Raw genomic sequence first — 57,671 nt, forward strand, 5'->3', positions numbered from 1 at the left:
GCTTCACTAATGGTTTGGTAATTTCCACCGATAACTCTGTCCTTGCCCTGACTTGATAGTGCTTGATAAGATTTTTCTATGTCTTTACTACTAGATCGTAAAGTTCCGATTGTACTTTTGTATTCGCTAATTACATCTTTATAACTTTCACGAATTTGATTTGAAAAGAAAGAGATTATTGTATAAAGCAATCCTACAGAAATTGAAATTGTTCCTAAAATGCCACGCGGACTTGTAAAATTATTTGCTCCATTCAAGAGCCAGCAACCTGCAAGAAGCGTGATAAATAACACCAGTATAGATTGAAGTTCAATTTTTTTAATAAGTTCTTGCCACATATTATTCAAAGGTGCTATTTATCACGCTCAAAAATCCATTATCATCCGCTAAGTATTGTTTGAAACTTTTAAGTGTTGCTGATATATCGCCAATTTCAATTTCTCCAGCTTGAAATACATCAACATCAAAAAGAATGCCTAGGGTTTTTGCCTCGTCGTTTTTTACAACAGGTTGTATTACTAAATTTGCGCTAAAATCTTTTCCAGTTTTTACTTCAAGACGAATCACAGACGGCTTGGTTTCCTTAATAACAGTAAATTTCTTCAAATACTCATCTTGTTTTGCTTGGTCTGCAAATTCATATACAAAATAATTCCGCCAACCAATTCGGCTTATTTTTTCAACTTCTAATATCTTTGAAATTGTCTCTGCCTCCTTTGAGAATAGAGTTGAGATCATATCCAACGAATCTGGTTCAGCAAATTTCGCCCACACCGCTTGAGCGGTGATTTTTAATTGTTCAATTTTATCTTTCGGATCTTGAATAACTAACCCGTTGAGATTCATTGAAAACTGTGGGGCGGAATTCTTTTTGTGATAAGCATTCACGATTTCTCCCGCCTTATCAACATACTTAAAACCCTTAATCGTATTGACTTGAATAAACGATTCGGGGTTATTGAGCTTATTTAATTTGGCGATTGTTTTGCTCATAATTATTTTTAGTCTATTTTTGTTTCAATTATCTTTTTGAACTTCTTTTCTAACTCTGGTCTTATTTCTTCTCCAACTTCTTCATAAATTTTGATTAAATCCTCAAAAGTACCGGCTCCACCAAAATAATCCCAAAAATCTTTTCCAATGAGAAAGTCGTTACCTTTGTCGAAAAATTTAATACATGTCCATCGTTGGTATTCTTGTGGTGCGTAAGGATTATAATACATGCCTAAAAATATTTTCACCCTTTTACCCTCTCTTGCTTTCATAGCGTAAATCTCTAAAAGATCTCTCTTTGCAGCCCTCATTTCATTTTTATTTGGCTTAGGTCCTTTTATCTCGAAATATATTTCTTCGCCGTTATCTCGTTCAAGATAAAGATCAACAGTTTGAATTCTATCAACTAAATCCTTACTGTCCTGACTTGCATTATAGATTTCTTCTGACTCTTTTTTATGACTTGGCTCTCTCTTTACACTATCAAGATCACTGAGAATATTCTCAAATGTTCGCTGTGCTTCGTGTGTAATTTTTCCTTGCAATTTCTCTGTTCCTTGTAGTTTTTTTGCTACCTTAAAATTTTCTTTGGCAATGATTTTCGCAACTGATTCATGCCAACTACCAAGTGCGGTTTCGCAACCATGTATAAATCCTTTTGCTAAGTAACCCTTCTTTGTGAAAAGGGCATATTGAAAAGGTTTTGCTGAATCCTCATCGCTTAAATCATACTCCGCAATCTTCCTTAAGATTTTCTCTTTGAGAAATTGGTAAACCTCAATTTTTGATTTTTCAGATAAAGCCATATGATTATTTTACTTTAAAATGAAATATAATTTCTGAATACGGATTTCGATCGCGTTCCGTTCTGTTCAATACTGGTCGCTTAAACTGATTGACAATCTTCATTCCCGCCTTTTCCGCAATTTCTGGGTAGAGATTATATTTATCATTTGCCACAAGAAAAATGTCAAAATCTGTTTTGAGGTATTGCTTACAGTTATTTAACACATCTGCAATCCCTTGTGCATATGACCGGCGAGCCTCCATTCCTTGCCCTTTGTATAGCGGCCCAATTTCTAAATCATCCTTGCGCTTAAATCCAAGAAGGTCATATGCGTAAGCGTGTTGCTCGTGATAATCAATCTGCCCTACATAAGGAGGTGAGCAAAAAATACCAGCTATTTTTTGTTTTTTTAGAATTTTAGAAAATTCTGGATTTTGCTTCTCTATTTTCTCAAAAATATCTATCGCCCTTGAATCACCAGCTAAAACGGAATGGTGAACTGGTTTTCGTAATCTACTAAATTCTCTGATTCTGTTTAATGTATCAAGAGCATAGCGATTGAGCATACTCGTTATCGAGAAAAGAGGTTTGCAGATTTTTTTGTGTTTATAACAGTAATAAGTCGTAAGTTGAGGTTCTTTGAGGGTTGCGAGGTCGCTGTGCGTAGTCGCACGACACGATCTGATTGTCCTGCTCAAAATCAGAGCTAACATTTTGCGGGTTTTGACGTCTTTTTCTTGTTTGATTGTTTGGAAAACATGATCTATCTCTCGACGAACATTATCCATAAACCAAACATCAAGGAAAGAATCGGATTTGTCCTGTTTTAACTTAATTGAATACTTTTTTAGTAGTTTCTGATATACAGGCAAAAACTCCTTCTCTTTTTCTGTGGCAAATTTATTTTCATCAAAACTTCCTTGATTGATTTTGTATTTAAAGTCAGAACCCGGAAAATGTACCAAGTTAAATTTGGCAAGTTCGGCCAAAAGTTCGTTTTCAAAATCTTGAATTTTATTGTCATGATCAAAAGAATCAAGTGAAGCAATTAGTTTTTTAATCGCTTTTTGTAAGTACTCATCGTTATAGTGTGTTGCCTTACAACTTGAAATCATGCAGTTAAATTCAGAAACATCTATACCAACGGAATGAATACCCATTTCAAGCGATTGAATAATTGTTGTCCCAGAACCCAAGAATGGATCAAGAATAACATCACCTGCTTTGAAATAGGCTTCTTTCTTAAAATCATCAGTATGATTATCTATAAAATATTCAACAAGTTGTGGAATGTATTTACCTTTATATGGGTGGAGTCGGTGTACATGTTTTGTGGTATCCACCTCTCTTAAATTATCAAAAGAAAGCGTCCAATTTAAATCATCGCCTAGATTTTTTTTCCAACTTACTTCGCGCGTGCCATTATAAGAATTATAATATTTTTTTAAATCATTCAAATCAACCATGGTCGAGCCGTTCTCTCCATGTTTTTTTACTTTTCCATACTGGACAAGGTAAGAAATGTTCGTAGGTAAAACATCTTTCTTGAGATGTTCTGATGCCCATTTTGATGCTTCGGGGATAGTTACTAATGACATAGTTTTATTTTATCAGATTATCAATGCTTATTCCTAGCCCCTCGGCGATTTTGGTTACAGTTTGGATTGACGGTTTTGTTATAACATTCGATTCAATCTTGGTCAGTGTTGTGTAGGGAATATCGCACTTTCTCGCAAGAGCGTCCTGTGTCAATCCTTGCTTTGCGCGAAAGACTTTTATTTTATCCCCAATTTCTTTATTTTGTTTGCTTTCCATAGTATGATAGTATAAGTATGAGCGTTGAAACTAACCCTCACAACTATACTAACATGAATTTAATCTTTTCTCAATTTTTTTGTCCGCCCCGAATTCCCCCAAAACAAAAAGAGGAGCAAATGGAAAATTCCTCCCCAAACCCCTCCTCCTCCGCTTGCGACATCCGAATTCAAAAACAAATCAGCCGAAGTTTTGGCAAATCCTTTCCTCCCCAAAAAATAGTTTTGCCAAAACTTCGTCCGCATTGTTCCGCCACCTGCCCGAATACTTGGAGGGCAGAACCCCGAAAGAAAAACACCCTTTCCTTTTTCAAAAGAAATTTCACCCCCGCCAAATCAGAAATGCAAGGAGTGTTTTTCTTTCGGGGTTTCCGCCGAGGCTTTGCGAGGCGGTGGCGGAACGATACGAGCGTACGAGGCAGTTTAGAGCCACCACGCGCTCCGCGCGTGCGATTAGTCGGCATCAGGGTTGCTTTCAAAATACATTCGAACTTTGTATAATACACACCGCCAAAAATCGAAATCAGTTTTTGAAGCCAAAATGGGGTCGCGCCGAAGGCGCGACACTAATGCATTCCCCCCGCCGAATTCAGAATCCAAAAGGGTTTTCCACGCTCCGCGTGGCTCCTCGTTTGCCAATACAAAATTATGATTGATCACACCAGAAAATTTTTTATATACACTCGTAAATCTACCGATACTGAGGATCGGCAAGTTAGAAGCATTTCGGATCAACTGGCCGAGCTTAAAGAGTTAGCGGTTAAAGAACAAATCGAGGTTGTTGATATTTTTGTGGAAAAACAAACCGCTAAAGCCCCGGGTCGGCCAGTATTTAATGAAATGCTTCTCCGTATCGAAGCAAATGAGGCAAATGGAATTTTAGCGTGGCACCCCGACAGATTGGCGAGAAATAGTGTTGATGGTGGAAAAATTATCTATTTGCTCGATACGGGAAAAATTGCCGAGCTAAAATTTCCAACTTTCTGGTGTGATACAACACCGCAAGGAAAGTTTATGCTCTCAATCGCTTTTTCTCAATCCAAGTATTACGTGGATAACTTGTCGGAGAATATCAAGCGCGGACACAGAAACAAAGTGAAGGAAGGAATATGGCCTCAAATGTCCCCGATAGGTTATGTCAATGTGAAAGGTGGTGGAATTATCCCTCACGCAGATTTAGCACCACTTGTTAAAAAGACATTTGAGGCATATTCAACTGGAAACTTCACTTTGCGGGAAGTCCGCGACAAGTTTAATGGGCTTGGATTGAAAAGAAAAAGCGGTAGAGAGCTTGCGGTGTCGAATTATCAAAAACTTCTCAAAAATCCTATTTACACCGGACTAATGAGATATAACGGAGAGATTTTTGAGGGAAAGCACGAACCGATTATTTCAAAGAAACTTTTTGATCAATGTCAAGAAGTGATGATGAGAAAATCTAAACCTCACTCGAAAGGGCTAAAGCCATTTTTGTACAGAGGATTTTTCCGTTGCGGAGAATGTGGCTGTTTTATAACTACCGAGCAACAAAAAGGTCATCGCTATCTCCGCTGTACCAAACGGAAAAATCCTTGTACTCAAAAATATGTTCGTGAGGAGCTCATCACTTCTCAAATTCAAAATGAAATCAAAAAAGTTTCTTTGCCTCTCGATTGGACGGAGTGGATGATTGCCGAAAATGCAAAAGATCGGCAATCAGAAGTCCAATCGAGTTCGCTTTTTGTGGATTCTGCAAAAGCCGATATTTCTCTTTTAGATTCCAAGATTGAGAAGCTGATGACGGCGTATTTAGAGAACGCACTTTCAATTGAAGAATATCGCGACGCAAAAAGTGCGCTGGTTGCCTCAAAACAGCTTCTCAAAGAGAAATTATCGGCTTTTGAGCAAAAAGCGAATAATCGGTTCGAACTTACCGAAAAGTTTTTGAAATACAATATGGAATTGGCAAACGAGGGAACAAATGAAGAAAAACTTCATTTGTTCAAAAAAGTCGGTTCGAACTTTTTAATTAAGGATCGAACCGTACTTTTTGAGCCACGCGGAGCGTGGAAAACCCTTTTGGATTCTGAATTCGGCGGGGGGAATGCATTAGTGTCGCGCCTTCGGCGCGACCCCATTTTGGCTTCAAAAACTGATTTCGATTTTTGGCGGAAGTGGGAGGATTCGAACCTCCGATGCCCTTTCGAGCATGCCGCTTTTCGAGAGCGGTGATTTCAACCACTCACCCACACTTCCATGTTTGTAAAGATAACATCTTTTTGCCTTTTTTTCAAAAAAAGGTTATATTGTTTGAGCCGTTTGGCCCTATCGTCTAATGGTTAGGACACGGCCTTTTCAAGGCTGTAATCAGGGTTCGATTCCCTGTAGGGTCACCAAAAATTTACACAGTAATATTTTTGTGATTTTAAAATGTAAAAGTCTTTACATTTTAAAAGAATCGAAAGACGGACTGAGTAAAGACGAAGGAGTCGGGGTCGAGAGATTTTTCAGCAGAAAAATACTCGTGACCGATTCACCTTAATAAAATCAAATGAAAATCTTAGGCATTGAAACCAGTTGCGACCCCGTAAAAATTTATCAGAATAAACTAACGGGGCGAGAAGTGGTATTTTTGTATTTTATCTGCTAAATTATACTTAACATGAAGATTCTAGGAATCGAGACCAGTTGCGATGAAACAGCAGTTTGCTTAATTGAAACCGACAAAGAAGTCGGCAATATTAAAATACTTGGTAATCAGCTATATTCTCAAATCGCTTTACATGCACAATATGGCGGAGTTTTCCCTATGATGGCAAAAAGAGAACATGCAAAAAATCTTATTCCACTGTTTGAAAGATGTTTGGAAGAAGCGAGCTGTATAAAAGAAGTAAGATCTCCTATCCTAGAATCAGCAAGAGAAAAACTCAAAGAACTCCTTGTAAAAGAAATGGATATTTTTGATCAGATTATTGAGCTTGCGGAGAAAATCGAAAAGCCAAATATAGATGCGATTGCCGTGACAAACGGCCCGGGGCTTGAGCCGGCACTTTGGGTCGGTGTGAATTTTGCAAAAGCACTTGAAATTATTTGGAATATTCCTATCATCCCCACAAATCATATGGAGGGACATATCCTTGTCGCAGCTATTGATAAAATAAAAACCGAGGAGTCACCTTCCAAGGCTAAGGAAACACCTCAATTTTTATTAAAAGAGATTAAATTCCCCGCTATCGCTCTTCTTATAAGTGGTGGGCATACCCAGCTTGTCCTCGCAAAAGACAATCTTCAATATGAAATCGTCGGCAATACGAGAGACGACGCTGTGGGCGAAGCTTTTGATAAAGTTGCAAGGATTCTCGGTCTTCCATACCCGGGTGGACCACAGATTTCTAAACTCGCCGAAAAAGAAAGGGCAGAAAATCCAGATAAAAAACCGCCATATCCCCTACCTCGCCCCATGATCCATTCGGGTGATTTGGATTTTTCATTTTCCGGTTTGAAAACCGCGGTGCTTTATACTGTTAAAAAAATTCCCGAGATGACCGAAGAGATCAAACAAGAAATCGCCTGTGAATTTGAAAATGCCGTCTTGGAAGTGTTGACTAAGAAAACATTTGAAGCCGTCAGAAAATATAGTGCGAAAACAATAATAATTGGTGGAGGTGTCAGCGCAAATAAAAAGATAAGAAACGACTTTACCGAAAAATCCAAAGCAGAAGATGTTGAACTGATGATTCCTGAAGTAAATGCTTCCACAGATAATGCCTTTATGATAGCCCTTGCCGGAGCGATAAATTTAGAAGCCGGTAAGAAAACCGCTACGGATTTCAGGGCAAGTGGGAATCTATCGCTTTAATAAGTTATCCACTTTCTGTTGTTGATTTTAATTAAAATAGAGCTAATATAATCAGGCCTTAGAATTTGGTACCTGCCCCATGGTGCAGTGACCATAAATCTGAGAGCTCCAAGTTCCCCATACGGGAACGGTCATGAACGCGAGGGTTCAACATCAGAACAACCCAACGCCCTGACCACAAGGAGGACACGGGGTACGTCCTTAAAGACCCAGCCCCCGACAAAACGATCATCTTTATCAAGATCGTCTAGTCGGGGCCTTTTCTTTTGTCTAAATATCATTTTTTTGCTATTATTCTTCACATGAATGATAAATTTTTGAAACCCTATAATCCGCAAGAAACCGAACCGAGAATCTACCAGAAATGGCTAGATAGCGGATATTTCAATCCAGACAATCTCCCAGAAAGGCATAAAACCCCCTACACCATAATAATGCCACCTCCAAATGTTACCGGCGTCCTTCACATGGGTCATGCTCTCACTTTGACTCTTGAAGATATAATGATCCGCTACAATAGAATGTGTGGTAAGAAAACTCTTTGGCTTCCGGGGACAGATCATGCTTCTATCGCCACTCAATCCAAAGTTGAAAAAGATATAAAGAAGAATGAAAATAAATCCAGATTTGATTTGGGTAGAGAAGAATTGTTAAAAAGAGTTGAAGCTTTTGCAAAACAAAGTCATGATACGATAATCTCCCAGACGAAAGTTATGGGTGCTTCTTGCGACTGGTCCCGAGAAGCATTTACGCTTGATGAGAAAAGAAATCTCGCCGTCCGCACTGCTTTCAAGAAAATGTATGACGACGGATTGATTTATAGAGGTTATAGAATAATAAACTGGGATCCAAAAGGGCAGACAACAATTTCAGATGATGAAATTGTATACGAGGAAAGAGATGCAAAAATGTACACTTTCAAATATTCCAAAGACTTCCCCATTTCAATATCCACCACAAGACCAGAAACAAAAGTCGGAGATACTGCCGTGGCTGTGCATCCAGACGACGCTAGGTATTATAAATATGTCGGTAAAGAATATGACGCCGTATTTTGTGGTGTTCCGATACATATAAAAATAATTGCGGATAAAGAAGTGGATAAAGAGTTCGGCACAGGAGCACTTGGTGTCACTCCGGCTCATAGTATGATCGACTGGGCACTTGCAGAAAGACATAACCTACCAAAAGTACAAGTAATAGATGAAAAGGCTAGAATGATGGTTGGTGGAGAAAATATAAAAGATAAAAAGGTTGCTGAAGCTAGAGAAGCTATTGTGGCATGGCTAAAATCCGAAGGACTTTTGGAAAAAGAAGAAAGTGTTAAACAAAATGTCTCTACAGCAGAGAGAACTGGTGGAATCATCGAGCCTCTACCCAAACTTCAATGGTTTGTTGCTGTAAATAAAGAATTCACACTTCCCCACTCAAATATAAAAGGAATTAAAAGCGGGCAGAAAACGACACTGAAAGAAATAATGAAAAGTTCCGTCTCAAACGGGCAAGTAAATATTATTCCGGATTATTTCGGAAAGACATATTTCCATTGGATAGAAAAACTCAATGACTGGTGCATTTCAAGACAGATTTGGTATGGACACAGAATTCCGGTCTGGTATAAAGGCAAAGAAATTTACTCTGGCACAGAAGCACCAAAAGAAGCTGGCTGGATTCAAGATGAAGACACTTTGGATACATGGTTTTCTTCCGCTATGTGGACATTTTCAACACTCGGCTGGCCCCATTCGATGAATACATCGACGGGCAAGCCAGAAAAGGGGTCTGATTTTGAGATGTATCATCCTACAGATGTATTGGAGACCGGATATGATATTTTATTCTTCTGGGTGGCAAGGATGATTCTTATGTCTGGATATTTGCTTGGTGATATACCATTTAAAAATGTATATCTGCACGGAATGGTTCGCGACGCAAAAGGCAGAAAGATGTCAAAAACCTTAGGCAATAATGTAGATCCTGTAGAAATGTCTGCTAAATTTGGTACAGATGCTGAAAGAATAGCATTGATAGTTGCAAACACCCCGGGCACAGATTTTAAAATCTCGGAAGACAAAATCCGTGGTTACAAAAATTTCGCAAATAAAATATGGAATATAACGAGATTTATTTTAGAAAATACGAAAGGGACAAAACTAATTACGGATTTTGAGCAATACACAGAAAAAGATATATCATTAAGAAAAGAGAGACACGATATTCTGATTGATATTACGAAAGATATAGACGAATACAGATTCTATATGGCTGCAGAGAAAATCTACCACTATGTCTGGCACAATCTGGCAGATATTATCCTTGAAGATAGCAAGAAAATATTAAGTAGCGGATCTGAAGAAGAAATAGTTTCTAGAAAACAATTCTTGCTCCATACTTTAGACAAGATCTTGAAAGTTTTGCACCCATTTATGCCGTTTGTCACCGAAGAAATCTGGGGCTCGCTTCCTGACTCAAAAAATCTTATAATAATAGAGGCTTGGCCAGTAAAAAATAACTAGAGACAACAAAACTTGGACTCACATTTTCTAACAGCTCTTTTCTTTGCATTCTTGGGAGGGGCGCTCCCCACGCTCGCATGGCTTTTATTTTGGCTCAAGGAAGACAGTAAAAATCCTGAGCCAAAGAGAATGATCGCTGTCGCTTTCGTCGGCGGAATTATCGCTGTTGTGGTGGCACTCTATTTAGAAAGACTTGCCTATTCAATAAATATAAAACACCTACTCTCATTCGAGTGGTATGGGCAACTTATGACTTGGCTTCAAAACTATGCAAGAATGAATGGAGAAGTTTTTGAAAAATTGACTCTTGTCACTATCTTCGCACCCATTATAGAAGAGTCTATAAAATATGTTTTTGCATGGGCGCTTGTGTTGAGATCGAGGTATGATGATGAACCGATAGATCCAGTGATTTATATGATAACTATCGCACTAGGGTTTGCAGCTTTAGAAAATCTAATGTTTTTAATAGAACCATTCACAAAGAATGATATCGCTATTGGTATAATGAATGGAAATATGCGATTCGTGGGGGCTACATTGCTACACACGATGTCTTCCGCTGCTATTGGTATGTTTATCGCCTTTAATTTCTTTGATAGTAAAATCAAAAAGTTTTTATGGACAATCGCTGGAATTATATCGGCGATATTGCTACATTCTTTATTCAATTTCTTCATGATTGGAAATAGTAGCAATGCTAGCTTCATGGGGCTCCAATATCTCTGGGTTGTAGTTATTATTGTACTTCTTTTGTTTGAAAAAATAAAAAGAGTCAAAAACAGGTCAGTTTCAAGGCAGGAATTAGATTGAGACTATAATCAGTTTGGTATTTGTATTTTTTGAGGTATAATTATTAGCAGTAATATTAATAAACAAAACTATGTCAAAAGAAAAGAAATCATTTTGGGGGAAATTCACTAGAGCAGTAAAAGTCAGAGATGAGGATGATGAATTAGAAAATAATAGTGAGGAAAATGAATCTGAGGAGTCAGATGATGATTCAGAAGGGCAACTTGCTATCGATATGCATCAGACCCCTACAGAGATCGTGGTGAAGACTATGATCGCCGGTGTTAAACCAGAAGATTTGGATATTTCTATTACGAGAGATATGGTTACAATAAAAGGCAAAAGAGAAGAAAGCCACGATACATTGAGTGAAGATTACTTCCACAGGGAACTTTATTGGGGTTCCTTTTCAAGATCTATTATCCTTCCACAAGAAATAGAAGTCGAAGACGCAGAGGCGATAAATAAAAATGGTTTGCTTATAATCAGACTACCCAAGCTAGACAAAAACAGACAAGCAAAATTGAAAGTAAAATCGGCATAATGTAAAAGCGGCGCACGAAGTGCGCCGCTTTTTTGTGCCGAGGGCCGGGATCTCTCCTTCGCCTCTCGGTTCGCCGTCGCTTGCCTCGGAATAGGCACCAGCTCATCAGTTTTTCTTGCTAGAAAGACATGATTCCGCTGTTCTCGCCCGGACGCAAGCAAAGCAGTTTGCTTGCGTCATCGGCACATTTAAAAACACCTCATCGGTGTTTTCTAAATGTGCCGAGGGCCGGGCTCGAACCGGCGACCCCTTCCTCTTCAGGGAAATGCTCTACCAACTGAGCTACCTCGGCAGAAGTCTTTTTAAAGACCTTTTGATATTACACTATTTTAAAAGAATTTTCCAGAGCTTATCTAACTTTGTCTAGGAGGTTATTGATAGGATCTGTAATCTTTGTTGTAGCGTTTTTTACTGTTTTAAGATCATTCTGAATACCGCTATAAACGTTTGAGACCATATTTAAATATGGTTGAATAAACCAATATGTCCCAAATGCCGCAACTATTATAATAATCCAGTAAATAACTCTAAAGAATGAGCTTAATCTATTAGATCTCCTTATGCTTCTGAGAATTTTATTATTTTCTTCAGAAAGATCATGAGTTTTCTGGAGAAGCTCTTTTTCGTTTGGATTCATAATACAATTATATATTAAAAGCTATTGTGCCGCCAGTAAGACGCTCCGCTATCTCACTCCTGGGAAACCCACGGTTTTCCCAATCCTTCCTTCACGGGAAAACAAGTGTTTCCCCGACCCCCTTCCTGTTCGATTCTTACTGACAGCAAGAATCATCCATTGGTGCCGCCAGTAAGAATCGAACTTACATCTAATCCTTAGGACGGATTTGTTCTATCCATTGAACTATGGCGGCTTATTGTTGAATATAACATAAAAACCAGTTAGAAACAAAAAGCGGCGCACTTCGTGCGCCGCTTTTTGTTTCTGTTAAATCCCAAGTATTCCCGCTATCTTCTCTTCATTGAAACCGACTATAATATCCCCATCTATATCTATTACAGGCACCCCCATTTGACCACTCTTTTCCATCATTTCCTTTCTCTTTGCTAAATCTTTTGCTACATCAAAAACTGTGTATTTTACTTCATGTGCATCGAAGAAATCTTTTGCAAGATTACAATAATGACATGTAGGTGTTGAATAAATTGTTATTTTTTTCATATTATTTTTGTAATTAACTTTTAACTATTCCATTATAACATGCCTGTCAAGACTTTGTGCGGGTGGCGAGAATAAAATGAATCGGTCACAAGTTCTGGCTCGTCGCCACTCGCCAGACTCGCGACCCCGCCTCGTAGTTTTTTGAAGCAAAAAACATACTCTGGCTTCCGATTCTCGACGCGAGCAAAGCAGTTTGCTCGCTCCACCCGCACAAAATAAATAATCCCCGTTTTTAGGATTATTTATTTTGTGCGGGTGGCGAGAATCGGACTCGCGCCACATGCTTGGGAAGCACGCGTACTACCACTATACTACACCCGCATTTCTTAATTATTTAAACCAATCTAAAAACTCCTGCCAGACATTAGTATTACTCATAGTGCTTGTTGTTTGAGTCGGGGAGTTTTCATTTATTATTACGACAGTTTGCTCTCCTGGCCTCTTAACATCAAACTTACTCCTTATTTCTGCCTCAACACCCTCATCGGTCTTTAGTTTATCTATCTCTAAACTTAGCATCTTTTCTCTGGATTTCAAGTTATTATATTGCTTCTCAATCGTATCAAGGTTTCCTCGGCTGAGTAATTCTTTCTTATAGATATCATAAACTTGTTTGACCATAAAACCCACAAGTAATAAAAGTACGAGCAAGGTTATTCTAGAATAAATTATCTTACGTATTTGTCTTTTCTGTTGAAAATCAATCATACTTCGTGTATTATAACCAACATAGGTATTTTATAAAACTTAACGATTAATAACAATGCTTTACAATAAAGGAACAAGGAAAGTGATTAAATGGATATGGTCTGTCGTAGCGGTGCTTATCATTATAAGTATGGTGGTACTTTATACGCCGTTTTGGAGATAGGTCGGAATTTTTGTTAGGGGTGGCAACCTGTTCTTTTTGAAATGCCTTGCACAGGCCGACGGGCCGAGCAGAACAAAAAGCCAGCAGGCTTTTATGTGTGCTTTTCAAAAAGAATAGGTTGACAGGACCCCGAGAAAATTCCGACCTATCTCTTTAGTCGTTTTTCATCATTTTTAAAAAAACGTCCTGCGTAATATTTACCTTGCCCTGCTCTTTCATCCTCTTCTTTCCCCTTTTCTGCTTTTCGCGAAGCTTCATCTTTCTAGTAATATCTCCTCCATAAAGATAGTCCGTAACATCCTTTTTCATCCCTGACATTGATTTGGAAGATAGAATTCTCCCCATCGCTTTACCCTGTACCTTGAAAGAAAACATTTGTCTTGGAAGCACTGCCGCGAGCCTTTCCACCGAGCTTTCAGCTTCTTCTTCAGCTCTTCTCCTTGCTACGATTTTACAAAAAGCTACCACTGGCTCATCTGCCACAAGAATATCGAGCTTCACCACGTCCGCATCTTTCATTCCCATCATTTCATAGGAAATAGAAGCGTATCCGGAAGTAATGCTTTTTAATTCATTGAAAAAGTTTCTCATAAGCTCCCGAAGTGGCATTTCAAGTGTCAAAGAGGCCCTATTGTCTCCAAAAGTTTCTGAATCACCGATCACAGCCTCATGTTCATAAAGTTGTTGCATAATTGCACCGAGATAATGAGTCGGTGTGATAATCCTCACTCTCACCCAAGGCTCTTGTATCTTTTCTACGAGATGATCCTCCGGAAAAAGTGATGGCGAATATATCATTTCCTTTTTCCCATTCTTGAAAGTCACTTCATAGTTGATACTTGGGGTTGTAACGATGAGATTTAGATTAAATTCTCTCCTCAAGCGCTCTACAATAATCTCCAGATGAAGCATTCCGAGAAAACCACAACGAAATCCACGCCCGAGTGTACCGGAAGTTTCCTCTTCATGCGTAAAAGATGAATCAGAGAGTTTAAGCTTACTAAGTGCAAGCTTCAAAAGATCAAAATCATCCTGCCCTTCTGGATAAATAGATGCCCAGACGACAGGGCTTGGTGTCTGATACCCATGCAAAGGCGGTTTCGTATCTTTTATATAAGCGATAGTGTCTCCGACAGAAGCAATACCCGACTCTTTTATACCTGTCACAATATAGCCGATTTCTCCAGCAGAAAGTGATTCAACAGGCTTTTCTTCTGGCGAGAAAATTCCGACCTCAACAGCAGAAAAAGTCTCTCCTGCAATCTTGAAAATAAGCGGTGTATTTTTCTTTATTTCACCATTGAAAACTCGCAGATAGACAGTCACCCCGCGATGATTTGAATATTGAAAATCAAAAATAAGTCCGCGAACACTTTTTTCGTCTATTTGAATATTATCATCCTCTGAACCATATTCACCTTTTGGCGCAGGTACTCTTTTTATAATTTCGTCCAAGAGTTTTGCCACACCATCGCCCGTCTTTCCTGAAACTTCAAGAATTTCGCTTTCATCGATTTTCAAAAGCTTTGCGATTTCTTCTTTTGTTTCTGGAACTCTCGCAAGCGGAGAATCGATCTTGCTCACTACCGGCACTATCACAAGCCCAGACTCGCGAGCCATATTCAAAGTTGTAAGCGTTTGTGCCTGTACGCCTTGAGTAGCATCTACAAGTAAAATAGAACCTTCGACAGCTTTCAGCGCGCGAGAAACTTCATAAGAGAAATCGATATGTCCAGGGGTGTCTATAAGATTCATAATGTATTCATCGCCATCATGCTTCCAATTCATCCTGACAGGTTGCATTTTTATAGTGATACCCCTCTCACGCTCAAGCTCCATGCTATCAAGCACTTGTGCCATCATTTTACGCTTCTCAATAGTGTTGGTAATTTCAAGCATTCTATCGGCAAGCGTGGACTTCCCGTGGTCGATATGAGCTATAATGCTAAAATTGCGAATATTTTTCATTGAATTCCAATCATAGCAGAAAACACTAAAAAACTAAAGAAAAAAACTTGGGGAATTACTTTGGTTTCGCCTAAGTAGGGACTTGGCTTACCAAAGTAATTCCCCAAGTTTTAGACATAAAAAAAGGGCCGGTTTTGCGCTTCGCGCAAAACCGGCCCCCATACATCAGAAACAAATCGCCATCGAGGATCAGCCCTTGCCACCGCCATCATAATAATACGGCGGATACCACGGATCAGGCAACCCCGAAATGTCGGCTGGATCCCATACTGGGACAACATAGTAAACACCAACGTCAAATTGTAAATTGACGTAATAGTATTCACCCGTACTGTCGAGAATCAATGAATAGGTGGTCCAATCTTTTTCTCCAGCTTTCCGAATCTTGACCGTCTTACACCACTTCCATTCACTGGTATAGAAAGATATGGCAACCAGTTGGCTCTTGGTGGAAGTGTACTCCACCGAGAGATTCTGACCAACGCCGTTTGTCGTCGGTACCGTTACCACAATATTCCCATCCATAATCGGAACGATTCCGCGAATAATCACGCTCGGTAGAACATCAAATTCTTGTGGATCCAATACCTGCCCGTTGCTAACATTCCAATATTTGATACCACCGCTTGCCGTACCAACCACAAGAAATGCGTTGGTGCCAGCCAGTTGTCTGGGAAAAAGTAGTTTATTATCCCATACTTGGAGACTGGAGAAATTATAAGTCTTTCCGTCAGCCCCAATAAAAGCTACTTCTGCCCATTGTGCTCCACCGTCAATTGGAAGTGGAATATTTTCATACAGATCCAGTACCACATTTCCATAGCCAGTTGGCACTGAATACGCGCCGTTCGTCTGCACAAGGTTGAACTGATTCATCCCGGTGAATAACGGGAATCCATCAGAATTGGATACATAGACCCAGATGTAAAATGAATCTTTGGGATTCACAATATCCAGAACAAGTTTCGTCTTGAGAATGGTATTGCTGATGCATGCCATCGTAGACGACTCCAATTGCACGTACTTGTAGGAATTCGTTCCTGCCGGCAATTGTGTACCAACCGACACGGATACGGACCTGGACTGTTCAAGAGCATAGGTACGTAATTCGTCCTTCGAACCAATCGGCAGTTTCTGACCGAATGAATTCGTGAACATGAACGACACAAACATCACAACTATCATTACTATATTCTTCATCTTTCTTCTCCTGTTCTGTTTTCCTTCACTTCGCGAATGTCGGGGTTGCATGCAACCCTTCGATCCGGAAACCGTTTGTACCCTTTGCCACCATTTTCGGTGGAGTGTTTTGCTTCGACTCACCAACGCTGATGAGCGCCGACCGCATTTTGCCAGTCATTTCTGGGTGTTGGTGATTGATCACCAGCAAAAAAATACCCACCCCAAGAATAACCGACAGTATGATCACAACCGCTACAACCTTATTCATTTTCCTCTCCTTCGGGATTCTATCCCTTTTTTGTTTCTTTACGTCAACGAACATTAAAAAATGAGGGTTTAACCTTACTTTTCACCAAACCACACCCTATCACAATTCAAGATAAAAGTCAAACCCTTTCGGATAGAGGGGGTTTTCGCTTCGCGAAAACCCCGCCACCTTATCGTTTGACTTTATCTAAACCATCAACTAGTATTTATTTCGGATGATCCTAAACAATAAAAGGAGAAGTTATGAACGAAGTAATGATCGCTGTCGTCCTTGCCCTGATCTGTGGTTTCAATGCACGTATTCAGTTCTTAATGCCCAAGAAATACGTAAGTGCTATGCACTTCGCGGAAGATTGGGGGAGTTCCAAGTACGGGACGATAATCTTCTGGTTTCTGGGTTATGTATGCCGATTCGTCATTTCTGCATTCATCATCAGTGGGCTGTGTTTTTATTTTGGTGTGGAGCTTATACCATTCACATTAAAAAAATTCCTGCTCACATATTTACCGATAATCCTAACCCTGACACTCATCAACAACTTCTTCTCAAGTCGCTTCGACGAAGACGACAGGGAAGAAAACGGCAACCTACAGGATGGATATGACGACGATGCTACAACGGACATTCCACTGACTCTCGTAGTAGCATGTTTAATACTCTCTGTCTTTTACTGGGGAGCTATGTGCCCAATATATTGGCTTGGGAAGATTATGCACGTCTGGTCGTAAGCGATTGGCCGAACACAAAAGTGTTCGGCCAATTTTTTTAATCTTCTATTTGTAAATCCTTTTTATCAGCGGATTTATTCTAGTCAAAAGTTCATAAGTTGAGGCGTCTAAAAGTCCAGAAATATCGTCTGCGGAAATTTCTTCTTTGCCACTTTTTCCGATAATCGTCACGGTGTCCCCCACCTTCGCATTTTTTACTTCACTAGTATCAAGCATAATAATATCCATACAAACCCTACCCAAAATTTTGCACGGCTTGCCTCCCACAAGCACTCTTCCAATACCCGACAAAGCACGTGGCAAACCATGCCAATAGCCCACCGGAATAACCGCTATTTTCGTGTTTTTGGCTACTGTCTCCGTGCAGTCGTATCCTACACGACTACCGGCTTTGAGGGTCTTTATTTCAGCAATTACGGCCTTCCAAGATAGTACTGGGGCGAGCCTTGTCTTGCCCTCTGCAAAGGCCCTGGCCTCGCTAGACGGCCATATGCCGTAGAGTCCGATTCCTATGCGAACCATATCAAAATCGGCCTCCCTGAAGAGTATAGCCCCTGAAGTGGCCGACGCATGCCTTATGGGTTTGAAACCGTTTTTATTGAAAATCTCCACCCACTTTTTGTATTCCTCAATCTGTCTTTTTGTAAATTGCGGAAATGCCGGATTTTTGGCGGAGGCGAAATGTGTAAAAAGTCCCTCAACAATTATTTTATCTTTGAGCGATTTTAATTCACGAATGACTTTCTCCGAATCTTCAAAAGAAAAACCGTGTCGTGACATTCCTGTATCTACTTTAATGTGAACTTTTATTGGGTTTTTTACTTTGAGTTTTTTTATTTCTGAAAGTGTTTCGAAAGAAGAAACCGCAACACTAATATTTTTCTCCACCGCCTCTTCAAGTTTTTCCGGCAAAGTATAACCGAGTATTAGTATGGGTGTTTTAATCCCCTCCCTGCGAAGTGCCGAACCTTCTGTAATAGAATCAACTCCAAGGAAATCCGCACCGAGTTTCTCCATCTCTTCTGCAAATTCAAAAAGATTATGCCCGTAAGCATTGGACTTCACAACTGCCAAAAACTTCACCGCCTTCGGCAAAAGTTTTCTAAAAGTTTCAAAATTCTGCTTTATAGCTTTCCTATCAATTTCAAGCCATGTGCGTAGGCCTTGTGGGCGCGTGGGTTTCATATTGCTATATTACATTAATAACAAAAGCAATTCAAATCTGTAAGCGAAGTATACGACATTATAGTTATCTCTGAGAATAATTATTCAATAGCCTTCTGTATCCACTCCCTTGCATTCGTTCTTAAAACCTTCTTTATCTGCTCATCATTTAAATTAAATTCAGTTGATAAAATATCGGCTAATTTAGAAAAGTCATCAGGATTTCTAATCTCATTTAGAAATTCAGGTGGAATACCACCAAAATCTGTTCCAATAGCCAAACTATTTATTCCACCAGTGATTTGAGATGTTGCATCAATCCTTTCTGCCACTTTTCTAGTCGAGGAGAAAAATGGCTTTGTCACTCCCAAACCAATGATGCCACCCATAGAGATTAAGTCCGTCATCTCTTCAGAAGTTAGAGCCCTGTCACCCATTTTATCCCTCCACGCCTCATCAATGTCCTCTTCTACTGAACCATGAGTATAGGAAACTAAACTTCCTTTATTTAAGTCTTTAGCTAATCTCATTATACCTTTTCGGGTATTAAAATTTGAATGAGCAAGATCAATAATTAAATTATGATCAAATATATGCCTTGCGACAGAAATACCTAATTCCGTTAAGCCGTTTGTATCAGCTAAAGGCGTTGGCTTGTTGTATTGAAAGCCAAAAATTTTAACACCTAAATCTATCAAAACTTTGAGGTCTTCTACTGATTGAATTAAATGAGCACCGGCTTCTAATCCTAAAACTAAATTATCTTGGTTTTTAAAATCTCCACCCCTTTTTATTAGATTAATTCCGCATGATTCACCCATTTGTTTATATTGACCAACCAAGCTAATCATTTTATTCCAACGAGTATCTCTGTCGGGATTTTCTGGATTTGGAAACATATATGAATCAAAGACCGATCCAACGATCACATCATATTTCCCACGCACAGATTCAGCAACTAATCTTGAATATTCTCCCCAAGAAAATTCTCCTATCTTTTTACCAAATTTCTCCTCAGCAGTTGGAATATCCACACCAAATTGTTCAAGTCGGGTTAAAACAGATTTGTCTTCAGGGTTAAATCTCTCTGGATATGTTGAATATTCACCCAGATGTTCGGTTGCTTTGGGTACTAATAAGTCATCATGAAGTGAAGATATTTTTTCTGGTTTCATTTTATTATTTTAACCAATTAAACCCCTGATATAAATCACTTTCTTTATAATCAATTTCTTGCCTTTCATTTGCTGGTGTTAAACGATAGTAAGAAATAGGTATTAGGGGATATAATAAATATTTAAAACTTGTCTTGCCAAGTGTTTGTAGATATTCTTTTGAAAACGTGTGATTCATAGCAATATCAAAACCCCATTCCTTAATAAAATCAGATTGGCCTTTACGATGAAAAGCTATATCCCCGCAATTAAAATTTAATACTGTAACTGTATTTACAAGTAAGTATTCACTATAATCATACTCTTTTAAAATATCTAGCCATCCTTTATGTAGTTTATCAGTATACTCTGTCTGACCAGGTCCACCCATAACCTTAGCTCCTAAATAAAATGAAACAAGAGCAAACTTTGTAAAAATTGATGGTATAAGAATACCCTCAGTTAATGCAAGTGTTATATCCTCCGGAGTCATATTAATATCTCTCACTAATCCTTCGTGATTGACCAACTTACCATCAACAAAATCCATTCTGTATTCCTTACCATCTTCTAGATTAAACCCCCAGAAGAAATGAGTCCCCGAACCTTTTCCAGAATAATTCCAGGCCCCATAAATTCCATCGAACCTACTAAGTATACGATCTCTGAACCCTTTATCAAAAAGAGATTTCCAAACAATATTATTTTTGTTTTCTAATAAAAACGTAGAGAGAAATTGAATTAAAATTTCATCATGTTCTAATGTTATACATCTTCTGACATCATTTCTTATCTTTTCATCGAAAAATTCAAGCCATAGGTAATAATTAACTTTAACAATTTGGTCTGATAACCTTTCACACGTTGAAAAATCAATTTTATCTATAATTGATTGAAAATGTTTAATAAAATCAATCTCTTTTTCACTAAATTCATTTTCACTATTTTTTACTGATTCCATCAAATCAAATTTATAAATAGGGTAACGAGATACAAGTTTATTTTTTGTAGATTTAGGGTATAGGTTTAAATGTTTACCTCCAAATTCAACACCCCTCTTATGTAGAACATCAGAAAATGGTATATTACCGCAATCTAATACATAATAATCACCAAAATCTCTACGATTCAACATTGAATCAAAACGACTGATTAAATGAGCACCGATCGTAGATGGATAATTCAATATATTATGATGGTCAGTGGTATCCAGAATCATCCCCTCAGCATAATTTATATTTACAGATTCTTTTATAAACAACCTGTCTATCTTATTTTTAATAAAACCAATATAATCTTTTTGTCTTTCAATATGAATTGCGTTCGGCTTGTATGAGGTTAGTTTATTCTTAACATAATTAATTAAAGGTTCTTCGCAGCTTAAAAGATCGCCCATAAAAGGATTAGCTGATTTAATTTGTTCTATTGCCTTTTCTAAACTTATCATAACTTGTTTGTAGCCCCGAGTAGTATTGAACTACTGTTTCCTCCTTTAAGGGAAGCGTCCTACATTAGACGACAGGGCCATACAAATATATTATCATGTATAATAATATACACAAATCTAATGAGGCTAGTGAGCTGTTTTATTATTTATATAATTGCTATCCTACAATTTCACCTATTTACTTTTAAAAAATATTTTCTGATGTTTTCTGCAAGTCCTTTTCTGTGATCGTAAGATTCTTCTTTTCACTAATATTTCCATATTTTGTAATACCATAATTATAAGCAAATAGTAGTGGTGGTATCATAAACTCTTTAAATTTATGTGAATCAAGTCTCTCGAAATATTCTTTCTTAAAACCACCCTGGTAAAAGATATCAAAAGCATGTAATTCTTTCAGTTTTCCCTGGTCATCTCTACCTTGGCAAATGGAAATAAGATTCATATTATCCAATGGTATTTGTTTTACTAATTTAGCATCTTCCGGAAAATCTTCCTCTAAAACCTCTATCATTTTCTGTTTCATTCTTGTTAAATATTCAAGAGAATATCCAGCCAATGGCTTCATCCCCATATAGAACATAATAAGAGAGAATTTTAATAACATACATGGAAGCATTTTCTTCTTTAGTAAAATATCTGAAACTGCTTCCGAAGTAAATCTAACTTTAAAAGTTTTATCGTCACCAATTAAATAACCATCTTTTAATTCAAGACGAACATGTTCATTCTTATAATTAAGTCCCCAGAAAAAATGAGTCCCAGAAGTACCTTCTTCATTCCAAGCTCCAACAGAACTCTCAAATCTATTGAGTACTTTTTCTCTAAATCTATCATCGAACATCATTTTGTATATAAAACTGTCTTTTTCATTATTTAATACATAGACTAAATAATCAATGACAATATCGTCATATTCAATAGAAACTAATCTTGAAGCATTGGCACGTAGTTTTTCCTCAAATAAAAATGGCCAAATATGATAATTAATTTTCGTAAGTTGATCGCTTAGATATTGACAAGTAGAAAAGTCGATATCTTTAATTACATTTTGAATCTTCTCCAAAAGGGCTTGTTCTTCCGGCGTAAATTCATGCCACTGATGACTCTCAAATTTTAATCTATTAATGAAATCAAAATCATATTTTGGTAAACCAAATACAACTTTATTTTTATCTCCCTTAGGAAATAAGTTTATCTTTTTACCATTTAATGTAAATCCTCTCCGACGGAATGGTTCATTAAGTGGAATATTACCTGTAGCAAAAGTTAAAATATCTCCCCCTGTATCACGATGAAGTAATTTATAAAAATTAGAAACCAAATGAACAGCTAACAACCACGGGTGATCGATAATACCATGGTGGTCGACAATACCACCGACAACACCCCACTCGTCATCTATATTAATCTTCATGTCTGACCGCTCTTGTTCATTAAAAAGATGTTCTATTTTTTCTTTAAGTTTTTGTTTAAATCTTTTTTGTCTTTCTAGATAAATTTTATTTGGTTTATATATATTTATTCTTTTTGAGTATTGAGAGAGGTTTTCTTTGTTAGCATAAAATGGCTCCAAAGAAGTCATGTATTTAATAACTTCATTAGCTATCTCATTTAATTGTGGGTCAGAATAGAATGTTTTCATAATAGTAGCCCCGAGTAGTATTGAACTACTGTTTCCTCCTTTAAGGGAAGCGTCCTACATTAGACGACAGGGCCATAAATGTTAGAATTTAATTAAATCCTAGTAAGTGATAGTATATATCGCATTTATTAAAAAGTACAGTTTATCATAGTTCCAGCGTCCACCCTCTAGCAAAAGACGGCCCTTATATAGAGCTGTCTTTTATTTGTGGTCACAAGTATTTTTCTGCTAAAAAATCTCGCGATTCTTACAGAATCTGTATACCTTTTCTATTTTATTTTCGTGATTACACTCAATGAAATTATCAAAGGTCTTGCGCTGGGGCCCCAACCCCCAGCTCACCCACCTCGTGCCGTCGTACTCCGTCTCGCACAGTGCAAAAGAAAACCACCTTCTGATTGAAGGCGGTTTTCAAATATTTGCACTGTGCGGAGTGCTGGAAGATGTTAGAACTGAATTGATGAAAAGTAAGATAACTCCACATGTGCCAAATTTATTATTTTGGGCAAAACAAAACCCGTCAACTACAAGAACGGGTCTTGTTTTGTGACGGGTGAGTCAAAACGCAAGTGAGACCAACTTGAGGACACTGCTGATTATCACGGCGTCGATAATCATCAGCAAACCCTTGGCCCAAAACCTCGTTTCGACATATGGTGCTACTTCCGGCGTAATCGGAAACGGCCAGAACGACCACTTGCACAGAAACGGAACTTTTGTACTCATACTTTATCCTTTCTCTAATAATTGTCTAACAAATCTGTCTTTTGTAAGAATAGCACCTCTCATCCTTTTTGTCAAGCTCAGTTATAGGTCCTTACCCCTAACAAAAAAACAACCCTTATTTAGTGCTGTCTTTTTAATGTGCGCCGGGTTGGATCATGAGTACATTTCTCTCCCTCGACTAAAGCCTCGCCGTCGCTCGGCTTTGTCTGGGCACCAGCTCGCGATTCGGTCTGCTGACCTCATAACGCTCCGCTGTTCGAGTCCAACATGTAAGTGCATAAAAGCACTTACTCCGGCACACAAAAAAATTACCTTTCAGCAATTTTGTCTGTGCGCCGGGTTGGACTCGAACCAACGATGCCCATAGGGCCGGAGATTTACAGTCTCCTGGAATAGCCGCTATCCGACCGGCGCATTTACCAACAAAAAGCATTTTAGCTGATTTCGGAGGAAAAGTCCACAGATATCATATTTTGAACAATCTTATTGTCGATGAATACAGAAAACATAAGACAACCTCTCTTGACGTTATATTAGAAAAAGGTTTTGAGCCAAGTGTAGATGAATCTGAAAGAATTTTCAACATTTTCGACGGTAAAGCAGCTCTACTTTTAATTCAACAACTCCCAGAGAAATATAAAAAAATTATGCGTATGAAATATGAGAAACTTTTGTCACTAAAAGAGATATCCTTAATCCTAGGACAATCAAAAAATTCTGTCGCCGTACAATTGCATAGAGGTCTTGCCAAACTTAAAGAACTATATAAATTTAACAAGAAATAGTTATACTTCTATCTTTTCTCTCTCTAAAAGAATCCCCTTTCTACCCCTTCTAACTTCAAAAGTTAGCTCTTTGTCTTTCTTATCAATAATCACTGTGCCACCGCCCACAATCCCTTTTGAAATAATCATTGAAGCGACTGGGTTAAGTATTTTTGTCTGTATTAATCTACGAAGCGGTCTTGCGCCATATTGCGGATTGTAACCTTCCTTTGCGAGCAATTCCAAAGATGAAGTGGAAATTTCCAATTTAATATCTTTGACTTTTAATCTCTCGCGAATCTGCTCTATCTGAATATCCACAATTTTCCTTATCGCTTTTTGACTCAAAATATCAAAGACGATAGTGTCATCCAAGCGGTTTAAGAACTCCGGTCGGAAATAATCTTTCAAGCTAGTCATAACTTTTTCTTTGACCAGATTATATTCGTTCGCTTTATCCCCTGCCGTGGCAAAGCCGATCTGCTCCATCTTGTCTATAAATTGTGCGCCGATATTTGAAGTCATTATTATCACGGTGTTTTTGAAATTCACTGTCCTGCCTTTTGAATCTGTAAGTCGTCCATTATCAAGAACCTGCAAAAGTAGGTTGAAAACTTCCGGATGAGCTTTTTCTATTTCATCAAAAAGTATTACTGAATATGGTCTGTGGCGGACAGTTTCCGTAAGATTTCCCCCCTCTTCATAGCCGACATAACCAGGAGGCGAGCCGATAAGCTTGGATGTAGAATGTTTTTCCATAAACTCCGACATATCTACTCTTATCAAAGCTTTTTCATCATCAAAAAGGAATTCGGCTAAAGCTTTTGTAAGCTCCGTCTTTCCAACACCAGTCGGACCCAAAAATATAAACGAACCGATAGGACGATTCGGATCAGCAATACCTGCACGAGACCTTTTTATCGTGTCAGCAATCTTATTTACAGCTTCATCTTGCCCAACAATTCTATTTTTAAGGACTTCTTCCATACGGACGAGTTTATGAGCTTCGCTTTCAAGCATTCTGGAGACTGGCACTCCTGTCCAACGAGAAACCACCGAAGCGATGTCTTCACTTGTAATCTCTTCTTTTAAAATCCTTCTTGAAGATTGAAGTTTCTTCAGGCGCTTTGACTTTATTTCTAAATCTTTTTCAAGCTGAGGGATCTTGCCGTAGCGGATTTCGGCAGCTTTTGCCAAATCGGCATGAATTTCTGCATTTTCAGCTTCTATTCTCAAAATCTCCAACTGTTTTTTGATAGATTTTATTTCTGTAATGGTATCTTTTTCATTTTTCCATTTGAGCTCGACTTCGGAAGTCTTCTCTTTAAAATCGGCGATTTCTTTTTCTATCGAATCCACTCTTTTTTGCGTTTCTTTCTTTTTACTACCATTTAATTCTTTTTTCAATGCTTCTTTTTCTATTTCAAGACGCATAACTTTTCTATTTGTTTCTTCAAGCTCTGGAGGCATTGTCTCAAGTGAAATTTTCAATGCAGAGGCGGATTCATCTATAAGGTCCACAGCTTTATCTGGCAAAAATCTATCTGAAATATATCTTGAACTCAAATTCACAGCGGAAAGAATGGCGTCATCTGTAATACGCACACCATGATACAGCTCGTATTTTTCTTTTAATCCGCGCAAAATAGCTATCGCATCATCGATAGATGGCTCGCTGACTATCACCGGCTGAAAACGCCTCGTAAGAGCAGGGTCTTTCTCTATTCTTTGATATTCTTTCAGAGTCGTCGCACCCACAGTACGAAGTTCACCTCTCGAAAGAGCTGGTTTGAGCATATTTGAAGCATCCATGGAGCCTTCGGCAGAACCAGCACCGACAATAGTGTGGATTTCATCTATGAAAAGTATCACTTTGCCTTCTGATTTTTCAATTTCCTTTATTATCCCCTTCAAACGCTCTTCAAATTCCCCTCTGTATTTTGTGCCGGCGATAAGAAGACCAAGATCAAGAGAAACAAGCTCTTTGTCTTTTAGAGATTCCGGCACATCTCCTATTGCGATTCTATTTGCCAAACCTTCTACAATAGCTGTTTTTCCAACACCGGCCTCACCGATAAGGATGGGATTATTTTTTGTGCGTCTTGAAAGTATTTGAATAATGCGAGAGATTTCATTGTCCCTGCCGATGACAGGATCGAGCTTATTATCTTTTGCAAGTTTTGTAAGATTGCGAGTGTATTTTGTGATAGCTCTGTATTTTTTTACTTGGCCTGTTTCGCTCCCTTTCAGAGTTTTGAGTTCAGAGAGGATTTTTACAACTTCCGCCCTATTTATTTTAAATCTTGTCAAAAGATCTCTCGCCGAACACGGTACATCCAAAATCGCCAAGAATAAATGTTCAGTCGAAATAAATTCATCTTTGAGCTCCACCGCTACTTTTCCAGACTGGTCGATTATTTGTGCCAAATCTGGTGTTAAATAAATTTGGTATGAAGCGGAAAGTGTCGTGGATGTGTGGGTCGCTTCTATGGCTTCAAGTATTGAATCGGTGAGCAAAATGACATCCGCCTCAAGCCTATCCAAAATTGAAGCGACGATACTTTCCTCCTGAAGGACAAGTGCAGCAAGTAAATGAAGTGGGTTAACATGATTCTGTCCACGCTCAATAGCGAGCTCATGAGCCCTTTTTATTGCTTCTTTTGCCTTGGTTGTAAAATTGTTGAATGGTGGCATGGTTGATTTTCTTAATGAGCAAGGCGAGTTTTGAAAATCACCACTGTTCGCCGAGCTTTAATAGAGTTTAACTTCTGGGAAAAGAAAAGTCAAAATTATTGGACTTTCTTCTGTTCTGCTGCCAAACTAGCAAGAGCATCACTAATAGCTTTTGAAGGGACAAATAAGTCTGTTCTTGCACTATCCATAAAAGTGGCTTTTATAGCTACAATTTCGCCAGAAAGATTCACGAGTGGTGCCCCGGACATAAAGCTTCCGGAATTTATATTCGTCTCTATGGAAGAAATTATTTCTGTGGGTGTAGAGCTTGAGGTGTCTGATGTTGTATCATCCTTAATACTCTTTGTGGCAAGACTTGAGATGATACCTGTAGAAACAAGATTCTTTGATTCCCCCCCTATATATACTACGGTTTGCCCAAGTTTAATATCATTGTTTGATAACAACACAGCCTTAGGAAGAGTCGCTGGATTTTTATTGTCAGCTGGAATTTTTAATAAGGCAATTTGTTCACCCTGCTTCGCTCTAAGAATACTTAGATTATAAAGTTTCTTGTCTGATAAGTTTACAAAATACCTTCCATCTGTAGAAACCACACTATTGTCTGTCGCTATTATGCCATCGTCAGAAACAACAAGTCCAAGTCCGACAAATACCATAGAATTTGAATCAGCGGCTGGATCTGAATTTGTTCTATAGATTCGAAGGACGCTATTAGAATTTTTATCTATTGCACTAACTATCATATCATCGGACGTAACAACGACTGTTTCTTTAACTATCGTCTGAGTATTATTTATTGGCTCCGAAGGAACAACTCTTTCTACAGTTCTCTCTACCACCCTATTAATTGTCTGGATAAAACCTTGTGGGGCTTGATTCATAAGAGCAACCGTAACAATACCCGTGGCGATTGAGGTCACAAAACTCACAAGAAGGGCAAGAAGGATAAGTTGTTGTTTGTTTAGATGCTCCATATCGACTCAATAATAAGGCAAAAACAAACTATTTGCAAATTTTAAACAAGACTTTTAAAAGATATCTTATGTGACGTCTTTTTATATCCCTACCAAGAGAAAATCGGATGGTGGATTTAGCACGAGTGTCTACTTCCTCCAGGCTCGCGCCTGAAACACTTGAAATTTCCCGCACAACATAAGATTCTCCTGAACCAGAAGTACAAGCACTTGCTGAAGAAGCTATAATCCCCGCTTCATCAAGCTGAAGAACTATAAATTCTCCGTCCTTATCTGGTATTGAAATGTTTATATTATTTGGAAGCATGTTTTCCAAGTGGCCATTGATTACTACAGATGAAGTGGATTTTTTGACTTCGTCAAAAAATCCATCTCTCAATTCCGCCAATCTATTCACTTCTTTCTCTTTAATCCTTTCCGATATTTCAAAAGCTTTTGCAAAGCCAACAATAAGTGGGACGTTTTCTGTACCGGCCCTCATCCCGTCCTCTTGTCCTCCTCCCAAAACAATCGGCGAAATATTTACATTATCTTTTACAAAAAGTGCGCCGATGCCTTTCGGTCCATACATTTTCTGCGCATCCAAAGTCATCAAATCCACACCAAGCTCTTCTACATTTGTGTTCAAATATTGCACCGCTTGCGAAGCATCTGTGTGAAAATATGGATAGTCCACTCTCTCTCTACCAAATTCTTTCCTCGCATGACGAATCTCTTTTATAATTTCTTTCACTGGTTGCACCGTTCCTATTTCACCATTTGCATATCCTATCGAAATTATCGCCGTCTCTTTCTTTATCAATTCTCTCAAATCTTTAGGATCAACAAGCCCCTCTGAAGAAACTTCTAGATAATCCACCTTAACTCCCATCTCCTCAATTTCTTTAAAACACTCAAGTATTGAACTGTGCTCTATTTTTGTCGTTATAGCATGTATTTCTTCGGGCTTCTTCCCTGATTTTAATAATTTCTTTACTGTGCCAAAAATAGCTAAATTATTCGCCTCTGTTCCGCCGGAAGTAAAGATTATTTCCCTCGCATGTGCATTCAAAAAACCAGCAATTTCTCCTCTTGCTTTTTCTACTGCTTTTTGGGTTGACACACCAAGCGAATGTATTGAACTTGGATTTCCAAAATCTTTTCTCCAATACTTCTTCATCGCCAAAACAACCTCTCTGCCCACCGGCGTGGTCGCCGCATTGTCTAAATATATCTTTCTCACAATATCAAGTTATCATTTTTTGCAAAATAAGTAAAAGTTGATATAATTAACCATATGACTTTTGAAATGTATATAATAGCTGGTGCGGGAATTATAATTTTCATCCTTCTGCTTTGGATTATCCGACTGGAAGTGAAAATCGGCAAACTCTTGGGAAGCAAGTGTAATAATCTAGACGACACGATTTCTCTTTTCAAAAAAGAGATTTCTTATCTTAAGAAATACGCTGAAAGGTCAGCTGACAATTTTGATATTATTGAGAAAAAGTTAAAGAAGACAGTTTCCGGCTTAGGAACTATCCGCTTCAATCCTTTCAAAGGTACTGGTTCGGGAGGCAATCAAAGCTTTGCTACTGCATTATTAAATAAAGAAGGAGATGGGGTTATATTATCAAGCCTATACTCAAGAGATCATGTAAGTATTTTCTCAAAATCCATAAAAAACTTGGTATCAGAGTATGAGCTTACCACTGAAGAAAAACAGGCCCTGCAGAAAGCCAGAGAAAGTATTATATAAAGGGTGGTTTTTTATTCAATAACATGCTAAAACTATATGGTCGGTTTGGGTTTTTTTATTGTCAAATATGGATAAAAATAAGAAAAACAGCATAATAAAGCGCTCCCCCGTTGTCTGTATAATGGGGCATATTGACCATGGGAAATCTACACTCCTCGATTATATTAGAAAGACAAATATAGTAGACACAGAAGCTGGGGGTATTACCCAGAGAATATCCGCTTATGAAGTCGTGCACAAGACACCAGAAGGCAAAGAAGAAAGGATAACCTTTTTGGATACACCTGGGCATGAAGCTTTTGGAGCTATGAGAACATGCGGATCAAGCATAGCTGATATTGCGGTGCTCGTCGTCTCCGCTGAAGAAGGCGTCAAAAAACAAACCCTTGAGGCATTGAAATGTATCAATGAAAGTAAAATACCTTATATAGTAGCGATAAATAAAATAGACAGGCCGGATGCAAATGTAGAAAAGACAAAAAATTCACTTGTAGAAAATGAAATCTATATCGAGGGCTATGGAGGAAACGTACCTTTTGTACCGATTTCAGCAAAAACAGGGCAAGGTGTGGGTGAGCTCTTGGACATGATGCTTCTTGTCGCCGAAATGGCTGAGCTTAAGGGAGATATTTCAAAACCGGCAAGCGGAATCGTCGTTGAATCTCATCTGGATAAGAAAAAAGGGATGACTGCCGTTATAGTAATCAAAGATGGTTCTCTAAAGAACGGAATGTATATCGTCTCCGGAGACAGAATGGCACCGACAAGAATAATGGAAAGTTTTCTCGGTAAAAAAATCATGGAAGCGACTTTTTCCTCTCCTCTGAGAATCGTCGGCTTTGATAAGCTACCAAGAGCTGGAGCAACTTTCACAAGTTTCAAAGACAAAAAAGATGCGGAAGATAAAGTGGCAGAATATTTGGAAAACGTAAGAAAAGCTCCAACAAAAATAGTCGACTCGACAGAAGATCCAAACGAAATATCTGTACGAGTAATGATAAAAGCCGAAGTTGCCGGGGCTATAGATGCGATAGAGCATGAAATCAAGAAAATAAAAAGTGAGAAAGTGAAGATAAAAATAGTCGGCTCCGGAATCGGAGACATTACAGAAAATGATGTAAAACTTGCTTCTGGTAGGAACCCTGCGATGATAGTCGGCTTTGCCGTAAGTATAGACGACACCGCGAAAGATCTAGCAGAAAGATCAGGAATAGAAGTAAAGACATTTGATATCATATACAAAATCGGAGAATGGCTCGGGGAAATAGTTTCAAAAAAGACTCCAAAGGAAATGGTGGAAGAGACCAGTGCAAAAGTAAAAGTATTAAAAGCTTTCAGTTCGATGAAAGATAAGCATATTATCGGTGGAAGAGTAGAATCTGGCACTGTGAAGGTTGGGCAAGAAGCCAAGATAATGAGAAAAGACATTGAAATCGGTAGGGGTAAAATAAAGGAGATTCAGCAAGAGAAAGAGAAGGTCGGTGAGGTGCATGAGGGAGTAGAGTTTGGATGTCAGTTTCAATCAGATATTTCCCCTGCCCCAGGAGATAGATTGGAAATATTTACTGTAGTAGAAAAATGACAATATGGATTCAAGAAATGAAAAAATAATAAAAATAATCAAGCTTGCCGCGGCAGAGTTTATGCAAAAGGAGTCAAATGGTGCTTCTTTGATGACGATTACCGATGTAAGAATGTCAAAAGATGAAAAATATGTTAATATCTTTTTTACGGTATTCCCCGAAGACAAACAGGAAGCCGTGCTTGAATTTTCAAAAAGGAAGAGGACTGAATTTAGAGATTATGTCAAAAACAATACAAGATTAGGCAGAATCCCAACTTTCGATTTTGAAATAGATCTTGGTGAAAAACACAGACAAAGAATCGACGAAATTTCAAGAAATATAAAATAAGGCCTAGTCGCCAAGTGGTAAGGCGTTGATCTGCAAAATCAACATACGGCGGTTCGATTCCGCCCTAGGCCTCAAGAAAATTACGTGAGTAATTTTCTATCAGAATTAAAAAATGCTCGGGTGGCGGAATAGGTATACGCGCAACACTTAAAATGTTGTCTACTATGTAGATGTGGGTTCGATTCCCACCCCGAGCACAAAATAAAGATATGGAGAAATTTAATTCAAGGCAACAAGAAAGGGCGAGTGAAAATCTGGACGATGTCCCAATGAATGAAAGAAGAGAAGTTCTTCTTAAACTTATAGAATACGGACTTGGTACAATTCACATAAAGGATCTCAATAAATTACCAGAAAGGGATAGGTTGGAAGTAGCCCAAGCAATTATCGAACATAATTATAGTGATTTGGATATAGTGATGACGGTCTTAACTAAAGAAGAAAAAGAGATTCTACAGGATAAACTCATAGACTCTGGCCTTAAAAAATCTAGAAAATAATTTGATTTTATAAAGATTTTCTGGTATTTTACTATGCATGCGCCCATAGCTCAGCTGGTAGAGCAGATCCCTCTTAAGGATAAGGTCGTAGGTTCGATCCCTACTGGGCGCACAATTTTTAAAACTGCTGGGAGCCGTTTTAAAAATTGTGCGAGCCGGAATTATTTTTTCTAGCAGGAAAAAGTAATGAGGCGGGGTCGCGAAAATTTTCGAGCGACGGCGAGAAAATTATTTGTGACCACATAATAAGAGAATGAGTGTACTGACCATGTAATGGTCGATACCCTACTGGGCAAATAATATTGGGCGAGTGGCGAAATTGGCAGACGCATCAGCCTTAGGAGCTGACGATAGTAATATCATGGAGGTTCAAGTCCTCTCTCGCCCACAAAAAAGTATCTTGACTATTTTTGTTAAAAGAATAGTATTTGAAATGGGATTGTAAGATAAAAAGAAAGGGGCAGATTATGCCTAATGGACATGGAGATAAAAAATACGGTCCGCATAAATATGCAGATCATGGTGGGACATCTGATTGCGAACACAAGTGTGGTTGCTGGATGGGACCAAGTCGTTCTGGCGGTCCGGTGGGGATAAACCCATTCGGACAATGCCCTGGCAACCCATTGGATGGTCAAAAACTCGGTGGGAAAGAGGACTACGAGTTGGTTGTAGATCAGCGCATTGCTGACTTGGAACAACGGGTCTGGAAAGCCGAAGAAGCCCTGAAGAAAGTCCGTCCAAGCAAGAAGAAGATTGTCGATGAACTTGAGCAAGCGAAGAAAAAACTCGCCGAAGCAAAAGAACTCATCGAAGATTGGCAGAAAAAGGCTGCCGAACTTGCCTGGTAAGACATCTTTCGACCAAGATCGCTAGTGTTGTTTAAACACTAGCGATCTTTTATTACTCAAAAGGCGGTTTGCTTCGCAAAACGCCTTTTGAATTTATTTTTATTATTCGAATGATTCTTATATTTACCTACATTATCTCGCACACCCCGCCCGCGCAAGCGAGCTCTTTCTTTACATCTGTCTCGTCTATCTTTTCATAAGTAATAATTTTCGAATAGTCTATATGCTCAAAATTCTTAAGCATTTCTTTATATCTCTTTTCATCTATCTCCTCATAAGGAGCAAGCTGATACACATGATTATCTCGTGGTAAGAATGAAAGTCCGCCAATCATATCCCAATTCCTATAAAGCCACTGGGCAACTTCGATCCATTCTCCATCGCCGATAGAAATAGTTACCGATGGATTGTGTTCTGTATAGTATGTCTTGACCATTTTCCAATGCTCTAGCTGTTGTATGGCTGTCTGATCATTTCTAAATGTAGATCCTTTCGGAGATTTCACCGGGAATTCAAATACAAAAGTATCTGCTTTTTCTTTTGTCTGACCGACTTCTGGGAAATGCGTCACACCCTGATCACGAAGCATTTTGAAGAGTGAGTCTGTAGCCGAGATACGGACTCTGCGGATATAATATGGAGCATAGCGAGGGTGCATACCAGATGAGAAGTTGAATGTTTGCGAAGAATTCCCGTCTGGCTTTACACAAGTAGTAGCTGTCGATTCTGCAATACCGAATCTTTTTGCATACACTTTATTTACCTTTATCGATTCATTCTTCATCTTTTCAAGCATTTTTGGAGTCCTGACAAGCTCGCAATCCCATTGACCGGCAAGTCCAATACCGAGAAGTCTCTCCCTCTCACAATTTTCTTTCCATTCTTTTGAAAGATAGCCAAAATTCGTAAGAGAGGCTTGATATGTACCGATAATCGTAGCTATTCTTATTTTCCTCAAAAGTGACGCTTCTGTATCGCCTTCTCTTGCAATAACATTTGTAAGGTTACAGAATTGTTTTGACTGCAAGATAATCTCTCCGCAAGGATTCGTACCGATAAGCCTCTTACCTGTCAGGTTTGTGCCGTCAAAAAGACCTTCCTCCTTCCAAACTTTTAATCTTCTAGCCGGAGTTGTTGTAGGTAAACCTCCGCGGTTGAATATTCCCCTCTCTCCAGAGCCTGATTTCATAAGGGCAATCCATTCATCGAGGAATTCCTCTTCTTTTGGCTTTTGTAAATATACAGCAGAATTGTTGGCGAGTGATCTTTGACCTTCTGTGAGATAAAATTGACCCTTTTTCGCATCGCGAATCTTTTCATCATCCAAATCTGATAGTGATATCATCGCGCTTCTCCTGACACCTCCTGAGACGACGATCTGACCGATCATACACATAATATCGTGCGCATCGATATTTTCTAGACGCCTTCCTTGTCGATTCAAAAGCTTCCTCTTTGCGAAGATTAGAAGATTCTTCAATGGCTCAGGGCCAGATGATTTGCCACCCATGATCTTTAACCTTGCTCCGGCAGGGCGAAGCTGTGAGAAATCGAATTCAATATCCATTCCGTCTGCCCAAGTGGTAAGACCGATTGTAAGTGCGTCACACCACCCTTCTTTGCTGTCTGGTATTACAAAAGTCGGAAGCTTTTTGCCTGTTTGGAATTTAATTTGAGGAAGTTGTTGAATATTTTGGCTTTCAGCAGACCAACCGCATCCAGTACCACACATAGAGATATACATGATCTCTGCAAAATCCTGCCACTTCGTTGGAGCGATGTATGAACAGTTGTATGCACAGACATTTGTCTTCTCGGCTGCCTGACCTGCAAACTGCAAAAGTCGCATCGAGGGCATCGCCTCTTGTTTCAAAATCGTTTGGCGAACTTCTTTGTATTCATCGTCTTTAAGTTTCTTGCCGAGATTCTTTTTCATGAAATCCATATATCGATCTACGGTCTCGATCCATGTCTCGCGTCTTTGCTCTGCAGGTATCCATCGAGCATATGTTCTGTAATAGACAAACTCTCCAAGAGGATTGCTAAAATATTTCTTGCTATCTTCGGTAAGCTTTTTTACATGTGGAGGGACTTGAATTCCAACCTCTCTTAGCTTGTTCCTCTCTTGTCTATAGATAATATATTCCTTTGCGGACTTAACATATTCGCTTAAAATAAGCTCTCTTTCCACAATATCTTGAATACCTTCAATATCCGGCAGAAAATCCTTAAACTTTTTAGCGATTTTTACAAGTTCAGCCAAAACTTTGTTCGCGACGAGCTCTGCTTCTTCTATTGAACCTTCTCCGACAACAGTCATCGCTTTATTTATTGCGATTGTTATCTTTGACAATTCAAAAGGCACAACTGAACCATCTCTTTTTTCTACGCTCTTGATTAGGTGAGCTCTCCCGCTTCCTGTTTTGACCATACGATTTATAAAATTTTATCTAATTAATAATGTAGAGTAATTTTACACCAAAAACGAGCAAAGAAAATACAAAAACAACTTTTTTACGAAAAAGAAATCAAAAAAAAGACGGTGTAAAGCTCATCGTTGTAAGATGCCTATAAATCAAGTGATTTTCAAAAAATATTCTAGAGAAATAGCTGGGGCGTTTTTTATTTTTTGCATAAAAAATAAAAAACGCCCCTATCCACACCCCATTTCCCATTTACCCCGTTGGAAATCCACAATAAATCAAAAATAGATAATGGAGTATCACGAGTGATTTCAATATTATTTGTTTTCTTTGTTTATAAGATTTCCAATTGGGGCTTGTTCCCACCAGAACAGCATGAGTTGATTAGTCCCTATCTACTTATTTCCAAAATAGAAATTTTGTTTCCCACCATCAAACTATTTTTATCAGAAAAGCCTGACGGAAGCTCTAAGACATATTTGGCAAAATAATCTTGTCCAAAGGCCTTCGGATATGTACTAATAGCGACACTTTTTTCAATACCAATGACAGAAAAATCTGTATTGATCCACACAATATCTATCGGAAAATTCATATCCTTCATCCAGAAACCGTAATTCCCCTCTTTTTCAAAAATAAAGAGCATTCCTGTGTCATCTGAAAGCAGATTTCTACCAGAAAGCCCGACTTCTCTTTTATAATCTGTATCAGAAACATCTACTTCTATTATTTTCCCTCCGATTTCGATTTGTGCCTTGTCGTATTTGATACACGGAGTGGTCGGCTTCTCTAATGTCGGATTTCCATGTCGCTCCCATTGTCCGTCTTTACAAATCCAAAGATCCTCATCGCCAGAAAAACCCCTGACTATTAATACAAGGATTAAAATGATTAGTATCCAGATAAGAATCTTTAAAAAAGTTTTCATAATGTCTATTCTGTAGTCACTCCATCAAACTCTGGTCCGTCGGCTTCTGCCTCCGCCTTCGTCGCACGCACGACGCCGTCTTTGTGATGCGCTGGTGAATAGATAGTATAAAGTTTCAAATCTTCTGTGGCTGAAATATTTATAATATTATGTTTCGCTCCCGCAGGGACGACTATCGCAAAGCCGTCTGATAAAGCATATTCGTTGCCGTCGATAATACATCTGCCTTGCCCTTTCTCAATACGGAAAAATTGATCGTTGTCAGTGTGAGTTTCCATTCCAATCTCCTCTTTCGGTTTCAAGCTCATCAAGACGAGCTGGCTATGCTTGCCAGTGTAAAGTACTTTTCTGAAATTCTTATTCCCCAAGGTCTCCTTTTCAATATTTTTACAAAATCCTTTCATATTTTTATTTATTAGCTAATAACTCTTCACGAATTTCCATCCAAATCTTACCTACCTCATTTCGCCCCTTACCATTTTCACCATCATCCCAAAAACCATCTCCGGGTGGATAAGTTACAATATGTTTTACAATTTTCTGATCATTTGTATTGAATAACGCCTTACGCACTTCCTCGTGTTGGAGGGCTTTAAGTCTCATCAATTTCTTCATCACTTCTCTTTTATATTCTTCCTTCTTGAACTCTGGGATTTGAAGTTCTTTATATTTAGTAGAAACTTCCCATGCTTTTACCGGACTGTGAGTACTCTTAATCTCTTCTATGATATTTTTATCTGTGTATCTCATACACTGATAAGCATGTTCTACTGTTGGATACAAAATTCCACCAACTTCAATCGCATGAGAAGTATAAGGTGAAAAATATATATAAAATATTTCTAATGGCACAACCTTACTCATACTTTTTATTATAACACCTTCTGCGGAGACGGCGAGATTCGAACTCGCGGGAGCTTTCACCCCACTCGCTTTCCAAGCGAGCGCACTAGACCACTATGCGACGTCTCCGTAGAAGCTATAATAAATGAAAAAAGACAAAATTGAAAGGGCGTCCGCCTCAGGCGGACGCCCTTTCAATTTTTATTCAATATTCATTCCTGTAAGTGCTTTCACTCTCGCTTCTACTGGTGGATGTGTGCTGAAAAGATTGGAGATTCTCCTGCCTGCCCCACCAAAAGGATTTGCGATAAAAAGGTGTGCTGTTGCAGAATTTGCCGTCTTCATCGGCGCACTGTAGGCAGATATTTTTTGCAAAGCTGAAGCAAGGCCTTCTGGATACCTTGTAAGAAGCGCTCCGGAAGCATCGGCGAGGAATTCTCTTTTTCTTGAAATAGCGAGTTGAATAAGCTGGGCGATAACTGGTGAGAGAATTATAAAAATAATTCCGATAATCATGAGCACTCCTCCGCCTTTTCCACTGTCTCTATTCCCCCTACCCATACCTCCTCTCAGAAACATATTTGCAAGAAGTGAGATAAAGCCGACAAGCACCACCACGACAGTAGAAAGTAAAATATCTCTATTTCCAATATGCGAAAGCTCATGAGCTATCACTCCCTGAAGTTCAGACTTGTCCAAAATCTGCAAAAGCCCCGATGTCACCGCCACGGCAGAATGTTCTTTGTCTCTTCCTGTTGCAAAAGCATTTGGTGCACTATCATTTATAATATAAACTCTTGGCATCGGAAGCCCAGCTGTGATAGAAAGATTCTCGACTGTGTGATATAGCTCCGGATATTCTTCATGTGTCGCCGGTTTTGCTCCCGATACCGAAAGTGCAATCTTATCCGAATACCAATAACTCAAAACATTCATTACAATACTGAAAATAATCGCAAAATATAAAATTCCAGGATTATTATAGTAATAGCTTATAAAATACCCTATCGCCACAATAATCACCAAAAACACGGCCATCAAAAACCACGTCCTCGCGACATTTTTAGATTGTTGGGTGTAAAGGGTGGCCATAATTATTGTATAGAACCCCAGAATAAATTTTATTTATTAATTAGGGGCAAACCGCTTCGCCTATAAAAGGACGGCCTATTCGGCCACGCAGTTTGCGTTTCCAAAATAGATATTAATTCTATATTAACGCTAAATAAGTAGCAAACGATAAAATTTATACGGGGTTTAAGAAAATATAGTCGCTTCGCTCGTTATTTTCTAAAATTTCACCTCTACCGGTTGCTTTGCGGCGGTGGCTTCTGCTTCATCTAGAGCAAATAGCTCCATCTTCACAAAGTGAAATAGTTTACCGATTAGATTGCTTGGGAAAGAATCTATCGCGATATTCAAGTCTCTGACATTGCCATTGTAGAACCTTCTTGCGGACTGGATTTTGTCTTCTGTATCTGTAAGTTCACTCTGAAGAGAAAGGAAGTTCTGATTGGCCTTTAGATCTGGATATGCCTCGGCGACAGCAAAGACGCTTTTCAAAGCACTGGCAAGCATATTTTCTGCCTTCCCTTTGTCCACTATATTCTGTGCACCCATAGCTGCAGCTCTGGCTTTTGTAACATTGTCGAAAGTGGATGTCTCATGCGCAGCATAGCCCTTCACAGTATTTACAAGGTTTGGAATAAGATCGTATCTCCTTTTTAGCTGAACATCTATATCAGACCATGCTTCTTTGGCTCTGTTTATAAGAGTGATAAATTTGTTATAGGCAAAAATCGCCCAGACTATCAAAACTACTAAAATACCAACTATTATATATCCTGTCATATTGTTTAGATTTAAATTAAAAGCAAAGGCAAAATACCTTGCTCCCTGCTATTATACCACAAAATGAAAAGGAAAGCATATTTTTTAATTAACAGAGGTAGTGTCGATTTGTTTTTTCTTTAATATTTTTACTACCCCATGATTAGCTAATACTTCTATAGTATCACCAGTTTTTATTATTCTTGTCGCATATTTAGCCCCAACTATGCATGGAATCTTTAATTCTCTACAAATTATAGCGGCGTGGCACGTAATTCCTCCTTCATCGGTTACAATAGCAACAGCTTTATTCATTGCGGGGACGAAATCAGGTGTTGTCATACCAGTCACTAAAATTTGTCCGGCTTCAATCTTCAAAGCATCTTGTGAAGTCCTTGCCACAAAAGCATGCCCAGTAACCTTTCCAGGAGATGCTCCAAGTCCCTGCAAATCGCCCGTTGTTTGATCCATCGAGCCCATTATTTCTTCATATTTCTTTTTTGCATCCCCGCCACTAAGTTTAAGCCCTTTACCATTTTGGTAAATATAAATAAAATTCGATGATCTATTCTTCAATTCATTCCTATCAAACTTTTTCCCATTTAGAATATCAGACACTTCACTCGCTTCACACCATCCAAGAAGTTCTTCCTCTATGTTTATTTTTTTAGAAATCTCACTGAACACTTGATAACTCCAATAATTCCCTTTCATCTGCACTTCTTTTCTTATGTCATGGTATTTGACTAATTTATTTGAGAGTTCTAGAAACTTTAATAGTTTCTTGTCTTTTTTTAGAAACGGGTATTCTTTGTTGATTTGATTTTTCTGATAAGAGGTTTTTTCTACATATTCATCCATCTTTTTCAGTTCAGTATTTGGATCTAATTTAATTTTTCTGAACCCATCATAAATCTTAATGATATCCTTGTCATCTCTACCTTTTGATTTTTTCCAACCAAGTTCTGCCCACCAGAACCTCTTCACTATTTCCCCAATACGCTTGTTAAATTTATCTGATTTTTCTGTGATTTTCTTTTCATCAACATCCTCCATAAGCTCAAGAATTAATCTTTTCTCGTCGTTTAAATAGGAAAGATATCCTGATATTGTCAAAATATTATATACTCTCAAAAATTCTTTCTCGCTATACGCTTTATTTAATTTGTCTTTTAGGGGTTTTTTAATTCTTTCTGTTACTTCAACCATCAAAAATTCATCGGTTCCATCAATTGTCATTGTTAAACTATACCAATCAAAAAGCATTTTTGAGTATTTCTCATAGACCTTCGCAACACTTGAATTATTAATTATTCTAATTTCTGCAGAATTGTTCTTTTTAATAAAATCAAGAATTTCTTTTGTTTTCTTATCCAAAACTTTAAAGAATCTATTTTCAAAACTTTTGGAACTCAATAATTTATTGGCTACTATCTTTCCTTCTTTATACAAATCTTTCTTTTCATAATACCAATACAAAGTATCGCCACTAAAATAAATGACTAGATAGTTAATTCCCCTGGAAAAATATTTTTTGACCCCGGTTACAAAAGCCCGAGAAGGTTCGGCACACTGAACAAATGTCGCTCCCCCTCTTATGTATTCTACTAGTTCAAAATCCTTCATATTTCCAATTGATTTTATCATAGGAGCAAACTAAATAAAAGATTTGCCTTTTTTATCGATTCTGCTATAATGTCCCAGTAATGACAGCTTTGATTTCAGCTTTACCTTATATACAAATCATCTTGGCGATATTAATCATCGCCCTTGTTTTGATGCAAAGATCAGAAGCTGGTGTCGGTGGCTCTTTCGGAGGTGGAGATAATTGGAATTCTGCACATCACACAAGAAGAGGTTTTGAAAAATTCTTGTTCAATGCAACAATAATCGTTGGTATTCTTTTTGCTATAGCCTCTCTTTCAGCGTTATTCCTCAGATAATCACGCACCATAAAAGAAGGTTTGTCTTCTCTCCTTCGTTTTGATATAATTTGGAAAATATTTGATACTAGTTATTTAATTCAGTTAAGTGAAAGAAAAAATAAAAAAAATCCTAAATAAAAAATGGGCTCTCCCAGGAGACAGTGTTGTTTCTAAAACGCTTCAGTCTTTTAGTATAGCTGAAAAGGTTTTCTTTTTTACATTGGTCACTATTTTTATAACATCTAGCCTCATAATACTCAAACAAGCTAACGATGGTCTCACGATAGACGTTCCAGCAAATGGAGGATACTTAAAAGAAGGTATTGTAGGATCTCCGAGATTTGTAAATCCAGTACTTGCTGTATCAGACGTAGATAAAGATCTCACAACCTTGGTATATTCTGGTCTTTTGAAAGCAGATCCAAATGATGGGCTAAGAACAGACCTTGCAAAAGGATATGAAGTTTCTAGCGATGGACTCGAGTACACATTTACTTTAAGAGATGACGTATATTTCCAAGATGGTATAAAAGTCACGGCTGATGATGTAGAGTTTACTATAAAGACAATCCAGGACAGCTTGATAAAGAGTCCTAAGAGGCCAAATTTTTACGATATAAAGATAGAAAAGATTGCTGACAATCAGATAAAATTCACTCTCAAGAAACCATACTCTCCTTTCTTAGAGAATCTTACTGTAGGTATCTTACCAAAACATCTTTGGGGTAACTTAGATGCTGATCAGTTCCCCCTTAGCCAATACAATGTAGAACCAGTAGGTTCTGGGCCATACAAGGTAAGTAAAATGCAGACATTGCAAAAAAATATGTTACTCGTGCCGACATATTATGAGTTTACACCTTTTAAGAATTATGCTTTGGGTAAGCCTTTTATAGATAAACTCATAATAAATTTCTATAGAGATGAAAAATCTCTTATAGACGCATACAACAACGGCGATGTGGAAGCGATAAATTCTGTTTCCCCTGACAAGATGACAAATATTAAAAGACAGACCAATGCAAATGTAGAGATTTCACCTCTCCCAAGAGTTTTTGCTGTCTTTTTCAATCAAAATCAGTCGGAAGTGTTGTCAAATAAAGAGGTCCGTCAGGCTCTAAATATAACAGTAGACAGACAAAAGATTGTAGATGAGGTTTTAAATGGTTATGGGCAAGCCCTCTTTGGTCCAATACCTAAGGGTCTTATAGACGGAGGTAATCAACCCGCAATCGGTGTGGATTTTGATACTGCTTCAAGTACGCTGGCTAAAGCAGGCTGGAAGAAAAATACCGAGACTGGGATTTTAGAGAAAAAGATAGATAAAAAGAAGACTCTCCAGCTTATAATTTCTATATCTACGCTTAATTCTCCAGATTTAGTGAAAGCATCAGAAATAATAAAAGAAGGCTGGGAAAAACTTGGAGCCAAAGTAGATATAAAACAATTTGAACTCGGTGATCTCCAGCAAAATATTATAAGGCCAAGAAAATTTGAAGCATTACTTTATGGTGAAGCGGTAGGTAGAGATATGGATTTCTTCGCTTTTTGGCATTCTTCTCAAAGAAATGATCCTGGTATCAATGTAGCAATGTACACAAATAGCAAAGTAGACAGTCTTCTTGAAGAAGCTAGAAAAACTCTCGACCCAGAAGTACGAAACAAAGACTATAAAACTTTCGAAGTAGAGATCTCGAAAGATATACCAGCGATATTTTTGTACTCCCCTGAATTTATATATATAGCCCCAGGAAAAGTAAAAGACAATTCGCTCGGACTTGTCACCTTGCCTTTTGAGAGATTTTTAAATATCAATAGTTGGTATATAGAAACAAATAAAATCTGGAAAATATTTGAGTAAAAAGACGAAAAATCTTCCCAAATTAAAGACTCCATTTTTATAAAATTATTATTTATTATTAGCTAATTTAACATGAACAAAGAAGAAAATAAAAACTATGTAAGAAAATCCAGCACGCCTTTTGTGGCGGGGACTGGCTTTGTAGCTCGCACGAATATAAAACCGGCATCCACTCCCTATATAGCTGGAGGAGAAAGTCTAACTAAACCCACAGAGAAAAAAGGTGTGGTATTTGTCAGAAAACCCCATGTGACAAATGCTGGTCCTAGACACGCAAGTGTTAGTAATCATAATAAGCACTCACGAACTAGCAGAGGTGGGCATTCTTATGGTAGAAACAGAGATCAAAAGAAAAACGGGATAATGAGAAAGGTTACTTCAGACGGAAGCAAAAAGTTTGATCATGTCATACCACCGCTCAAAGACGGAGATATAAGAATAGTCCCCCTTGGAGGCGTGGAAGAAATCGGCAAAAATATGACTGTTATAGAATACAAGGACGAAATAATAGTAATAGACGCCGGAATTCAATTTAAAACAGAAGACACTCCTGGTATAGACTATATGTTGCCAAATACAAAATATCTCGAGGCCAGGAAAGGTAAAATAAAGGGCCTTGTGATTACTCACGGACATTTGGATCATATTGGAGGTATTCCTTATATTATAGAATCACTTGGAAATCCTCCTATATACACGAGAGAGTTCGGTGCTCTGCTTATCAAGAAGAGAATGGATGAATTTCCTCATCTGCCGGCGCTGAATATTAAAATAATAGACAAAAACACAGACTTCTTCCCTATTACAAAAGATCTTAGGATAAAATTCTTTGGTATTACTCATTCGATTCCAGATTCAACTGGTGTAATCATCGAGACTCCGTATGGAGATATTGTAAACACAGGAGATGTAAGAGTAGACAATGAAAACGGAGTGGTAGCAGAAAAAGAATTTGAACAATATGCTTTCTTTAAAAACAGAAAAGTACTCTTGCTAACTATGGATTCGACAGGTATAGAGAAACCCGGATGGACTATATCGGAAGATAAGGTTATAAAAAACATAGAAGAGATTGTTAAAAATGTTACAGGGAGAATTATTATCGCCACTTTTGCTTCACAGGTAGAAAGAGTTATTGAATTTATAAATATGGCCGAGAGACACGGGAAGAAAGTTGTAATCGAAGGCCGTAGTATGAAAAACAATGTCGAGGTTATCAAATTCCTTAAACTCGCCGATACAAAACATATAATCAATGTAGAAGATATACAAAATTATCCGCCACATAAACTTATGTTCCTAGCGACAGGCGCTCAAGGTGAAGAGTTTGCAGCACTTATGAGAATGTCAAACAATACTCATAAATATATCAAGCTCAACAAAACCGATACCATAATATTATCTTCTTCTATAGTGCCCGGTAATGAAATGGCTGTTACCTCACTTAAGGACAATCTATTCAGACACGATTCAAAAATAATCACCTACTATGACACGGACGTACACGCCGGAGGACACGGCAAAAGAGCCGAGCTTGAGTGGATACACAAGCAAATCAAATATAAATTCTTCATGCCAGTACACGGACATCATTTCATGCTCAAAATGCATGCCGAACTTTCTGCTTCTGTAGGGACGCCAAGAGAAAATATTGTGGTGCCTGACAATGGCAGTATTGTGGAAATCACCGATGGTGGGACAAAAATAAGGGTATTGAAGGAAAAGGCTCCTGCTGGGATTGTTATGGTAGATGGATTCTCCATTGGAGATGTTCAGGAGGTTGTCATTCGCGACAGGCAAATGCTTGCCCAAGATGGAATGTTTGTAATCATTGCAAGCGTAGACACAGCCACAGGAAAACTCCGTAAATCTCCAGATATTATCTCCAGAGGCTTCGTGTACTTGAGAGAATCACAAGATTTACTCAAGCACGCCAGATTCTTGATTAAAAAGACAGTTGAAGAAAATGCTCATGGTAATCCGATTAACTTTGATTATATTAAGGATCAGGTTACAGATAATATCAGCAGATATCTTTTCCAGCAGACAGCAAAAAAACCAATGGTAATACCAGTAATAATTGGGGTATAGAAAACCCACAAAACAAAAGGCAGGACGCCTACGGCGTCCTGCCTTTTGTTTTGTGGGTTTTATCTCGTATCCTCTATCGCCAAGCTATATTTGATACCTAAAAGCATTATCACCCCAAGAGCCACAAACATATAATTCATTCCAAAATAGCTCAAGAACCAAGTCGCAAGAAGCGGTCCAATAACATAAGCTATCGGTGATGTCATTCTAAAGACACTTATCAGATTTGTATTTTCTGTATTTATCTTCTTAAAGAAATAAGTTTCGGTCATTATCTCGATCACTGCAGCACCAACTCTTGTGATAAAAAGCATTACTCCCCAAAGTAAGAAACTTTTCGCTGACATAAAAGTCAAAACGCATGTAGAGATCGCCATTATCAAAAACCCGACACAGAGAAGCTCTTTTTCTCCAAGTTTTTTGTCGGCAAGCCAGCCAAGTGGCACTTGCACAAGAATAAACGGCACGAGCATTATGGTAAAAGCCACACCAATCTGTTGCCAACTGAAGCCAAGATATTGATTCAAATATATCGGAGTATAAATAATCATCCAAGAATAAAATATATGTAAAAGTAGATTCGCCATCGTGATAGAGCGAATATTTTTATTGTCAGCAATTTCTTTTACGGTATCCAGGAGTTTAAAATGTTTATATCTTGTATCCTTGAAATCTCGCAAGCTAAGCGTCGCCACTAGGACGACAATAGCCATTATAAAAGCAGAAATCAAAAACACTTTTTGAAAAGAATTCTCACCGGAAAGATATGCCGAGGCAAGCGGAGCGAATATCCACGCTATGTTTATAGAAGTAAGGTAAAAGCTTCTGATTCTTCCGGTCTCAACATTTCTGGAATAATGTTCCACGAAGACATCAAAACAATATCCGATCAGTATGGTCACAACATAAGCGATTAAGAAGGCGACAAGAAGGACAAGTGGATTATTGGCTAGTGCAAGCACCGCCAAAACAGCAGTATTGATGGCCGAAAGGCCTATAACGGTCCTATAATTACCAAGTCGCGACAATATCCATGGTATGGCGAAAAAGCCAATAATGGTCAAAATAGAGGCTATGGCATAGATTATACCGACCAGCTTTTCAGCTGTTATTTGGCTCAAAAAGCTTGAATTTACATATGACGGTAAGGCCGTTCTTAAAGCAAAAATAAAACCGACGATATATAAGACTAGGAGCGATGATCTTCTGAAATTGGGTACTGCTTTTTGTATTACTGACATAGATTATTTCAAAATAACTGGGATAAAGATGTTCTGATCTAGATCGGGGTTGTCTGAAGGATTGTCTTTTTTTAATACAAGTAACACACGTTTTGTGTTTGTTGCCTTCTCATAAGAAATCTCGGCTGAGAAATTTATAAAATCTTCTGTCATCCAATTTTCAGAAGAAGTGGCTATGCCGGAGGCGATCGTATTGCCATTTGAATCTACTAGATCTATTGGGAATGAACCCTCAAAAAACCATGTCCCCCTAGCCTTTCCAGAAATCTTTATCGGGCTTTTTACCTCTTGATTGTCCTTCGGCATTACAACTTGTATAGGCAATTCTGAATTTATACTTGGAGCTACTACTTCCCTTCTACCCCAATCAAAAATTAATGCCATAAAAATTATGACTACGATTATCAGTATTAAAACTATAATTGATTTCTTCATACCTAATTTTTTGTGTTTTTAGTTCTTTACTTCCCTTATCCAAGTCGGATATCCTTGCACTCCTTTATCAAGACAAATATTTATATTGTCCGGACATTCTACATATTTTATATATTTGAAAGAATCGCCAAACAAAGCTTTTTGTGCAGTGCAATGCGAGCACCAAACTGCTCCGTACATCGTAAAACCCTTATCTGTCAGGCATTTAGCAAAAGAGTTTTTGTCGGCAGTCAGGGGGCAGCTAGAAATTTCAGCAAGTCTTTCAAGTGACATCTGCCCTTCAAAAAGATTATCTTTCGATACGGCCTGATTCCCGTTGCGTCCTCCTGCCAAGTTGAATATTGCAAAAAGCGCTATCAGGATTATTACCACAATCGCAACCGCTATTATGATTTTATTTTCTTTATTCATATTTTTATTCCTTACAACAATCTACAAGTTTGTTGACTATATCTTTCATTGTCCACGGCTTTTCTTCATTTGCCATATCTTTAATATCACAAACTTCCACAATTTTCAGACGCAAAGCAAAAAACATGGTGAACATTTTATGCGCTTGTTCAAATGTCTCTATGGCTTCTGCTTTTTTCCCGTCAGACTGGAGCTTTGTCCCGACTTCAAAAAGTCTCATACAAGTGGCGAGCAAATGCTTTGAAATACACCAGGTTTCGCCCTCTGTCTTGTCTATCATTTTACCGAGAAGTTTGGTGCGCATTCCGCGGATTTCATTGAGCATTTCAAAATATTCCGGCTTGTCTGTTTTCGCTCCGGTGAAAAACATATGCTCTTCCAAGCTAATCAAGTTCATCACGGCAATAGCAAGATCTTCTTCAGTAGAGAGGTCAAAATTCCTCCCCTTTTTCATTTCTTCTATCTTCTTCAAAACTTCATTGTAATTTAATTCTTTCATTTTATTTAGATTAGCTACCGCAAGTAATACTGTTTTCAGAGCACGGATATTTTTTTGCTAAAAAATTCCTCGTGCTCGCGCCAGTCGCGCTCCCAAGTCTCTGAAAACAGTATTACTTGCGGTAGCTCACTGACAAAGTTATTGTATCACAAAAATTAATAGACCCAAAAGTATCATTATTATAGCCACCCAAACTCTGGCTTGCTTGGTTTCTGCCCTTCTCACCTTATCCATAGCCTCTAAAACCTGCCTATTTACAGCTATGAGAAGTGCTATAAGAAGTGGTAGTACAAACATTAAATTATAGAAGATAAGGTACCAAAAACCCCTTAAGACGTTGTTTTGATCGTGCAAAAGTCCGAGGACAAAAAGGTATGGTCCGCCTGTGCATGGGAATTCAAAAAGTCCGACGACGAATCCGAGTATGAGAGCTGTCGGTATTGTCGCTTTTTCTACAAGCGTTGCAATTCTTTTATATCCGATCTCTGGAATCTTCAGCTTGATTGGAAAATTCGGGAAGAATTCATTGATAAGGCCGATCGCTCCGAAAATAATTATTGCTAAAGCTCCGAGTTTTGCCATAATATTGGGAATGTTCAAAATACTCAAAACATGAAGTATGCCGAGACCGATCAAAACATAAGTGGCGAAAATCCCAAAAATATATGCGAGCCCAGCTTCCACTATTTTTCTCCTGCTTCTGCCGAGACTAAAGAGAAAAGCGACTGTAAGGAAAAGTACTGAAAATGCGCAAGGATTCAAACTATCTACTATTGCAGAAATACCGACAAGTGCCGGCAAAAATCCATTATATGTTCTCAAGTCTGGTAATCTGAAGTGGAAAAACCCCGAATATGCCAAAATCAAAATAACAATCGCGAGCACCAATATCCCCACCGCCCCCCATTTCCTCTTTTCCATATGGGGGATATTATAGCATAAGAATTTAATAAGATTTTATTCAAAATCCAATAACAAAGCATTGTGATCGGACACTTCTTCCGGTAAAACCTTAAAATCTTCAACCTTTATATCTTTGCTTGTAAAAATGTAATCGGCATACTTTTCTGGCTTCGTATAAAGACTTGTCCTCGTAGATTTTATATTATTTTCTTTAATCAGATTTCTTAAACCAATCTTCTCAAATTTGTTGAGACTTTCAGTTTCAGGTAAGAGGTTAAAATCCCCACACAAAACCACAGGACTAGAAGCCTTTTTAATAAAATCAACTATTTTATCTGATTGTAAAAGTCTATCTTCACTATCGCCCTTTCCTTTGCCATTCCACAAACCGTGGAAATTTATTACTGTCCTTGACCCTTTCTCTGTATCGATTTTTATATACTGAATATTTCTAGCATGGTGGCCAACATCACCTTCTGGTATATGACCCTTTTCCTTATGTACAAAAACCTCACCTTCCTCGAGAACTTCTAGATCTTTCTTTATTAACATCAAAAGCCCATAGTGGTCCATAAGATGCGGACGAAAATACGCTGTATAATTTGGTAAAATCCTAGATATTTCCTGCTTACCATTAATCATTATTTTATCGTGTTCAAGATTCCTTCCACCGACAACTTGTCCATCCAACTTCTTGTATGGACCGGCCCAGATTTCTTGCAGACAAAAAATATCAACCTCGTTTCTATATTTTTCAAAAAATGATAATAATAAATCTTTGCCAGCCAAACCTCCCCACGTATTTAGAGAAACGATTTTCATAGCTGCGGGGCTTGGACTCGAACCAAGATTCTATGCTCCAGAGGCATATGTCCTACCATTAGACGATCCCGCAATATTCATACTATATACTTTTTTCTTTTTAAAATCCAGCCCGGGGTATAGGCTTTTCGCCGTTTTCTAGCGCTAGACGATATCGTCGTCTCTTCACTTAAATATAAGAATTATATATCTGACATCTCTTAATTCTGCTATAATAAACTTATGAAAAATGTAGCAGATTTCTTTTTTCTTGAAAGAGTTCCAAAGGGGTATCCGATGGACGTCTTATATATAAATCTCGGTCATACAAATATAGCAAAGAGGCCGGAGTTTGGCCTCAAAACCCAGGGTGCGATGATTCTAGTCTTTAGTGAGGGGCATTATGATATTTTTCTAGAAAAAGAAAAGTGGTTCAAGGCTGGGCAGACGGTACTGGATTATGTATTGGAAAATGATGACAGATTTATTGCTTGGGAGAGAAAAACTAGAAGATGGCTTGCGTACATTGCGGAAGTAAATAATAAATTTAAAAAGATAGATTTTGGTGTATTTACTGATAAAGAACTGATGCAGCAATTAGATTGGATTTTAGAATTTGAAAAGACAGATGGTATAGAAAATGCAGAGATAACATCAAGTAATTATGGAACAAATTTAATTTACCAGAGATTTGAATCGACTTTGAAAGAACTCGGTTTCGCTCCTCATAATATTGGTCAAATTCTATTACGATCCACAAGATCCTTCCCTCTTATCGAATACGAGAAGGAAATCAGTAGACTAGCTATTTGGCTGATAAACGAAAAGAAAAATTATGTACTGGATTATGAAATTGCCGATCAAGAGATATTGAATAAGATAGAAAATATTCTCGATGAATATGATTGGCTTGATGCAAGCTTGGCTAGTAAGCCAAAATCTATTCAGAACGTAATAGATGATATAAATGTACTACTTCAATTTAAAGACAAGCTATCTAAGGTCATTGCTGAGAGAGAATATGATCGAGAAGATAAAAGATCTGAAAGAGAGAAGGTCTTAGAGGCTGTTTTACAAAGAGCATCGTCTAAACAAAAAAGAGTTATCGATTTTGCAATAGAAAGTAGCGAACTTGGAAGAATATTGGTGGATGAGATAATGAAATTTATTTATTATCGTCGAAGGATTTATGCCGAGATAGGAAAGAGGATAAGACTTTCTGAAATCGAGACAAAATATCTTTTACCAGAAGAAATAAGATCCTGTCTACTACACTCTACAAAGCCTGATATAGAGATTGTAAGACAACGCCAAGAGATATTTGTTTGCATATTAGAAAATGATCAGATTGATATATATACTGGGCAACAAGCAAAGGAGTGGCGAGACAAACTAAAGGAGATTGTCTCAAATGATGTACGACCCTTAAAAGGAGAAATTGCTTTTAGCAAAGGTAAAATAAAAGGAATCGCCAAAATAATTAGAGATGTTACTGATATGGATAAAATAAAAAACGGAGATATTCTAGTTTCTTCGAGAACATACCCAGACTTATTACCCGCTATGAAAAAGTCCTCTGCTATTATTGCAGAACTTGGAGGGCTTCTCTCTCACGCAGCTATAGTCTCTAGAGAATTTGGTATTCCCTGTCTTGTGGGGGTTCAAAACGCTACATCCAAGATTAAGGATGGCGATTATCTGGAAATCGACACAGAAACAGGAGATATAATTATTATATAACTAGATAACCCTTATTATTCTCTCAAATACTTCCTCACTGCTAAGTAACTTGCGATAGAACCGAAGACGACACCGGAACCAAGAATGGAAAAAACTATCCAAAGTAAGTTGCTAATGTAATATTGGAAAATATTGAAACCGGCAAAATATTGCGAATACGAATGATTCATCCAGAAAGTCGCAAGAGCAAAGAAGAGAAGTATAACAATAGCTGATATCACCCCACAAAGTATACCACTTACCATAAACGGCCCCTTCACATATCTACTCGATGCACCAACAAGTCTCATCACAGATATTTCATCTTTTGCCATAAAGATGGTGAGACGGATAGTGTTGAATGTAATAAGTATTGAAATTATTATAAATATAATAGCAAGCCAAATCCCGATAATATTTGCCGAAGAGATAATACTGGAAAGACGGTCTATCACTATTTTATTTTGCTGATAATTTACTTTATCTATTATGTTGTGTCCGTCTTTAGAAAGAACACTGCTCCCCTTCAAAAATTCTGCTATACCTTCGTATTGAGAAGGGTCTTTGGCTTTTATGTTGAGCACCGCCCCAAGAGGATTCTCTCCCAACTCATTTAGAGCCTGTAATGTAAGTTCGTCCGCCTTATGTTTCTCTTTAAAGTTTGCAAGAGCGTCGTCTTTCGACAGATAAATGACATTCTCTACCTCTGGTAATGCCTCGAGAGACTTTTGTATTGAAAGAATGTCGGGTTCAGTAGTATTTAAAACAAAATAGACATTTACATCCACTTTGGCTTTTATATTATCCAAGGTGTATTTGAAAAAACCACCGAGAAGTATCATGGAAGAGATAATGAACAGAGTAATGGTCATTACGAGAAGAGAAGAAAGTGTAACAAAACCATTTCTAAAAAAATTGATTATACCTGATCTAAAAACTCTTTTTATATTAATCCAAAGCATATCTTTAGTATTATAACACGTATCTGCCTGTGGGATCATCTCTGACTATTCTCCCTTTGTCCATACTAATAACTCTTTTACCAAGAGAATCTATCACACCCTTATTGTGCGTAGTAAGTATCACAGTAGTACCAAGATCATTTATCTTTTTAAGAATTTGGATAATTTCGTGGGTATTAAGCGGATCCAGATTGCCTGTCGGTTCATCTGCAACAATAATATCCGGCTGATTTACTATAGCTCTTGCTATCGCCACTCTCTGCTTTTCCCCACCAGAAAGTTCGTCTGGAAAATTGAATGCTTTTTTACCGAGATCAACAAGTTCAAGTACGTGAGGAACGTCTTGAGATATCTCGTCATCTGTCCTGCTTGAGGCTTCCATTGCAAAAGCTACATTTTCATAAACGGTTTTATTTGGCAAAAGCCTGTAATCTTGGAAAACAGTACCTATCTTTCTTCTAAAATGATGAATCTCGTCTTTTTTCATCTTATGGATATTCAGAGATCCAAAAAAAACAGAACCTCTGGATGGCTTATCCTCGGCTATGAGCATTTTCAGAAGGGTGGTTTTACCTGCACCAGAGTGGCCTACAATAGAAACAAATTCTTTTGGTGCTATCGACAAAGTAACCTCCTCAAGAGCGACGGAATCATCGGCATATATTTTTGAAACTTTATCAAAAACTATCATTTCGCCTTCTATTATACCATAATCCAAAATAAGGCAAAGAAAGTGTCTGAATTGCTTCGCCGCGCTCGCAATAATAGATAGCGAGCGATTATATACTATAAATTAACCGAGCTTTCTCTCCGCCTCTATAAATTCATCTAATTCGCCATTCAAAACTTTATCAATATTTCCCGTTTCAATACCGGTACGATGATCTTTTATCATTTTATACGGATGAAAAACATAAGAACGAATCTGATTCCCCCACTCTATTGCTGTGGTTTTGCTCACATAAAGCCCCTTTTCTTTCGCTTTCTTTTCCTCTTCTCTCTTGGTAAAGAGTTTGCCTGCCAAAATCTGCATAGCTTTTTCTTTATTCTGCGCCTGTGAACGCTCACTTGTCGTCCTTACAGAAATCCCAGTCGGCACATGGACTATTCTCACAGCAGTTTCCCTTTTATTTACATTTTGTCCACCTGGACCTCCGGCTTTTGAAATCTCGATTTTCAACTCGCTATCCGGGATTTGCATTTTACTGATTTCTTCTAGCTTCGGCACGACTTCGACAAGTGAGAAAGATGTTTGTCGTAAACTTTTCGCATTGAAAGGAGAGAGTCGGACAAGCCTGTGAACTCCAGATTCGCCCTTAAGCTCACCGTACACACCAGAGCCAGAAATCTCTAAGGTTATATTTCTATATCCACCATGATCATTTTCACTTTCATCAAGGATCTTATAAGACCAATTTTTCTTATCACAAAATTTACAATACATTTCAAAAAGAATTCTGGAGAAGTCTTCTGCATCGTCTCCACCAGCACCAGAAAAAATAGTCATAATAGCATCGCCTTTATCATATTTATCTTTACCGGCAACTTCGGATTTTAAATCGGAAATTTCTTTGAGCACCGCTTGTGCCTTCACTTTATCATTCCAAAAGTCGGCTGATAGCATCAGTGTTTCTAATTCCAGTATCTTTTTGAGCTTTTCTTCAGACATCTTCAAATTAAGTATAACAATAAAAAAGCCACCTGGGGAGTGTTTTTCAGGATTGTCCCGAAAGGGTTCAGGAGCAAACGCTCCTTACAATCCTGGCTTTTGCGTTTCACATTATTCACGCTCCCCAAGTGAGCTCAAAAAAGATATCATATTCCAATAAAAAATGCCACTCCCAACATGCGAAGTGGCAAAAATCGGTCGCTTGCAAGCAAGCTCTCCAGCCATTAGCCGTTTAATTTCCGTCCATCCGATAAAGGAGGAGTGCGGTATAGAGCAAGGAACCACCAACAGGAGCTCCCTTATATTCAGAGCGGAACGAGGCTTACAGGCAAGCAACCGAAAAAGAACAGGTAGAGTGAGCCGGAAACAAACAGTATGGATTGGAGACTGGTGGCACCAAACACATGAATACGCCGGTCATCCGCAGTAATAACGCATGGTCTCGCGAAACCCAAATGGACAGTTCGTTATACACAAGCTCACTCTGTAAGCAATATAATATATATTATTAAAAATGCAAATCTTGGAGCCAAGGGCGAGGATCGAAACTTACAGTTTCAGTCCCCTTTGTGGTTTTTTTATTCGCATAAGAATGCTCTAAAAAATGCTCACAAAGGCTTCGATCCTCGCACGAAAGCTCTCCCAGAGCTTTCTCTGTCTCAAACTTCGTTTGAGCCAAGGGCGAGGATCGAACTCGCGACCTGCGGTTTACGATACCGCCGCTCTACCAACTGAGCTACCTTGGCTTATATTTACCGGAGCCGTTGACCAGGATCGCTCGCAACTCAAAATCTTTCCGTCGAAAAATTTTTGTCTGGGCACCGGCTCATAAAATTTTCTGCAGAAAATTTTTGACTCCGCCGTTCGCTCCTGGACGCAAGCAAAACCCTTTGCTTGCTTAAACGACTCATCCTCACTTCGTTCATCTGAGCCGTTGACCAGGATCGAACTGGTGACCTCGTCATTACCAATGACGTGCTCTACCAACTGAGCTACAACGGCATAGCATAAAGATAACCTATTTGTTGGCTTTTTTCAATCAAAAAACCGCACGCAAAAGCGCACGGTTTCTTCTTTACCTCATACCAGAGAATTTAAAACTGAGGAATCATCTGTGGTAATTGAGGTAAAAATACCCCAGCAGAAAGCGAGTCCTTACCAAAATGTAAGGCTGTCTGCAGAATATCAAAGAACGACAGGAGGGTATTTTCTAGTGCATGATATATTTCAGGCACCAGAAAGCGTAACATGATAATCGCCAGACCAAGTCCGATAACTCGCAAGATTTTCATAACTTTATGAAAATTACGAGAAGGGTTTCTTTTATTTCGTCCGACTTTGACGAAATTGGCCGGCTAATTACCAGACCGCCCCTCCCCTCCTGAGACCTGTTAAAACAAGTCGCAAAGGGAGAGAGGTGTCTTTCTCAGATATTCAATTATCAATGTCCTTTCTTACATTAGTATTATAGCATATATGCTATAACCTGCAACCAGAGAAAGAAGTGTCTCTTTAAATATTTCTAACCTAAATCTATAAATAGTAGCCGAGCTGTTTTACTAGCTTAGCTATTTTACCCGAATTATCTCATCACAAGTTTAAGACCGATGCGGTGTCCGAAACAAAAATTATAGACCTTTTTCTATGGGTTCTATCCTATAAAACGGCCATAAGGTAAAAAGGATAATATTAGCGAGAATAAAGATTACAACCCAGGCCCATAGACTAGACCTTGCATAACCAGCCAAGATTCCACCAATGACGAGAGCGGAACCACAGACACCGAGAATGTCTATGAGTATTTTCCTCTTCAAAATATGGTCGTGTTCTATATTTCCAAGTAATAATGTATATTTTATGGAAGAGACGGCAAAAATCAACAAGGTAAAAAATATAAAATAAGGAACAGCGCGAACGTTTATTGCCATAGCGACATATAGAGAGACTAGGACCAGATCTAAAATACTGTGTACCAAGCTATAAGGTGGCGTTATGCGAGAAAAACACCTGATGGAAAAGAAGGTATTAAAAAGAAAAACAATATAAAATATGGCAAGCGGTATTGCTTTGTGCCAATCAAAAGATTCAAATACCCAGGTAATAATAAAAGCTAAGGCAAAAATAGAGCTGACAATCCAAGCTTTTAATTCAGCCCCTTTTCTAACGTTGTCTTCTATAGTGTCTGATCTTTTCTCTAATCCTATACGATGATCTTCATAACCATTAGTAAACGGTTTCTTGAAAAGGGCTTGCCAAACAAAATTTAATCCATAAATCAGATTCGTTTTTACAATCCCCTCTTTCTGAAACCGACGACTGGAAGAATAAATAAAAAAGTCCATCTTAAATACAACCTTTCCGAATTCACTGAGCCTTCTTGATATATTTGTGTCTTCTCCATAAAACTCAATATTTTTATCAAATCCACCCATCTTTAATAGAGCCTCTTTCTTTGCGACAAAATTTCCCCCCAAAATCAAATAACCTGCTAGGTGGTATGCGATAGGGGCATTGAGCCACCAAATAATATGCAAAAAGAAATTGTTTATAATAGAACCATCATAATACCTGTATGGCCCGCTCAAACTGACAGCCTTAGGGTGTTTAGCAAAAAATGTCTCCGCAGTTTTATACCATGCCGGTTGAAGTCTTGTGTCTGCATCAATATAGGCCAAAAAATCACCAGTAGCTACTTCTAGCCCCTTTTGTCTCGCTTTGGTTAGACCCTTGTCTGGTTCATCGACTACTTTCACTCCAGAAACTTTCTCGGCCAATTCTTTCGTGCGGTCGGTACTGCCATTATTGATAACGATTATTTCGTGAAATTTACCGTCTGAATATTTTATTGCTTTTTCTAAACAATCAATAATAGAATCCTCCTCATTGTAGGCCGGTATGATCAAGCTGATTTTAAATTTTTTATTTTGTGACGTCATCTTATTACTACTTATTACCATACTCTTTTTTCAAAACAAAATACTTTGCCAGTCTATACTGGGAATAGACGAGAAAACAAAGAGCGACGGAAATAATTGAAATATTTGAGACAGAAAAGCTTGGAATAAGATTTGTCGTATCAAAAAAAGTTGCGATAATGGGCATCTTAAGAACAAAAAGGAATAAGACAACCTCTATCAAAGCAAGAGAAAGTATTTGTAACTTTTGCATTTTAGATATTATACCCCTGTATACATACGGAGTAAATGCAAAGAAGGTAAAACCTGAAATTATATAAGCAATAATTACTAAAAGATTTGACTCCGCTAATTTCATATATATGGGGCTTATAATAAAGATTATCGCGATAAAAATAGTCTGAATAATTGAAGAGGAGACAGCGAACGGTAAAATATTTTTAAGAAAAGGTACAGTGCTTTGCGAATCAATTCTGCCCGAAGGCATGATTGTCCAATAAGAGATTAGTATACCCGGAATCCCCACGGTGAAATAATTGATGAGGGTAATATTGAGTGGGGTAAGCGGAAATGCATATCCAAACAGACTTACAAAAATAAATAAAAAGAAACCAACAAAAGTTAAGTTAAGAAAAATACTGGAGAATATCTCTACATTTCTAATAATGCTGTCGGCTAGTGTCACTCCACCCGGCATTGCAGTAAAACTATTATTTGTAAGTACAATGGCCGCGAGTTGCCTTGTGGCTGGCGCCCCATCAAACATCGCTATGCCAAGATCCGCCTTTTTGATAGCAAGGGCGTCGTTGGCCCCGTCCCCCACCATTGCTGTAAAACCGTCTTTCTTAAATGCTTCAACTATTTTTTCTTTTTGTTCAGGAATAATTCTAGCAAAGATAGTATAAGAGCCAACTTTTTCTTCAAACTCGCTTCTACTCCATTCTTCCATCTCTTTACCGGTAATAATATTGTCAGGATTTTTTACTCCTGCCAAAGCAGCCACCGCACACACCGTTTCTGGATTATCTCCAGAAATAATCCTTATGTGCACACCCCTTTCCTGAAAAAAATTAATAGTGTGCTTAATACCTCCTCTAAGATTATTATAAAAAACATAAACCGCCACAATTGAGAACTCGACCTTAGACAAATCATGGGGTA

51 protein-coding genes and 14 tRNA genes (2 of these 65 only partly in view) are annotated in these 57,671 nt (G+C 38.2%); 20 read left to right on the forward strand and 45 right to left on the reverse strand.

Annotation, left to right across the window (positions count from 1 at the left end):
• The 6 genes from WC631_01755 to WC631_01780 form a co-directional block, all read right to left on the reverse strand.
• Positions 1-338, reverse strand: partial view of a hypothetical protein gene (locus WC631_01755; GenBank protein MFA6227188.1) — the 5' portion only. Its footprint begins 25 nt before the window's first position; only the first 338 of its 363 coding nucleotides appear in the window; it begins with the start codon at positions 336-338; the stop codon falls past the left edge of the window.
• Position 339: 1 nt separating this feature from the next.
• A complete protein-coding gene (locus WC631_01760) occupies positions 340-993 on the reverse strand; it encodes a hypothetical protein (GenBank protein ID MFA6227189.1) in 654 nt (217 codons plus the stop codon).
• Positions 994-1,001: 8 nt separating this feature from the next.
• Positions 1,002-1,799, reverse strand: coding sequence for a TdeIII family type II restriction endonuclease (locus WC631_01765; GenBank protein ID MFA6227190.1), 798 nt, complete (start codon positions 1,797-1,799; stop codon positions 1,002-1,004).
• Between the two features lie 4 nt (positions 1,800-1,803).
• Positions 1,804-3,378, reverse strand: coding sequence for a DNA methyltransferase (locus tag WC631_01770; protein ID MFA6227191.1), 1,575 nt, complete (start codon positions 3,376-3,378; stop codon positions 1,804-1,806).
• Positions 3,379-3,382: 4 nt separating this feature from the next.
• Positions 3,383-3,595 carry a helix-turn-helix transcriptional regulator gene (locus WC631_01775; protein MFA6227192.1) on the reverse strand — a complete coding sequence of 71 codons (213 nt, stop codon included), beginning with the start codon at positions 3,593-3,595 and terminating at the stop codon, positions 3,383-3,385.
• A 2,144-nt stretch (positions 3,596-5,739) separates the two neighbouring features.
• Positions 5,740-5,829: transfer RNA gene (locus tag WC631_01780), tRNA-Ser, on the reverse strand.
• A 65-nt stretch (positions 5,830-5,894) separates the two neighbouring features.
• Between WC631_01780 and WC631_01785 the strand changes: the two genes are divergently transcribed.
• The 5 genes from WC631_01785 to WC631_01805 all read left to right on the forward strand — a co-directional run bounded on the left by WC631_01785 (position 5,895) and on the right by WC631_01805 (position 11,284).
• Positions 5,895-5,969: transfer RNA gene (locus WC631_01785), tRNA-Glu, on the forward strand.
• A 266-nt stretch (positions 5,970-6,235) separates the two neighbouring features.
• Positions 6,236-7,432, forward strand: coding sequence for a tRNA (adenosine(37)-N6)-threonylcarbamoyltransferase complex transferase subunit TsaD (tsaD, locus tag WC631_01790; GenBank protein ID MFA6227193.1), 1,197 nt, complete (start codon positions 6,236-6,238; stop codon positions 7,430-7,432).
• Positions 7,433-7,734: 302 nt separating this feature from the next.
• Positions 7,735-9,948, forward strand: coding sequence for a valine--tRNA ligase (locus WC631_01795; protein ID MFA6227194.1), 2,214 nt, complete (start codon positions 7,735-7,737; stop codon positions 9,946-9,948).
• 12 nt (positions 9,949-9,960) lie between these two features.
• Positions 9,961-10,761: a PrsW family glutamic-type intramembrane protease gene (locus WC631_01800; GenBank protein ID MFA6227195.1), complete on the forward strand. Its 801-nt coding sequence runs from the start codon at positions 9,961-9,963 to the stop codon at positions 10,759-10,761.
• 70 nt (positions 10,762-10,831) lie between these two features.
• A complete protein-coding gene (locus WC631_01805; GenBank protein ID MFA6227196.1) occupies positions 10,832-11,284 on the forward strand; it encodes an Hsp20/alpha crystallin family protein in 453 nt (150 codons plus the stop codon).
• A gap of 219 nt (positions 11,285-11,503) precedes the next feature.
• Here WC631_01805 and WC631_01810 read toward each other — a convergent pair.
• From WC631_01810 to WC631_01845, 8 genes are all read right to left on the reverse strand, one after another.
• Positions 11,504-11,576 (reverse strand) — tRNA-Phe (locus WC631_01810).
• A 57-nt stretch (positions 11,577-11,633) separates the two neighbouring features.
• Positions 11,634-11,921, reverse strand: coding sequence for a hypothetical protein (locus tag WC631_01815; GenBank protein MFA6227197.1), 288 nt, complete (start codon positions 11,919-11,921; stop codon positions 11,634-11,636).
• Positions 11,922-12,081: 160 nt separating this feature from the next.
• Positions 12,082-12,156 (reverse strand) — tRNA-Arg (locus WC631_01820).
• 74 nt (positions 12,157-12,230) lie between these two features.
• Positions 12,231-12,464 carry a glutaredoxin domain-containing protein gene (locus WC631_01825; GenBank protein MFA6227198.1) on the reverse strand — a complete coding sequence of 78 codons (234 nt, stop codon included), beginning with the start codon at positions 12,462-12,464 and terminating at the stop codon, positions 12,231-12,233.
• A gap of 250 nt (positions 12,465-12,714) precedes the next feature.
• Positions 12,715-12,785 (reverse strand) — tRNA-Gly (locus WC631_01830).
• A 9-nt stretch (positions 12,786-12,794) separates the two neighbouring features.
• Entirely contained in the window at positions 12,795-13,172 is a 378-nt protein-coding gene (locus WC631_01835; GenBank protein ID MFA6227199.1) for a septum formation initiator family protein, read from the reverse strand.
• 316 nt (positions 13,173-13,488) lie between these two features.
• Complete coding sequence (gene lepA, locus WC631_01840; protein MFA6227200.1) at positions 13,489-15,303, reverse strand: translation elongation factor 4; 1,815 nt, start codon at positions 15,301-15,303, stop codon at positions 13,489-13,491.
• 189 nt (positions 15,304-15,492) lie between these two features.
• Positions 15,493-16,161, reverse strand: a complete 669-nt coding sequence (locus WC631_01845; GenBank protein MFA6227201.1) for a hypothetical protein — start codon at positions 16,159-16,161, stop codon at positions 15,493-15,495.
• 834 nt (positions 16,162-16,995) lie between these two features.
• Between WC631_01845 and WC631_01850 the strand changes: the two genes are divergently transcribed.
• A complete protein-coding gene (locus WC631_01850; GenBank protein MFA6227202.1) occupies positions 16,996-17,481 on the forward strand; it encodes a hypothetical protein in 486 nt (161 codons plus the stop codon).
• Positions 17,482-17,526: 45 nt separating this feature from the next.
• On the opposite strand, the gene alr is transcribed toward WC631_01850, so the two are convergent.
• The 5 genes from alr to WC631_01875 form a co-directional block, all read right to left on the reverse strand.
• Positions 17,527-18,666, reverse strand: coding sequence for an alanine racemase (gene alr, locus WC631_01855; GenBank protein MFA6227203.1), 1,140 nt, complete (start codon positions 18,664-18,666; stop codon positions 17,527-17,529).
• Positions 18,667-18,746: 80 nt separating this feature from the next.
• Positions 18,747-19,820, reverse strand: a complete 1,074-nt coding sequence (locus WC631_01860; protein MFA6227204.1) for a membrane dipeptidase — start codon at positions 19,818-19,820, stop codon at positions 18,747-18,749.
• A 4-nt stretch (positions 19,821-19,824) separates the two neighbouring features.
• On the reverse strand, positions 19,825-21,246 hold the full coding sequence (locus WC631_01865; protein MFA6227205.1) for a hypothetical protein: 1,422 nt from the start codon (positions 21,244-21,246) through the stop codon (positions 19,825-19,827).
• 184 nt (positions 21,247-21,430) lie between these two features.
• On the reverse strand, positions 21,431-22,831 hold the full coding sequence (locus WC631_01870; protein ID MFA6227206.1) for a hypothetical protein: 1,401 nt from the start codon (positions 22,829-22,831) through the stop codon (positions 21,431-21,433).
• 1,117 nt (positions 22,832-23,948) lie between these two features.
• Positions 23,949-24,031 (reverse strand) — tRNA-Tyr (locus tag WC631_01875).
• 59 nt (positions 24,032-24,090) lie between these two features.
• On the opposite strand from WC631_01875, the gene WC631_01880 reads away from it, so the two are divergent.
• Positions 24,091-24,402, forward strand: coding sequence for a sigma-70 family RNA polymerase sigma factor (locus WC631_01880; protein MFA6227207.1), 312 nt, complete (start codon positions 24,091-24,093; stop codon positions 24,400-24,402).
• Here the strand turns inward: WC631_01880 and WC631_01885 are convergent, their stop codons facing one another.
• The 3 genes from WC631_01885 to WC631_01895 form a co-directional block, all read right to left on the reverse strand.
• Positions 24,403-27,075 carry an AAA family ATPase gene (locus WC631_01885; protein ID MFA6227208.1) on the reverse strand — a complete coding sequence of 891 codons (2,673 nt, stop codon included), beginning with the start codon at positions 27,073-27,075 and terminating at the stop codon, positions 24,403-24,405.
• A gap of 95 nt (positions 27,076-27,170) precedes the next feature.
• The gene (locus WC631_01890; GenBank protein ID MFA6227209.1) at positions 27,171-28,052 is read right to left on the reverse strand and encodes a serine protease; all 882 of its coding nucleotides are present in this window, start codon (positions 28,050-28,052) and stop codon (positions 27,171-27,173) included.
• A 28-nt stretch (positions 28,053-28,080) separates the two neighbouring features.
• Complete coding sequence (locus tag WC631_01895; protein ID MFA6227210.1) at positions 28,081-29,274, reverse strand: cysteine desulfurase family protein; 1,194 nt, start codon at positions 29,272-29,274, stop codon at positions 28,081-28,083.
• Between the two features lie 54 nt (positions 29,275-29,328).
• Here WC631_01895 and WC631_01900 point away from each other — a divergent pair, with 54 nt between their 5' ends.
• The 9 genes from WC631_01900 (at position 29,329) to WC631_01940 (ending at position 33,054) form a co-directional block, all read left to right on the forward strand.
• Entirely contained in the window at positions 29,329-29,790 is a 462-nt protein-coding gene (locus WC631_01900) for a DUF4446 family protein (GenBank protein MFA6227211.1), read from the forward strand.
• Between the two features lie 67 nt (positions 29,791-29,857).
• Entirely contained in the window at positions 29,858-31,372 is a 1,515-nt protein-coding gene (infB, locus tag WC631_01905) for a translation initiation factor IF-2 (protein MFA6227212.1), read from the forward strand.
• 4 nt (positions 31,373-31,376) lie between these two features.
• Positions 31,377-31,703, forward strand: a complete 327-nt coding sequence (locus WC631_01910; GenBank protein ID MFA6227213.1) for a ribosome-binding factor A — start codon at positions 31,377-31,379, stop codon at positions 31,701-31,703.
• A tRNA-Cys gene (locus WC631_01915) sits at positions 31,704-31,775 on the forward strand.
• 42 nt (positions 31,776-31,817) lie between these two features.
• Positions 31,818-31,900, forward strand: a tRNA-Leu gene (locus WC631_01920).
• Positions 31,901-31,912: 12 nt separating this feature from the next.
• Positions 31,913-32,203, forward strand: a complete 291-nt coding sequence (locus tag WC631_01925; protein ID MFA6227214.1) for a hypothetical protein — start codon at positions 31,913-31,915, stop codon at positions 32,201-32,203.
• Positions 32,204-32,242: 39 nt separating this feature from the next.
• Positions 32,243-32,315: transfer RNA gene (locus WC631_01930), tRNA-Lys, on the forward strand.
• A gap of 192 nt (positions 32,316-32,507) precedes the next feature.
• Positions 32,508-32,591 (forward strand) — tRNA-Leu (locus tag WC631_01935).
• Positions 32,592-32,670: 79 nt separating this feature from the next.
• The gene (locus WC631_01940; GenBank protein MFA6227215.1) at positions 32,671-33,054 is read left to right on the forward strand and encodes a hypothetical protein; all 384 of its coding nucleotides are present in this window, start codon (positions 32,671-32,673) and stop codon (positions 33,052-33,054) included.
• A gap of 127 nt (positions 33,055-33,181) precedes the next feature.
• Here WC631_01940 and WC631_01945 read toward each other — a convergent pair whose 3' ends face one another.
• The 8 genes from WC631_01945 to WC631_01980 all read right to left on the reverse strand — a co-directional run bounded on the left by WC631_01945 (position 33,182) and on the right by WC631_01980 (position 40,725).
• On the reverse strand, positions 33,182-35,485 hold the full coding sequence (locus WC631_01945; protein ID MFA6227216.1) for an ATP cone domain-containing protein: 2,304 nt from the start codon (positions 35,483-35,485) through the stop codon (positions 33,182-33,184).
• Positions 35,486-35,868: 383 nt separating this feature from the next.
• Positions 35,869-36,405, reverse strand: coding sequence for a DUF192 domain-containing protein (locus WC631_01950; protein MFA6227217.1), 537 nt, complete (start codon positions 36,403-36,405; stop codon positions 35,869-35,871).
• Positions 36,406-36,410: 5 nt separating this feature from the next.
• Complete coding sequence (locus WC631_01955; protein MFA6227218.1) at positions 36,411-36,809, reverse strand: cupin domain-containing protein; 399 nt, start codon at positions 36,807-36,809, stop codon at positions 36,411-36,413.
• A 4-nt stretch (positions 36,810-36,813) separates the two neighbouring features.
• Positions 36,814-37,269, reverse strand: coding sequence for an NADAR family protein (locus tag WC631_01960; GenBank protein MFA6227219.1), 456 nt, complete (start codon positions 37,267-37,269; stop codon positions 36,814-36,816).
• Positions 37,270-37,292: 23 nt separating this feature from the next.
• Positions 37,293-37,377: transfer RNA gene (locus WC631_01965), tRNA-Ser, on the reverse strand.
• 72 nt (positions 37,378-37,449) lie between these two features.
• Entirely contained in the window at positions 37,450-38,340 is an 891-nt protein-coding gene (locus WC631_01970; GenBank protein ID MFA6227220.1) for a M48 family metalloprotease, read from the reverse strand.
• Between the two features lie 198 nt (positions 38,341-38,538).
• The gene (locus tag WC631_01975) at positions 38,539-39,099 is read right to left on the reverse strand and encodes a LemA family protein (protein MFA6227221.1); all 561 of its coding nucleotides are present in this window, start codon (positions 39,097-39,099) and stop codon (positions 38,539-38,541) included.
• Positions 39,100-39,183: 84 nt separating this feature from the next.
• Positions 39,184-40,725: a PEP-utilizing enzyme gene (locus WC631_01980; GenBank protein MFA6227222.1), complete on the reverse strand. Its 1,542-nt coding sequence runs from the start codon at positions 40,723-40,725 to the stop codon at positions 39,184-39,186.
• 59 nt (positions 40,726-40,784) lie between these two features.
• Here WC631_01980 and secG point away from each other — a divergent pair, with 59 nt between their 5' ends.
• The 3 genes from secG to WC631_01995 all read left to right on the forward strand — a co-directional run bounded on the left by secG (position 40,785) and on the right by WC631_01995 (position 44,955).
• Positions 40,785-41,021 (forward strand): preprotein translocase subunit SecG, encoded by a 237-nt coding sequence (gene secG / locus WC631_01985; protein MFA6227223.1) that lies wholly within the window; start codon positions 40,785-40,787, stop codon positions 41,019-41,021.
• Between the two features lie 88 nt (positions 41,022-41,109).
• Complete coding sequence (locus WC631_01990) at positions 41,110-42,864, forward strand: ABC transporter substrate-binding protein (protein ID MFA6227224.1); 1,755 nt, start codon at positions 41,110-41,112, stop codon at positions 42,862-42,864.
• Positions 42,865-42,936: 72 nt separating this feature from the next.
• Entirely contained in the window at positions 42,937-44,955 is a 2,019-nt protein-coding gene (locus WC631_01995; GenBank protein MFA6227225.1) for a ribonuclease J, read from the forward strand.
• Positions 44,956-45,014: 59 nt separating this feature from the next.
• Here the strand turns inward: WC631_01995 and WC631_02000 are convergent, their stop codons facing one another.
• From WC631_02000 to WC631_02030, 7 genes are all read right to left on the reverse strand, one after another.
• Positions 45,015-46,196 (reverse strand): MFS transporter, encoded by a 1,182-nt coding sequence (locus tag WC631_02000; protein MFA6227226.1) that lies wholly within the window; start codon positions 46,194-46,196, stop codon positions 45,015-45,017.
• A 3-nt stretch (positions 46,197-46,199) separates the two neighbouring features.
• Positions 46,200-46,631: a Gmad2 immunoglobulin-like domain-containing protein gene (locus tag WC631_02005; GenBank protein MFA6227227.1), complete on the reverse strand. Its 432-nt coding sequence runs from the start codon at positions 46,629-46,631 to the stop codon at positions 46,200-46,202.
• 18 nt (positions 46,632-46,649) lie between these two features.
• Positions 46,650-47,042 carry a hypothetical protein gene (locus WC631_02010; protein ID MFA6227228.1) on the reverse strand — a complete coding sequence of 131 codons (393 nt, stop codon included), beginning with the start codon at positions 47,040-47,042 and terminating at the stop codon, positions 46,650-46,652.
• A gap of 4 nt (positions 47,043-47,046) precedes the next feature.
• Positions 47,047-47,541 (reverse strand): hypothetical protein, encoded by a 495-nt coding sequence (locus tag WC631_02015; protein ID MFA6227229.1) that lies wholly within the window; start codon positions 47,539-47,541, stop codon positions 47,047-47,049.
• A 138-nt stretch (positions 47,542-47,679) separates the two neighbouring features.
• Positions 47,680-48,462 carry a GAP family protein gene (locus WC631_02020; GenBank protein ID MFA6227230.1) on the reverse strand — a complete coding sequence of 261 codons (783 nt, stop codon included), beginning with the start codon at positions 48,460-48,462 and terminating at the stop codon, positions 47,680-47,682.
• Positions 48,463-48,498: 36 nt separating this feature from the next.
• Positions 48,499-49,266 carry an endonuclease/exonuclease/phosphatase family protein gene (locus WC631_02025; GenBank protein MFA6227231.1) on the reverse strand — a complete coding sequence of 256 codons (768 nt, stop codon included), beginning with the start codon at positions 49,264-49,266 and terminating at the stop codon, positions 48,499-48,501.
• A gap of 2 nt (positions 49,267-49,268) precedes the next feature.
• Positions 49,269-49,339, reverse strand: a tRNA-Gln gene (locus WC631_02030).
• Between the two features lie 149 nt (positions 49,340-49,488).
• Here WC631_02030 and WC631_02035 point away from each other — a divergent pair.
• A complete protein-coding gene (locus tag WC631_02035; GenBank protein MFA6227232.1) occupies positions 49,489-50,985 on the forward strand; it encodes a PEP-utilizing enzyme in 1,497 nt (498 codons plus the stop codon).
• Positions 50,986-50,999: 14 nt separating this feature from the next.
• Here WC631_02035 and WC631_02040 read toward each other — a convergent pair whose 3' ends face one another.
• The 8 genes from WC631_02040 to WC631_02075 all read right to left on the reverse strand — a co-directional run.
• Positions 51,000-51,926 carry a permease-like cell division protein FtsX gene (locus WC631_02040; GenBank protein ID MFA6227233.1) on the reverse strand — a complete coding sequence of 309 codons (927 nt, stop codon included), beginning with the start codon at positions 51,924-51,926 and terminating at the stop codon, positions 51,000-51,002.
• Positions 51,927-51,936: 10 nt separating this feature from the next.
• Positions 51,937-52,617, reverse strand: coding sequence for a cell division ATP-binding protein FtsE (gene ftsE / locus WC631_02045; protein MFA6227234.1), 681 nt, complete (start codon positions 52,615-52,617; stop codon positions 51,937-51,939).
• A gap of 102 nt (positions 52,618-52,719) precedes the next feature.
• Positions 52,720-53,595 carry a PCRF domain-containing protein gene (locus tag WC631_02050; protein ID MFA6227235.1) on the reverse strand — a complete coding sequence of 292 codons (876 nt, stop codon included), beginning with the start codon at positions 53,593-53,595 and terminating at the stop codon, positions 52,720-52,722.
• Between the two features lie 673 nt (positions 53,596-54,268).
• Positions 54,269-54,341 (reverse strand) — tRNA-Thr (locus WC631_02055).
• 183 nt (positions 54,342-54,524) lie between these two features.
• Positions 54,525-54,597: transfer RNA gene (locus WC631_02060), tRNA-Thr, on the reverse strand.
• Between the two features lie 92 nt (positions 54,598-54,689).
• Complete coding sequence (locus WC631_02065) at positions 54,690-54,887, reverse strand: hypothetical protein (GenBank protein ID MFA6227236.1); 198 nt, start codon at positions 54,885-54,887, stop codon at positions 54,690-54,692.
• Between the two features lie 336 nt (positions 54,888-55,223).
• Positions 55,224-56,552 (reverse strand): glycosyltransferase, encoded by a 1,329-nt coding sequence (locus tag WC631_02070; protein MFA6227237.1) that lies wholly within the window; start codon positions 56,550-56,552, stop codon positions 55,224-55,226.
• Positions 56,539-57,671 carry the final stretch of an HAD-IC family P-type ATPase gene (locus tag WC631_02075; GenBank protein ID MFA6227238.1) on the reverse strand. The gene runs 1,234 nt beyond the window's last position, so the window shows 1,133 of its 2,367 coding nt (coding positions 1,235-2,367); its start codon lies off the right edge, out of view; it ends in the stop codon at positions 56,539-56,541. Before WC631_02075 ends, WC631_02070 begins: the two co-directional genes overlap by 14 nt.

This window comes from Candidatus Paceibacterota bacterium (assembly GCA_041663045.1).
GTDB lineage: Bacteria > Patescibacteriota > Minisyncoccia > Phycocordibacterales > GWA1-40-21 > Bog-1340.

Bases quoted from the DNA above. Each gene is read 5' to 3' on its own strand.
- WC631_01760 (MFA6227189.1), bottom strand. From the start codon at position 993: ATGAGCAAAACAATCGCCAAATTAAATAAGCTCAATAACCCCGAATCG.
- WC631_01765 (MFA6227190.1), bottom strand. From the start codon at position 1,799: ATGGCTTTATCTGAAAAATCAAAAATTGAGGTTTACCAATTTCTCAAA.
- WC631_01770 (MFA6227191.1), bottom strand. From the start codon at position 3,378: ATGTCATTAGTAACTATCCCCGAAGCATCAAAATGGGCATCAGAACAT.
- WC631_01775 (MFA6227192.1), bottom strand. From the start codon at position 3,595: ATGGAAAGCAAACAAAATAAAGAAATTGGGGATAAAATAAAAGTCTTT.
- tsaD (MFA6227193.1), top strand. From the start codon at position 6,236: ATGAAGATTCTAGGAATCGAGACCAGTTGCGATGAAACAGCAGTTTGC.
- WC631_01795 (MFA6227194.1), top strand. From the start codon at position 7,735: ATGAATGATAAATTTTTGAAACCCTATAATCCGCAAGAAACCGAACCG.
- WC631_01805 (MFA6227196.1), top strand. From the start codon at position 10,832: ATGTCAAAAGAAAAGAAATCATTTTGGGGGAAATTCACTAGAGCAGTA.
- WC631_01815 (MFA6227197.1), bottom strand. From the start codon at position 11,921: ATGAATCCAAACGAAAAAGAGCTTCTCCAGAAAACTCATGATCTTTCT.
- WC631_01825 (MFA6227198.1), bottom strand. From the start codon at position 12,464: ATGAAAAAAATAACAATTTATTCAACACCTACATGTCATTATTGTAAT.
- WC631_01835 (MFA6227199.1), bottom strand. From the start codon at position 13,172: ATGATTGATTTTCAACAGAAAAGACAAATACGTAAGATAATTTATTCT.
- lepA (MFA6227200.1), bottom strand. From the start codon at position 15,303: ATGAAAAATATTCGCAATTTTAGCATTATAGCTCATATCGACCACGGG.
- WC631_01850 (MFA6227202.1), top strand. From the start codon at position 16,996: ATGAACGAAGTAATGATCGCTGTCGTCCTTGCCCTGATCTGTGGTTTC.
- alr (MFA6227203.1), bottom strand. From the start codon at position 18,666: ATGAAACCCACGCGCCCACAAGGCCTACGCACATGGCTTGAAATTGAT.
- WC631_01860 (MFA6227204.1), bottom strand. From the start codon at position 19,820: ATGAAACCAGAAAAAATATCTTCACTTCATGATGACTTATTAGTACCC.
- WC631_01865 (MFA6227205.1), bottom strand. From the start codon at position 21,246: ATGATAAGTTTAGAAAAGGCAATAGAACAAATTAAATCAGCTAATCCT.
- WC631_01870 (MFA6227206.1), bottom strand. From the start codon at position 22,831: ATGACTTCTTTGGAGCCATTTTATGCTAACAAAGAAAACCTCTCTCAA.
- WC631_01885 (MFA6227208.1), bottom strand. From the start codon at position 27,075: ATGCCACCATTCAACAATTTTACAACCAAGGCAAAAGAAGCAATAAAA.
- WC631_01890 (MFA6227209.1), bottom strand. From the start codon at position 28,052: ATGGAGCATCTAAACAAACAACAACTTATCCTTCTTGCCCTTCTTGTG.
- WC631_01900 (MFA6227211.1), top strand. From the start codon at position 29,329: ATGACTTTTGAAATGTATATAATAGCTGGTGCGGGAATTATAATTTTC.
- infB (MFA6227212.1), top strand. From the start codon at position 29,858: ATGGATAAAAATAAGAAAAACAGCATAATAAAGCGCTCCCCCGTTGTC.
- WC631_01910 (MFA6227213.1), top strand. From the start codon at position 31,377: ATGGATTCAAGAAATGAAAAAATAATAAAAATAATCAAGCTTGCCGCG.
- WC631_01925 (MFA6227214.1), top strand. From the start codon at position 31,913: ATGGAGAAATTTAATTCAAGGCAACAAGAAAGGGCGAGTGAAAATCTG.
- WC631_01940 (MFA6227215.1), top strand. From the start codon at position 32,671: ATGCCTAATGGACATGGAGATAAAAAATACGGTCCGCATAAATATGCA.
- WC631_01945 (MFA6227216.1), bottom strand. From the start codon at position 35,485: ATGGTCAAAACAGGAAGCGGGAGAGCTCACCTAATCAAGAGCGTAGAA.
- WC631_01950 (MFA6227217.1), bottom strand. From the start codon at position 36,405: ATGAAAACTTTTTTAAAGATTCTTATCTGGATACTAATCATTTTAATC.
- WC631_01955 (MFA6227218.1), bottom strand. From the start codon at position 36,809: ATGAAAGGATTTTGTAAAAATATTGAAAAGGAGACCTTGGGGAATAAG.
- WC631_01960 (MFA6227219.1), bottom strand. From the start codon at position 37,269: ATGAGTAAGGTTGTGCCATTAGAAATATTTTATATATATTTTTCACCT.
- WC631_01970 (MFA6227220.1), bottom strand. From the start codon at position 38,340: ATGGCCACCCTTTACACCCAACAATCTAAAAATGTCGCGAGGACGTGG.
- WC631_01975 (MFA6227221.1), bottom strand. From the start codon at position 39,099: ATGACAGGATATATAATAGTTGGTATTTTAGTAGTTTTGATAGTCTGG.
- WC631_01980 (MFA6227222.1), bottom strand. From the start codon at position 40,725: ATGATAAAATCAATTGGAAATATGAAGGATTTTGAACTAGTAGAATAC.
- secG (MFA6227223.1), top strand. From the start codon at position 40,785: ATGACAGCTTTGATTTCAGCTTTACCTTATATACAAATCATCTTGGCG.
- WC631_01995 (MFA6227225.1), top strand. From the start codon at position 42,937: ATGAACAAAGAAGAAAATAAAAACTATGTAAGAAAATCCAGCACGCCT.
- WC631_02000 (MFA6227226.1), bottom strand. From the start codon at position 46,196: ATGTCAGTAATACAAAAAGCAGTACCCAATTTCAGAAGATCATCGCTC.
- WC631_02005 (MFA6227227.1), bottom strand. From the start codon at position 46,631: ATGAAGAAATCAATTATAGTTTTAATACTGATAATCGTAGTCATAATT.
- WC631_02010 (MFA6227228.1), bottom strand. From the start codon at position 47,042: ATGAATAAAGAAAATAAAATCATAATAGCGGTTGCGATTGTGGTAATA.
- WC631_02015 (MFA6227229.1), bottom strand. From the start codon at position 47,541: ATGAAAGAATTAAATTACAATGAAGTTTTGAAGAAGATAGAAGAAATG.
- WC631_02020 (MFA6227230.1), bottom strand. From the start codon at position 48,462: ATGGAAAAGAGGAAATGGGGGGCGGTGGGGATATTGGTGCTCGCGATT.
- WC631_02025 (MFA6227231.1), bottom strand. From the start codon at position 49,266: ATGAAAATCGTTTCTCTAAATACGTGGGGAGGTTTGGCTGGCAAAGAT.
- WC631_02035 (MFA6227232.1), top strand. From the start codon at position 49,489: ATGAAAAATGTAGCAGATTTCTTTTTTCTTGAAAGAGTTCCAAAGGGG.
- WC631_02040 (MFA6227233.1), bottom strand. From the start codon at position 51,926: ATGCTTTGGATTAATATAAAAAGAGTTTTTAGATCAGGTATAATCAAT.
- ftsE (MFA6227234.1), bottom strand. From the start codon at position 52,617: ATGATAGTTTTTGATAAAGTTTCAAAAATATATGCCGATGATTCCGTC.
- WC631_02050 (MFA6227235.1), bottom strand. From the start codon at position 53,595: ATGTCTGAAGAAAAGCTCAAAAAGATACTGGAATTAGAAACACTGATG.
- WC631_02065 (MFA6227236.1), bottom strand. From the start codon at position 54,887: ATGAAAATCTTGCGAGTTATCGGACTTGGTCTGGCGATTATCATGTTA.
- WC631_02070 (MFA6227237.1), bottom strand. From the start codon at position 56,552: ATGGTAATAAGTAGTAATAAGATGACGTCACAAAATAAAAAATTTAAA.